Genomic DNA, 57,671 nt, shown 5'->3' with positions numbered 1-57,671 from the left:
ACGGAAGAGTTCTGAACAGATTCTGCTTTATAGGGAGTTCTTTCCATAGGAACGTCAAAACCCATAAGCCATGCTTCACTTACGTTCAATGCATTTCCTAGAATAAAAAGCTTTTCTTGGTTAGGCTCTGTTTTTCCAGAACAGTATTGACTTATATCTGACTTATTCATTTTTACATTATACTTTTGACAATATGGAACAGTCAAATTAAGAATATCAACCTGCCGAAGTCCGCGCATATTCATTATTGTTTTTAAACGAATTGCAGTGTTTTCTTTCTTCATAATGTTCTCCTTTTCGTAATTGAAATATAACACATATTATGCAAAAGTTCAATAATAAAAACCTAAAAGTTAAAAAAATTGAATTTTATGTTGACAGAAAATGGACGACGTGATATTACACAGATAATTCAAAAGCTTGAACCGGAAAGGAGGTATCAAGTTGGCATTCGATTATAACAAGCTACGAGGAAGAATCGTGGAGATTTTTAACACTCAGTCGAACTTCGCAAGTGCAATGGGATGGTCGGAGCGCATATTGTCACCAAAGATGAATGGAATGTGTTCATGGAAGCAGATAGATATTTGTAAAGCAATACAGTTGTTGAAACTTACTATTGAGGACATTCCGATCGTATGTACTCGGGTAGGTCACTACTCTGTACTTACAGGATAAGAGCATATGAGAGGAGAGTCAACGAAAGTCGTTCGACAAACTGCTTAAATTTGTATAAACAGTAACTCATACATATCATTTCCCATACCATAAAGAAGAGGTGAGGAAGATGTCAGAATTAAAACTGGTAACAAGAAATATCCGTATTAATGGAATTCAGCATAAAGCCAGTGATATGTCAGAAGAAGAAATCAAATGCCTGCTCATCCAGAGACAGGATATAATTCTTCTGAATATGAATTACGAAAGAAAAGCCGCCGGTTAAGGCGGAGAAAGGAGGAACATATTAAGGTTGCGAATCATAGAATAGAAGACCTGGAAAGAAAAGGAGAATGATTATGGAACAGATCACAAACTATGTAAAACCGGAACTCATCGTAGTAGCTATTGCCTTATATTTCGTAGGAATGGCACTCAAACAGGCACAGGCAGTAAAGGATAAGTACATCCCGCTTATCCTTGGCGGAATCAGCATTGCAATCTGCGCGATCTATGTGTTTGCCACCTGCACCTGCGGTACCGGACAGGATATTGCAATGGTAATTTTTACAGCGATTACACAGGGAATACTGATTGCCGGTCTTTCTACATACGTGAACCAGATTGTAAAACAGGCAAATAAAGACGAATAAGGGATGAGAAACCATCCCTTTTCGCTCTATGAAAGGAGACGGACATGGAAATAAGAGGAATTGATGTATCTGCCTGGCAAGGGAAAATTGACTGGAAAACAGTTGCTGATTACGGCATGGGGTTCGCAATCCTGCGGATTACAGAAGCGGGAAACGTGATAGATAGCTACTTTGAGCAGAACTTCTCTGAATGCCGGAAATACAATATCCCGGTTGGGGCATATAAGTATTCCTATGCTATGACAGTTGCAGAGATACAGAGCGAAGCCAAGAAGGTCGTGGAAGTTCTGAACGGGCGAAAACTGCAGCATCCGGTCTGGCTGGATCTGGAATGGAATAATCAGAGAAGCCTTGGAGCTGAACAGATCCATAAATTGGCAGAAGCATTCGAAAAGATTATCACGGCAGCGGGATATAAATTTGGTATTTATTGCAATGCGGATTGGTACCTGAATGTAATCTGCAGCCATCTGAAAAAATATGATTTCTGGATCGCACGTTATCCGGCATTAGATAACGGTACTTTACAGGAACGACTCCGGCCGGACTTTGGTGTGGGCTGGCAGTATTCCAGTAAAGCAAAGATACCTGGCATCAGCGGAACTGTAGATAGAAATATATTTTACAAAGATTATAACGAAGCAAAAGATATAAAAAAGGAAAACACAGTTATGACAAAGAGTGAAGCTATCAACGTAGTTCTGGGAATTGCAGAAGAAGAGATCGGGTACCTGGAAAAGAAAAATAACAGCCAGCTTGACAGCAAGACTGGAAATGCCGGATCAGCAAACTATACAAAATATTGGAGAGATATAAAACCATCCTATCAGGGGCAGCCCTGGTGCGCAGCGTTTATCTCCTGGTGTTTCATGAAAGCTTTTGGTCTGGATAATGCAAAGAAACTCTTAAAACACTGGCCGTATGTATACTGCCCAACCTTAGGCGTCTTATTTGTAAAGAATGCCAATCCAAAAGTTGGAGATGTTGTTATCTTTAAACATGGCGGTACCTTTACCCATACCGGCTTTGTAACAAAAGTAGCCGGAGACAGATTCTGGACGATTGAGGGAAATACTTCCGGAGCATCCGGTATCGTGGCAAATGGTGGCGGGGTGTGCCAGAAGAGCTATTACAACAGTAATCTTCCGGGGACAAAATTTTGTACACCGGACTATTCAATTGTTTTATCTGCAGATAAAGATGAAACAGACAAGACAACAAACCCAGAAGGAGGCAGCTACATGTTTAACCCAGAGACAGTAAAAGCAGGAGACAAAAATACATCTGTGCTTCTCTTACAGGAAATATTAAGAGCCAGAGGCTTTAAAGGCAAAAACGGCAAAGCCCTGAAACTTACATGGACAGCAGATGCAAACACGATTTACGCTCTGAAAGCTTATCAGGAATCCAGAAAAGAAGTTCTGGAAGTGGATGGTATTTGCGGATCTGCTACTTGGAAAGATTTAATTGCGATTTAAAGTAAATATAAATAAAAAAAGAGTATGGGTACAATGAGTACCCTTACCCATAAGATATTGTATCAGCTTCATTGCTTCTTATATATTATAGGGTATTACACTATGGGCCACCGTACTGGCTCATGATATACTGTGCAATTTTGGCATTGGGTTGTGTGATATTGATCGGATATTGAAGCCTTTTTTCATAATTCCACATAAATTATCTGCACGCTCCTTCCTTTTCCCATGGGAATGGCTGTTCCATCCATTTCCAGATGGATTCTCCGGTCTGATCTGTAATGTCAATAATCAGGGGACCATATGCTTCGGCGTATTCTTTTAATAGCTTTTTTCGTTCCTGCACAAGTTCGTGACAGTAAGTCAGAGCCTTTTCATCACAGGGATGTGTGTCAAGGTACAGAGTCATATCATTGACTGCGAAACTGACCTGATCGATACGGTTTAATAACTGTTTTTGGGAGCAATCTGTTTTCATCTTCGAATACCTCTCTTTCCACAAAATGGTTTGCATAACTGTGGGAAAATGGTTCCTGCATTTAATGCATACTGCAGTGGGAAATTCTCTGTAAACTTCTGGCAGGGAACATATGCCATTGCAGGTTCCAGATACTGAAGATGCGAAAACATTTCATGTTTTTTTTCTTTGACACCTGGTATAGTACAGCTACAGCCTGTCGTGTTTCTGACAGAGCATTCGGAACTGTTCATATTTCTATTTGAAGGCTGAGGCATATTCATACCGCAGGTACGGTTATAAGGGCGGTTGCCGGAACATCCCATCCGATAATTTTCCATATATAATTCCCTTCTCTGAAAACTGTTTACATTATATTTTATGTCATGCTCATAAAACCGTGCTCATACAAGTCGAAATTTCATTGCCATAGTGAAGATTCGTTACTGTTCACATACCACTATCCCGCGAGGTGTTTTGGCATGAATATGCCAAAATCCCGAGACATAACGAAGATTCATATCGTCTGACAGGCAGATTTCTTTTTGCTTTCGAATATGTTATTATATATAGGAAATATTTGCTGCCTGCTAAGTGTCAGCATCCAAAGAAAGTCGGGAGGTACATAAAGATGAAACTTACAATATTGGGAACCGGAAATGCAAAGGTGACGAAATGCTATAACACCTGTTTTATGCTAAATAAAGATAAAGAATATTTTATGATAGACGGAGGTGGCGGAAATACAATTCTGAAGCAGCTGGAGGACGCAGGAATCAGCTGGAAAGAAATCAGCACTATATTTGTGACACATAAACACATCGATCATCTGCTTGGAATCATCTGGATGCTTCGTATGTATTGTCAGGGAATGGCAAGAGGACAGTTTGGCGGTGAAGTGACTATCTATGGACATGATGAAGTGATCAGCCTGCTGAAACAGATGGCAGAGATGCTTCTCACACCAAAGGAAACGAAATTTATCGGAGACAAAGTCCATCTGGAAGAAGTAAAGGACGGAGAAGATAGAACGATTCTGGGACACAGGGTGACATTTTTTGATATTCTGTCTACAAAGGCAAAACAGTTTGGGTTCTCCATGGAGTACGCAGAGGGAAAGAAGCTGACCTGTTGTGGAGATGAGCCATATAATGAATGTGAACAGAAATATGCCCAAAACAGCACATGGCTTCTTCATGAAGCATTCTGTCTGTTCTCTCAGGCAGATAAATTCAAACCATATGAGAAACATCATTCTACTGTAAAGGATGCCTGTGAGCTGGCACAGAAACTGGAAGCAGAGAATCTGATTCTGTATCATACAGAGGATAAAAATATTTCCAGACGAAAGGAGCTCTACACAGAAGAAGGCAGACAGTATTATAAAGGAAATCTCTGGATCCCTGATGATCTGGAAACCTACAAATTATAAAAAGACAAACCTCCGGAGTGTGTCTGAAAAAGGCTTTCTGCAAGATGTGCGTCACAATTTGTGGGATATTGTGCCCGGATGAGGGCGCCGTAGCGGGCTACGGCAACTGAATTCGGGTGAAATATCCCGCAAAGTGGGGCGTGCAGATTGCGGGAATGATTTTTCAGACACGCTCCGGGATACAGAATGAAAAATCTGGGCTCCGGAGGTTTGCCTTTTTTACAGCAATCTTTTTAAATGTATCATTTATGAGGGTTGCCATAGTGATTATGCTGTATGGTCCACATGTGTTTTGGTGTCGGAAGACAAAACTTCACATGTAGTATGATCCTGTAAAAAAGTTTCCATAATTCCTGAAATAGTCCTGTGCAGATAAGGACGGTACTCAGCCAGAGACACAGGCTGCTGATACAGAATGCAGCTGTAGCAGGTGGAACCTACCAGCTCAATGATCGTAAAGAGCATCAGTTCCGGATTTTTATAATGTAGTCCGCTTTGAGCAAGCATATCCAGATAGGACTGATAAAAATTATATTCGTCGTCAGGCATTTTTTCCTCAAAAGCACCCTTGAAGACACCCCAGGCAAGATTCTTTGAAATAAACAGCAGGAGAGTACGGTCTTTATTCAACTCAGTAAGAATGTAATCTATAATAAAATGTACCTGCCTGTCAAATTCGCTGATATGTGCATTCTGCACAGCCTCATGGGCCCGGAAAAACAATTCTCCGGTCTTGTGGGAAACCAGTTTATTCCGGATATCATATTTATCCTTAAAATAGAGGTAAAAAGTCCCCTTGGCAACCCCGGCCTGATCTACAATATCTGAAATTGTAGTTTTGGTAAGTCCCTTCGTCGTAAAAAGTTCAAAGGCAGTGTTGAAAAGAGCATCTTTTTTCTTCTTTTTATTCAGCTCCAGTTTTCCCATTTCAGATTCATTCCTTCCTCTACTGTATACATAACATTTTAACCGAATCAGGTAAGTCCCGCTGCGGAGTTTGCGAAAAGCAATAAGCGTCTTACTGTTCACAGCAACATAAGCTTACTTTGTAATTATATTGTGATCATATATAATTACTATTTTAAACAAAAATGACTGGAAGTCAATATTACATTTTTGTTCTGGAAAAATTTAGACAAATTGTGAAGAATGATTATTGACTGAAAGTCATTTTTGTTATATAACATTCCATGAAATAAAAAATGACTGTTAGTCATAGAATGATCAAACAGTATCAATAATAAAGAAAGAAGAGGAGAAAAAGATGATTAAGGTAGGAAAGTGGATTGCAAAACACAAGATACTGATCATTATCATCGGAATTGCATTGCTGATCCCTTCATATCTCGGTATGGCGGCGACCAGAATCAACTACGATGTACTGAGTTATCTGCCGGATACCCTTGAGACAGTTGATGGACAGGACATTATGGTAGATCAGTTTGGGATGGGAGCCTTTTCCATGATAGTGGTGGAGGATATGGAACTGAAGGATGTAGCTGCTCTGAAAGAGAAAATCGAAGCAGTTGATCACGTGAAAAAAGTACTGTGGTATGACAGTGTCCTGGATGTTTCCGTTCCTGTAGAAATGCTTCCGAAGGATTTGAGAGAGGCATTTTTTAACGGAGATGCAACTATGATGATCGCGTTGTTTGATAATACAACATCATCAGAAACTTCCATGGAAGCTGTGACGCAGATTCGTAAGATTACTTCAAAGAATTGTTTTGTCAGTGGAATGACAGGCATTGTTACTGATATCAAACAGATCGCACTTAAGGAAATGCCGATTTACGTTGTGATTGCTTCCTGCCTTTCTCTGATAGTGTTGCTCCTTGCAATGGATTCTCTGGTAGTTCCGGTTTTGTTTTTGCTCTGCATTGGTGTTGCAGTCTTGTATAATCTTGGAAGTAATATTTTTCTTGGTCAGATTTCATACATCACTCAGGCACTGACAGCAGTCCTGCAGCTTGGTGTTACCATGGATTATTCCATTTTCCTGCTGAACAGTTATGAGGAGAATAAGAAGCGGTTTGAGGGTGATAAAGAGAGGGCTATGGCACATGCCATCAATGCAACCTTCAAATCTGTAATCGGAAGTTCTATTACAACAGTAGCCGGATTTATCGCACTTTGCTTTATGACCTTCTCACTTGGACGTGATATGGGTATCGTAATGGCCAAGGGAGTTGTTATCGGTGTTCTGTGTTGTGTTACTTTGCTCCCTGCTCTGGTGCTTACTTTTGACGGAGCCATTGAAAAAACAACACATAAGCCGCTGCTTCCAAGCTTTGATAAGGCATCTGCTTTTATTACAAAGCATTATAAAGTATGGCTGATCATTTTTCTGGTAATGCTTTTCCCGGCAATTCATGGAAATAACAATCTGAAGAATTACTACAATATTGACAAGTCACTTCCTTCCACGCTGGACAGTAATGTGGCAAATGCCAAACTTCAGGAAACCTTTGATATGAATAATGTTCATATGGTGTTATTAAAGAAAGGTCTGACATCAAAAGAAAAAACAGAAATGCTTGACCAGATCAAGGATGTTGATGGTGTAAAATGGGCACTTGGAATGGACTCTTTCGTAGGTGCGGCATTCCCGGATACCATGATCCCAAGTAATCTGAAGAAGATGCTGGAAAGCGATGAGTACGAGATGGAATTTATCTGCTCCAAATATAAAACAGCCACAGACGAGGTAAACAATCAGATTGATGAGATCCAGAAGATTGTAAAAGGATACAGTCCGGAATCTATGGTAATCGGAGAAGCACCTCTGACCAAGGATCTTCAGGATGTTACGGATGTGGATTTAAAGACTGTAAATACTATCTCTATCCTGGCAATTTTCATTATTATCATGGTTGTGTTTAAATCCATTTCGCTTCCGTTTATTCTGGTTGCAGTTATTGAGTTTGCGATTTTTGTCAATATGTCCGTTCCTTATTATCAGGGAAAGGAAGTGGTGTTCGTAGCAAGCATTGTTATCGGTTGTATCCAGCTGGGAGCTACTGTTGACTATGCAATCCTTATGACCAGCAGATACCAGAAAGAACGTGGTCTTGGAAAGAGTAAGAAAGAATCCATTGCCATCGCACATAAAACTTCCATGAAGTCAATTGTGATCAGTGGCTGCAGCTTCTTTGCGGCAACTTTCGGAGTTGGTCTTTATACACAGGTAGATATGATTGGAAGTATCACAAACCTGCTTTCACGTGGAGCTGTGATCAGTACACTGGTGGTATTGTTTATACTTCCGGCTATGTTTATGATATTTGATTCTCTCATCTGCCACACATCTATTGGATTTGCCAAGAAGAAACCGGCAAAAGAGAAGAAACAGTGATTCAGGATTTTTAAAAAGAAGCTTATTGTAAAGAGATAGAATAAAGGAGTAAGTTATTATGAACAGAAACAGAAAGAAAGCAGCTGCAGCAACGCTTGCAGCAGGAATGGCTGTAGTTCTCGGAGCAGGTACTGTAATGGCAGCTGCTTCAACAGGTGATAATGGATTGCAGAAAGAAGAAACCGTTTATGTAAATACAACTGCCGGAGGAGAAGTAACGGATGTCACAGTATCTGACTGGCTGAAAAATTCCGGAGACAGTTCCAATTCTGAGGTGAAAGATGCCTCTGATCTTCAGGATATAAAAAACGTAAAAGGTGATGAAACATTTACTCAGAACGGAAATGATCTGACCTGGAGTACTGATGGAAAGGATATTTATTATCAGGGAAAGACAGAGAAAAATCTCCCGGTTTCCGTAGGAATTAAATATTATATGGATGGAACTGAGGTTTCTCCGGAAGCTCTGGCAGGAAAGACAGGACATCTGAAAATGGAAGTGACATATGCAAATACTTCTAAAACAACCAAAACAGTGAATGGCAAAAAGACTGATATTTATTCACCCTTTGTTATGGTGACAGGAATGATCCTTTCTACAGATAATTTCTCCAATATTACAGTAGATAACGGTAAGGTTATTTCTGACGGAAGCAGAAATGTTGTTGTCGGTTTTGGTATGCCGGGAATGAAAGAAAGTCTGGATATGTCTTCTGATATTGCAGATGAAGTGAATATCCCTGAAGGATTTACAGTGGAAGCAGATGTTACAGACTGTGAGATGAATTCTACATTTACCGTAGCACTTACAGATATTTTCAAAGATATTGATCTGGATGATGTGGATGGACTGGATGAGCTGAAGGATTCAATGAAAGATCTGACGGATGCAGCAGTAAAACTGGTAGACGGAACCAAAGATCTTTATGATGGAACTAATAAACTCAATGACAAATATAAAGAATTTTATGATGGAATCGGAACTCTGAAAAGTGGTGTCAGTGATCTGAATGACGGAGCAAAAGAACTGGATGACGGAGCAAAGGAATTAAGCAGCGGAGCACAGACACTGAATACAGGGGCACAGACTTTAAACAGTGGTGTTTCCTCTTATACAGCAGGGGCAGACACACTTTCAGATGGAATCAAACAATATACAGCAGGAGTAGATACGCTGGACAGCAAGATGGCGGACTATGAGGCAGGGATGAAATCTCTTTCCGATGGTGTAAATGCATATGTTGCAGGCGGCAATCAGCTTGCAGGCGGTGTGCAGAGCTATGTAACAGGAACAACTACTCTGACAGACGGAATGCAGCAGTATATTGCAGGAGTTAATCAGCTTGCAGGCGGTGTGGGTCAGTATGCTGGTGGTATCAAGAGCTTAGTGAATGGAATTGGTCAGGTTGTTCCGGGAATTGATACTGCTGTAAATGGAATCCAGACTGCTGTAGAAAAAATGACAGCTCTTTCATCTAAAATCGATGCAAATCAGATTGCTAATTTCAGTGACAGCATGACGGCTTATACAACAGGCGTTTCTGATTACACTTCTGCAGTTGGCCAGTATATTGAAAGTGTAGAACAGCTTGCATCAGGACTGAGCCAGCTTGAGAGCTCACTTGAAAACATGGGAGCTTCCACAGCTTCAGAAATAGAAGAAAGTGCAAATGCAATGTCCGGACAGTTAAATGACAGTGCTGAAACCATGAACAGTCAGGCAGATGCAATTGAATCCTGGATCAGTGATTCCGCAGAGGCTTCTGTAGATGCATCTTCTGTAGATGCAGGAGTTGCAGCAGTCAGCAGTCAGCTAGAAGCAGCAGAATCTGCTTTGTATAATATTGATACCAGCAATATGGATGATGAAACAGCAGCTGCTGTAGAAGCTGCGATTGATGGTGCGTTAGGTTCTATTCAGGCAGCTGAGGACAGTGCATCTAATATTGATACATCCACAATTACAGCCTCCGCACCTGATACGTCAGCATTACAGTCAGCAGCAGACGCTTTAAGGGCATCTGCGTCCAGTGCAGAATCAACAGCAGATGCACAGGAAGAGGCAGTCAACAGCAGTATTGAACAGATGAAACAGCAATTACAGGCATTAACTCAGGGAATGAAGACAGTGCAGGAAACTGTATCACAGTTAAATGCAGGTGCAAAAGAGCTTACTTCTAATGATGGCACATTAAAAGCAAGTGGAACCCAGCTTGCTCAGTCAGGAACCCAGATTGCTACAGTAGTAAATCAGATGAGTACATTATTTACCGGACTTGGACAGCAGCTTCCGGAAATGCTGCAGGGAATCGATCAGCTGAAAGCAGGCTCTGATCAGCTGACTACTGCAAATAAATCTCTCCAGAGTGGATATGAAAGCCTTGCAAAAGCAAGCACAGAACAGATGATTTCCGGCGCAGATACACTGCTTAGTTCCGGAAAGACACTGACAGATGGAATTGCACAGCTTCAGGGCGAAAATAATGTTAATGCACAGACACTGTTAAAAGGAGCCAAGACTCTTAAGAGCGCAAGAAAGAGCCTGACCAGTGGTATGTCTCAGATCAATTCTGCAACAGGTCAGATTACAAGTGGCGTGGAAACGCTGGCATCTAACAGTGGAACACTGTACAGCGGAGCAGATCAGCTTTCTTCGAACAGTTCTACATTAAACAGCGGAGCATCTAAGCTTGCATCAGGAACCCAGACACTTGTATCCGGAGCACAGACCCTTGCATCAGGAACAGGCAGCCTTGTATCCGGCACTCAGACGTTAATGGATGGTGCAGATAAGCTTTCTGATGGCAGTGATCAGCTTAAAGATGGTATCAGCGATCTGAATGACGGAGCAAAAGAACTGAACAAAGGACAGAAGAAATTCTATAAAGAAGGTATTAAGAAACTGGATGATACAGTAAACGGAGATCTTCAGGATATTCTTGACAGATTTGAGGTAATCCAGTCTGACGATGTAATGTACACAACATTCACAGACAGATCCGGCGATATGGACGGAAATGTTAAATTTATTTTCGAATCTGACCCGATTGAAATCAGTGATGATGAGAAATAGATATCATAAACCTGAGACATACAGAATAAGGGAAAGATGAACAGCCAGACTTAACTAAAATGGGGCGGATGCAATCAGGCAACTGCCCCATTGCTTATGAAAAAGCTTTCTGTTATAATAAAAAAGTCAGATGGGAATTTTAGAAAACAAGAAAGCATCAGGTGATTAAATGGAAAATACAAAATCACAAAAAAAGTCGTATTCAACAGCATCTTCCAAGAGCAGGGCGCGTCGAAAAACAAAAACAGATTATTATGATTACAGTCTGGTAGCAGTTATTGTACTGCTGACCTGTTTTGGGCTTATCATGCTGTACAGTACAAGCTCCTATATGGCTCAGATAAATTACGGAAGCGACATGTATTTTTTTAAAAAACAGGCCATCATCAGCGTGGCATGTATTATCATGGCACTGATCATTTCCAGGCTCAATTATCGGATACTGAACCGTTTTAGCACAGCTTTGTATGTAGCGGCACTGGTGTTGATGGCACTGGTAAAAACACCGCTGGGGCAGTCTTCTCATGGTGCCCAGAGATGGCTGAATCTTGGACCGGTTCAGTTCCAGCCGGCAGAGCTTGCCAAGATAGCAGTTATTGTCTGCCTCCCATATATGATCGTGCATATGGGAAAGAAAGTCCATACCTTAAAGGGCTGTATGGTTCTTGCTGTTGTGGGAGGCGGACTGGCACTGGCTGCATATGTATTTACGGACAATCTGAGTACAGCAATTATTATTTTCTGTATTACTGCAGGACTGATTTTTGTGGCTCACCCGGATATTAAGATTTTTATTATTATTGCAGGTGTTGTTATTGCGCTGGCAGTGATCGGAGTCATTTTTCTGAATGCAACAGTGAGTGTTGATGGAAGTGGAAGCTTTCGTCTGAGACGAATCATGGTATGGCTTCATCCGGAAGAATATGCGGACAGTTGGGGGTATCAGACAATTCAGGCATTGTATGCGATTGGCTCGGGAGGATTTTTTGGCAGAGGACTTGGAAACAGTATTCAGAAGCTGGGAAGTGTACCTGAGGCACAGAATGACATGATTTTTTCAATTATCTGTGAAGAACTGGGGATTTTTGGAGGTCTTATCGTGCTGATGCTTTATGCATATCTGTTATACAGGCTGTTTGTTATTGCACAGAATGCACCGGATATGTTTGGCTCACTTATGGTCAGTGGGATTTTTATTCACATAGCATTGCAGGTTATTCTTAATATTGCGGTTGTTGTAAACCTTATGCCGAATACAGGTGTCACTCTTCCGTTTATCAGTTATGGAGGTACGTCGATCGTATTCCTTATGGCAGAGATGGGACTTGCGCTGAGTGTGGCAAGGCAGATTAAATTTGAGGAATAAAAAATGTAATAAAATAGTGCTTGACAAACAGGAGGGAAGAATATATACTTTGAACATCAAAGTAATCAATCCCGATAAAACCAAATCTGAATAAATGAGACGTATTTACTGGTCTGACGGATGATAAGGTTGAAAACAAGAAAAAGCAGAATCATCATCTGCTTAACAAAAATAATAAAAAACAAGTGATAACCGGAGCAGGAAAAAGAGAAGCATTCCGGGGCTTGAATTAAAGGAGAAGAGAAAATTATGTTAGAAAAAATGAGTGAAATGATCGCAGAGCAGTTAAATTGTGATGCAGCAGGAATTACTGCTGAAACTTCTTTCAAGGATGATCTTGGCGCAGATTCACTTGACCTGTTTGAGCTGGTTATGGCTCTGGAAGATGAATACAATATTGAGATCCCGGCTGAAGATCTTACAGATTTAACAACAGTCGGAGCTGTTATGGATTATCTGAAAAACAAAGGCGTAGAGGCTTAATCATATAGAAATGACAAATAACTCCTTGGAGCCAGAGATGGCTTCGGGGAGAATTTTTTGACATTATAATTTGAGTATCAAAATATTTTAAACTAAAATAATTTGCAATCAGAAACAAATTGTTATCATCTGATATAAACATAAAAATAAAGGAAAGGAAAATGATATGTCTAAAATTGCATTTGTATTTCCGGGACAGGGCGCACAGTATACAGGAATGGCGAAAGATTTTTATGAAAAATATGCTGTAAGTCGCGAAGTATTTGAAAGCGCATCAAAAGCATCCGGACTTGATGTGAAAGCTTTATGCTTTGAAGAAAATGACAGATTAAATATTACAGAATATACACAGATTGCCATGCTGACAGCAGAAATCGCAATCTTAAGAGCTGTAGAGGAAGCCGGAATCAGGTCTCAGGTAAATGCTGGACTGAGCCTTGGAGAATACGGAGCACTGGTGGCCTCCGGTGTTATGAAGGAAGAGGATGCATTTACTGTAGTGCGAAAAAGAGGAATTTTTATGCAGGAGGCATATCCTACAGGTGGTGCAATGTCCGCTGTTCTTGGAACAGATGCAGAGCTGATTGAAAAAATCTGCAATGAGACACAGGGAATTGTATCCATTGCAAATTATAACTGTCCGGGACAGATTGTGATCACAGGCGAGGAGACAGCAGTTGCAGCAGCAGGGGAGGCATTAAAGGCAGCAGGCGCCAGACGTGTGATTCCTCTTAAAGTCAGTGGCCCATTTCACTGTGAGCTTCTCAAAGGCGCAGGGGAAAAACTGGGACAGGAACTTGAGAAGGTAGAAATCCAGTCATTTACAGTACCTTATGTGACAAATGTAACTGCACAGTATGTGACAGGACCGGAGCAGGTAAAGGAATTGCTTGTCAGCCAGGTTTCATCCTCTGTGCGCTGGCAGCAGTGTGTAGAACAGATGATTGATGATGGTGTAGATACTTTTATTGAGATTGGACCGGGAAAAACTCTGACAGGATTTCTCAAAAAGATCAACAGAAATGTAAAAGCATTACATGTTGAGAAAACAGAAGATCTGGATGAAGTGAGAAAGGAGTGTCTGTAAAATGCTGAAAAATAAAATTGCCCTGATTACAGGTGCAGGACGTGGAATCGGACGAGCCATTGCTATTGCTCTTGCAAAGGAAGGTGCAGAGGTGGTTATCAATTACAATGGTTCTGAAGAGAGAGCGAAGGAAGTAAAACAGACCATCGAAGAAAACGGTGGAAAAGCTTCCATATATAAATGCAATGTCAGTGATTTCGCAGCCTGTGAAGCAATGATCAAAGATATAGTTAAAGAATACGGACACCTTGATATTCTGGTTAATAATGCAGGAATTACCAAAGATGGTCTGATCATGAAAATGAAAGAAGAGGATTTCGATTCTGTACTTAATGTAAACCTGAAAGGTACATTTAATACAATCCGTCACAGTGCCCGTCAGATGCTGAAACAGAGAAGTGGAAAGATCATCAATATTTCTTCTGTTTCCGGAATCCTCGGAAATGTGGGCCAGGCAAATTATGCTGCATCCAAAGCAGGTGTGATCGGTCTGACAAAAACAATGGCAAGAGAGCTGGGCAGCCGGGGAATTACGGTAAATGCCATTGCACCCGGATTTGTAGACACAGAGATGACAGAAGTACTCTCAGAAGAAATCAGGGAAAATGCATGTAAGCAGATTATCCTGGGACGTTTCGGAAAACCGGAGGATATTGCAAATACAGCGGTATTTCTGGCATCAGACAAAGCAGACTATATTACAGGACAGGTCATCAGCGTAGATGGCGGTATGAACGTATAAATAAGGAGAACAAAATGAGAAGAGTTGTAATTACAGGTATGGGAGCAATCACTCCGGTAGGCCTTAGTGTAGAAGAATTCTGGAACAGTGTAAAAGAAGGAAAAACAAACTTTGCAGAAGTAACACGTTTTGATTCCACAAATTACAGAGCGCATATGGCTGCGGAAATCAACAATTTTAATCCAAAGGATTATATGGATTTCAAATCTGCAAAACGTATGGAGCTTTTCAGCCAGTATGCGGTAGCAGCAGCAAAAGAAGCTATTGAGCAGTCCGGACTGGATATGACAAAAGAAGATCCCTTCCGTGTAGGCTGTAGCGTGGGAAGCGGTATCGGAAGTATGCAGGTGGTAGAAAAATCCTGCGAAATTCTCAACACAAAGGGACCAGGAAGACTGAATCCTCTGATGATTCCTCTTCTGATCTCCAATATGGCATCCGGAAATGTTTCCATTCAGTTTGGACTCCGCGGAAAGAACATTAATGTTGTAACTGCCTGTGCAACAGGAACCCACAGCATTGGAGAAGCATACCGTACTATTCAGTGCTCTGATGCAGATGTTATGGTTGCAGGTGGAACGGAAGCAGCTATCACACCAACAGGCTTTGGTGGTTTTGCGGCCCTGACAGCATTGACCTCATCCACAGATCCTGAGAGATGTTCCATCCCTTTTGACAAAGAAAGAAGCGGTTTTGTAATGGGTGAGGGTGCCGGCGTGGTAGTTCTGGAAGAACTGGAGCATGCCAAAGCACGTGGAGCGAAAATCCTTGGCGAGGTTGTCGGATATGGTGCAACAGGAGATGCTTATCACATTACATCCCCTGCAGAGGACGGTTCCGGTGCTGCCAAAGCTATGGAATGGGCTGTAAAAGAAGCAGGAATTTCCACAGATGATGTATGGTATGTAAACGCACATGGCACAAGCACACATCATAATGACTTATTTGAAACAATTGCCATTAAGAAAACATTTGGTGAACACGCAAAAGAAATGAAAATAAATTCTACAAAATCTATTACAGGACATCTTCTGGGAGCTGCCGGTGCAGTGGAAGTGATCACCTGTGTAAAAGAACTTCAGGAAGGCCTGATCCATCAGACTGTTGGTTATAAGGTGCCGGATGAACAGTGTGACCTGGATTATGTAGGAAACGGTAATGTAAAGATGGATATCAAATATGCACTTACCAATTCTCTTGGCTTTGGCGGACATAACGCATCCTTACTTATTAAAAAGTACGAAGACTGATCACGCAGATAATAAATGGTATGGTGATTTTGAAAACAATATACGACAGTGATCTTATAATATAGCTATTTCAGCAGGAGGAAATAAATGGAACTGGCAAATATATTAGAACTGATCCACGCAGTCAGCGATTCAGATCTCACAGAATTTAACCTGCAGGACGATACCTTAAATATTTCCATGTCAAAAGAGAAAACAATTGTACAGCAGATGGCAGTCAATACTGATCCGGCAGATGCTCAGCAGTATCAGCCGGTAGTGCAGCAGGCTGTACATGTAGAATCCGTCAATGCTGTTAACGATGAAGTACAGACAGGAAGTGTGGTAAAATCTCCTCTTGTAGGTACCTATTATGCAGCATCTTCTCCGGAAAATCCACCCTTTGTAAAAGTAGGAGATAAAGTAAGCAAAGGTCAGATTCTTGGCATTGTGGAAGCAATGAAGCTGATGAACGAAATTGAATCAGAATTTGATGGTACAGTAAAAGAAATCCTTGTAGAAAACGAGCAGATGGTAGAGTTCGGACAGCCGATGTTTGTGATAGAATAGAAGAAGGAGGTAAAAAACTATGAAACTTACAACAAAAGAAATCATGGAGATTATTCCCCACAGACACCCGTTCCTCCTGATTGATACTATTGAAGAACTGGTGCCGGGTGTGAAGGCAACAGGAAAGAAATGTGTTACCTATAATGAGCCGCATTTCGCAGGACACTTCCCACAGGAACCGGTTATGCCGGGAGTTCTGATCGTTGAAGCGCTTGCGCAGACAGGTGCAGTTGCAATTCTGAGTAAACCGGAAAATAAAGGAAAGATCGCATATTTTGCATCAATCAACAATGCAAAATTCAAGAACAAGGTAGTTCCCGGAGATACCCTTACTCTCGAAGTAGAGATCATTAAGGAAAAAGGTCCCATGGGAGTGGGAAAAGCAAAAGCAACAAACCAGGATGGTAAGGTAGCAGTAATCGCAGAGCTGACTTTTGCAGTAGGAGCATAACAGATGTTTAATAAAATTTTGATCGCCAATCGTGGTGAGATTGCAGTGAGGATCATCCGGGCATGTCGTGAGATGGGAATCCGCACAGTAGCCGTATACTCAGAAGCAGACAGAGATGCCCTGCATACCCAGCTTGCAGATGAAGCAGTATGCATCGGAAAGGCACAGTCATCAGACAGCTATCTGAACATGGAGCGAATCTTAAGTGCTACCATTGCCACAAAAGCAGAAGCAATCCACCCGGGATTCGGATTTCTTTCAGAGAACAGCCGTTTTGTGGAAATGTGTGAGAAATGTAATGTGGCATTTATTGGTCCTTCCGCAGAAGTAATTTCCAGAATGGGAAATAAATCTGAGGCGAAAAACACAATGCGGAAAGCTAAAGTCCCGGTAGTGCCCGGCACAAAGGAACCGGTCTACACAGTAGAGCAGGCTTTGGAAGCTGTAAAGGAAATCGGTTTCCCGGTCATGATCAAAGCATCAGCAGGCGGCGGTGGAAAAGGAATGCGTGTAGCCGGAAATGAACAGGAATTTGCCAAATTGTTTGAGACAGCACAGCAGGAGTCGGTCCATTCCTTCTCCGATAATACCATGTATCTGGAACGGTTTGTGGAGAATCCCAGACATGTTGAAGTGCAGATTCTTGCGGATAAATACGGAAATGTAGTTCATCTGGGAGAACGAGACTGCTCTGTTCAGAGACGTCACCAGAAAATGATCGAAGAGTCTCCATGTATCGCAATCTCTGATGATCTGAGAAAGAAAATGGGTGAGACAGCAGTACGGGCAGCAAAGGCAGCTGGCTATGAAAGTGCAGGAACCATAGAATTTCTTCTGGATCAGTCCGGAGAATTTTATTTCATGGAAATGAACACCAGAATCCAGGTAGAACATCCGGTAACAGAATTTGTGTCTGGTGTAGACCTGATCAAAGAGCAGGTCTGCATTGCGGCAGGTGAACCGTTAAGCGTTCAACAGAAAGACATAGAAATCCGCGGTCATGCCATGGAATGCAGAATCAATGCCGAGGATCCTGAGAGACATTTCATGCCATGCCCTGGTAAGATCACTGACTTACATCTTCCCGGTGGAAACGGAATCCGCGTGGATACAGCAGTTTATAATGACTACGCAATCCCGCCCTACTATGATTCTATGATTGCCAAGATCATTGTTTATGACAAAGACCGCCGCAGTGCCATTCGAAAGATGATCAGTGCACTTGGAGAAGTTGCCATCGAAGGAGTAAAAACTAACGTGGATTTTCTGTATGAACTTCTCAATCAGCCGGATTTTCAGGAAGGAAATATCACCACAGATTTCATTCCGCAGCATTATCCGGATCTGTAAAAGAAAACTGGTGCAAATATATTTTATAGTTCAGCAGAAATTACATATTTATTATTGAAAGGTAATTGATAAGCAAATCGATAAAATAATTTTTGACAGAATTAGTTTGATTAATAGTTATTAACGTTATTTTGTTGTCTGAAAGAACATCAAATTGGGTTACATAAAGGAGCAGGATTTTAATGGCAAACTTGAAGAGATTTTTTAAGAAAACAGTTTCAGAAGACCGGCATAAACAGGCCGCATCTGTTTCCGTACCTGAAGGCTTATGGATCAAATGTCCAAAGTGCGGAGAAATGGTTTACAGAGAAGACGTAATATCCAACGCCTATGTGTGCCCGAAATGCGGAGGATATTTCAGAATCAGTGCGAAACGCCGGATCAAAATGATCGCAGATAAAGGAAGTTTTAAAGAGTGGTTCACAGGAATTGACAACAGCAATCCACTGGACTATCCGGATTATCCGCAGAAAATTGAGGATCTGAGAGAAAAAACACACCTTGATGAGGCAATTCTCATCGGAGAAGCCACCATCGGAGGAATCCGTACAGTGATCGGAGCCATGGATACCAGATTTCTCATGGCTTCCATGGGATATGTGGTGGGAGAAAAGATCACCCGCTCATTTGAAGAAGCAACAAAACAGGGACTTCCGGTCATTTTGTTCTGTTGCTCCGGCGGTGCCAGAATGCAGGAAGGAATCGTATCACTGATGCAGATGGCAAAAACCTCCGCAGCTATTAAACGTCATTCCCAGGCAGGGCTTCTCTACACATCTGTGCTGACAGACCCGACTACCGGTGGCGTTACAGCAAGCTTTGCCATGCTTGGAGATATTATCCTTGCAGAGCCAGGCTCACTGATCGGATTTGCCGGCCCGAGAGTCATTGAACAGACTATAGGTCAGAAACTGCCGGAGGGTTTCCAGAGACCGGAATTTCTTCTGGAACATGGATTTCTCGACGGAATTGTTGAACGAGGCTCTATGCGGGATGTTCTTTCGCTGATCCTGAAACTGCATGATACCAGAAAATGTTACGGAGAATTTCCACAGGAAACATCTGCCAGATCTTTCGATACTTTTGGCAAAAAGAAAAAGCAGAAGAAACAAAAAAATCTCACAGCCTGGGACAGAGTCCAGATTGCCAGAAGCAGTGACCGTCCGTCAGCAGCGGAATATATTGATGCCATTTTTGATGATTTCATGGAATTTCATGGTGACAGAGGTGTCAGAGACGACAATGCCATCATCGGCGGCATTGCTACACTGGACGGACAGCCCGTTACAGTAATCGGAATCCGTAAAGGGCATACTACAAAAGAAAACATCAGATGTAACTTCGGAATGCCATCACCGGAAGGGTACAAAAAGGCTCTTCGACTGATGAAACAGGCAGAGAAATTCGGACGTGCAGTCATTGCATTTGTAGACACTCCGGGGGCATTCTGTGGACTGGAAGCAGAAGAACGGGGACAGGGCGAAGCCATTGCAAGGAATCTTCTGGAAATGTCCGATTTGAAGGTGCCGGTTCTTTCGGTTGTAATTGGTGAAGGCGGCAGTGGCGGTGCACTTGCACTTGCAGTCGGCAATGAAGTCTGGATGATGGAAAATGCAACTTACACCATCCTTTCACCGGAAGGCTTTGCATCCATTCTCTGGAAAGACAGCAGAAAGGCACCGGAAGCTGCGGAGGTCATGAAAGTAACGGCGGCTCATCTGAAAGAACTGGGAATCATTGAACGGATCATACCGGAGGAATATCCTGCAAGTGAGGAGAATTTGCCGGAAATTGCAGAATATATGAAGATCAGAATGAAGCAGTTCCTGGAGAAACAAGCTGGTAAAAGTGGGGAACAGATCGCACAGGAACGGTATGAGAGGTTTCGTAAGATGTAGCGTGTGAATGGCAAAAGGGACGCGCAGAAAAATATTTTATTTGGAGTGCGGTTTCGGGGTCTAAGATATTCTAAGCTCTCAGAAATCTGCTAAAGGCATGAGCCGTCTTGTCAAACTCGCTCCGTTGCAAACTTCGCTCAGACAGTGATGCAGCCGGCTCATAACGCAGATTTCTGAGAACTAAGAATATCTAAGACCCCTGCAAATGCACTCCAAATAAAATATTTTTCTGCGCTGTTTTGTTGCAGGTTGTCATGCACTTTCTTAGGGTTTATATTTATAGTAAGTCTCTTAATTGATGTATTTGAGACAGTTCAGCAGAGTGCGAAAGACAAGGAAGATATCTGCAGGCGTGCTGACGCACGTCAAGGATATCTGACGCAGGATTTCATGCCTGATGGGCTGAATCAATATGCATTATTTATGAGGGTTACTATAGTTATGTTGTGTAGCAGATATGTTATTTAGCTAATTGTTCTGTAAAGTCAGGAGTGGTATATTCTTTATTGTTGTATACTAAATATGTTATATAGCCGATAGTCAGCATGGGAAGCAATTATGTTTGGGGGCGAATTTGAGGGTTCATTGTAGTTCTTGGTATTTGGGAAGCCGCGTTATGAGCCGATCGTTTCACTGTCTGAGCGGAGTTTGCAACGGAGCGAGTTTGAGAGAGCGGCTCATGATTTTAGCGGCTTCCCGAATGCCTAGAAATACAATGGTTCCGAAACTGAGCCCCCAAACATAATTGCTTCCCATGCGTCCCTTTCCATAACAAACTTTTTTAAAATTTCCAATATCCCGACTTGAAATAAGAAAGCCTCTGACGTATAATAAACCCGAAAGTAGAAAGGCGCTGCTTTTAAGCAGGGTCTTTTTTTACAGATTTTGAATATATAAAAAATTCAGGAGTGAAAAAAGTTATGACCAAGATCAGAACAAGATTTGCACCAAGCCCTACAGGCAGAATGCATGTTGGAAATTTAAGAACAGCATTATATGCATACCTTATTACAAAACATGAAGGCGGAGATTTCATCCTCCGTATTGAAGATACAGACCAGGAACGTTACGTAGAAGGCGCTGTAGATATTATCTACCGTACTCTTGCAAAAACAGGACTTCTCCATGATGAAGGTCCGGACAAGGACAAAGGCTTTGGACCGTATGTTCAGAGCGAGCGTCAGGCACAGGGAATCTATCTGAAATATGCACAGCAGTTAGTAGAACAGGGTGATGCATACTACTGTTTCTGTAAGAAGGAAGAACTGGAAGGTATGAAACGTGTTGTGGCAGGAAAAGAGATTTCCATTTATGACAAACGCTGCCTTAAACTTTCCAAAGAAGAAGTACAGCGTCGTCTTGATGCAGGAGAACCACACGTAATCCGTTTCAATATGCCAACAGAGGGAACTACAACATTCCATGATGTAATCTACGGAGATATCACAGTAAACAATGAGGAACTGGAAGATCTGATCCTGATCAAATCTGACGGATACCCAACTTATAACTTTGCAAACGTAATCGATGACCATTTAATGGAGATCACACACGTAGTAAGAGGTAACGAGTATCTTTCCTCAGCTCCGAAATACAACCGTATCTACGAAGCTTTCGGATGGGATATCCCGGTTTATGTACATTGTCCGCTGATCACAGATGAGACACACCAGAAGCTTTCCAAACGTTGTGGACATTCCTCTTATGAAGACCTGCTTGATCAGGGATTTGTTTCGGAAGCAATCATCAACTATGTGGCACTTCTCGGATGGAGTCCTTCTGACAACAGAGAGATCTTTACACTGGATGAACTGGTACAGGTATTTGATTATCATCATATCAATAAATCTCCGGCAGTATTTGATATTGCGAAACTTCGTTGGATGAATGGTGAGTATATCAAGAAAATGGATGCGGATGAATTCTATGAGAGAGCACTTCCGTATATGAAAGAAGTTCTGAAGAAAGACTACAACTTCAAAAAGATTGCAGGAATGGTACAGACCAGAATCGAAACATTCCCTGACATTCCGGCTCTGATTGACTTCTTTGAGGAAGTACCGGAATATGATTCCGCCATGTACTGCCATAAGAAAATGAAGACAAATGAAGAGACTTCTCTTACAGTATTAAAAGAAGTACTTCCGGTTCTGGAAGAACAGGAAGATTATACAAATGATCCGTTATTTGAAACATTAAGTGCATTTGTAAAAGAGCATGGTTATAAGAACGGATATGTAATGTGGCCTCTGCGTACTGCTGTTTCCGGCAAACAGATGACGCCGGCCGGTGCTACTGAGATCATGGAGATCATCGGTAAAGATGAGACAATCAAACGAGTAAAGGCAGCTATTGAGAAATTAAGCAAATAAATATGAAGAGAAATCCATCTCAACTTCGGGCAATCACTCACCTGTCAGGACCTATGATGGTCTTGGCAGGTCCCGGCTCGGGGAAAACTTCCGTTATTGTGGAGAGAACTGCATACATGATCAATGAGGGGAAGATACCGGCTTCTTCTATTTTGGTTGTAACTTTTTCCAGAGCAGCGGCAACAGAGATGAAAGAACGGTTTTTGAAATTCGTGGGACAGAACAGAAGCGAAGTGACTTTTGGAACTTTCCACGGAATTTTTTATGGGATTTTGAAAGCGGCCTATCATCTGAGTGCGGCCAATATTCTTTCTGAGGAAGAGAAATTCAGTATTCTACGTGAGATGACTGAGAAATATGGACAGGAAATGGCTCAGGAGGGAGATTTCATTGAAGAAGTTGCCAGGGAAATCAGTGTCGTAAAGGGGAACTGTATTTCTCCGGAGCATTATTATGCATCCTGTTGCTCGGATGAGATATTCAGGGACATTTTTCATGGCTATAAGCAGGCTCTGAAGGCGAAACGCAAGCTGGATTTTGATGATATGATCCTCTGTTGTTATGAACTTTTTTCTCAGAGACAGGATATCCTGAATGCATGGAGAAGAAAATTTGTCTACATTCTGGTGGATGAGTTTCAGGATATCAACAGCTTACAATACAAGATTTTGCAGATGCTGGCGGCACCTGTCAATAACCTGTTTATTGTAGGGGATGATGACCAGTCCATCTATCATTTCCGGGGCGCAAGACCAGAGATTATGTTAAATTTTACAAAGGATTATCCGAAGGCGGAGACAGTCCTTCTGAATGTGAATTACCGGTGCAGTAAGAATATCCTGCGTACAGCCATGGAAGTGATCGGATGTAATACCAGACGTTTCAAAAAGCAGCTGGATACTCCAAATGAAGAAGGGATGCCTGTGACGTGCAAGGAATTTGATAATCCAAGAGAAGAGTATATGTGCGTGGTGGCAGCACTGAAAAAAAGAATGGAGCGCGGTGAGGATCTGCTGAATACGGCAATCCTGCTTCGTACAAATCAGGAATCGGAAGGTCTGATCAATGTGCTGATGGAATATCAGGTTCCTTTTACAATGAAAGAACAGCTTCCCAATCTTTTCCGCCACTGGATCTGCCGGGCGCTTCTGGCTTATCTTGAAATGGCAGCAGGAGACAGGAGCAGGAAGAATTTTCTGGATATCATGAACCGGCCAAATCGCTATATTTCCAGAGAAGCGTTGAACAGTTCGCAGATTAATTTTAATGAACTTCGGGAATATTATAAAGACAAAGACTGGATGTGCGACAGGATTACCACACTGGAAACGCATCTGAGGATTCTTGGTACTCTTTCCCCTTTTGCTGCGATTAATTTTATCAGAAAAGGAATGGGATTCGAAGAATACTTGCGTGAATATGCACAGTATCGTAAAATAAAACCAGAGGAACTGCTTGAGACCCTGGACCGGATCCATGAGAGTGCAAAAGGCATGAAAACCCTGGCGAAGTGGCAGACTTACATAGAAGAATATACGAAGCGCCTGAATGAACAGGCAAGGAAACAGCAGGATAAAAAAGAAGGAGTGACTATATCCACACTCCATGCGGTAAAAGGTCTGGAATATGATATTGTGTATATTCTGAATGTTAATGAAGGAAGCATTCCATATCGCAAGGCGGTTTTGGCAGAAGCAGTGGAAGAAGAACGAAGATTGTTTTATGTAGGGATGACCAGGGCGAAAAAGAAGCTGGTGCTTGCCTATGTGAAACGCCAGTATGAGAAGGAACGGGAGCCTTCCCGGTTTCTTGAGGAGACAGGCCTATGAATAAAGGAATTATTTACTGTACAAAAATACGGGAAGAATATGAAGGCGCACATATGGAGCATATGATCGCAGAGAAACTTCTGGAAATCGCACTGAAAAAAGAATATGGAATCAATCTGTACAATGAACCCAGAGCAGAGGGAGAACATGGAAAACCATTCCTTTCCTATCGTCCGTCCCTGCATTATAATATCAGTCATTCCGGAAAATATGTGGTATGTATTCTGGCTGATCAGGAGGTTGGAATTGATGTGCAGATTCATTGCAGAGCCAATTATGAAAGAATGCTCAGACGTATGGTACCCCGGGAACAGTATCTCGAAATTCTCTCAGATATAAATGTGGAAAAGAAATTTTTTGAACAGTGGGTACTGAGGGAAGCTTATATCAAATGGACCGGTGAGGGGCTTTCCAGAGACATGAGGACTATATCCATGGATGAAGGCAGTCATATGCTGCTTGATATGGAAGACGGTTACAGTGGAGCAGTATGGGCAATGAATCCCATGGAAATCAACTGGAAATATGAAGACATCATACTTGGGTAAGACATGAACAGACAAACGAAGAAAGAAATCCGGAGACTGGCAGTGAAGATTCTTGTAGCAGTACTGGCACTTGGACTGGCTTTCTGGGGATATGCTTTCGTATACAGGGGTAAGACGGAACCTCCTGCAAAATATCCGGTAACCAACCAGGATGCTGCAGTGTATTCATTACGTGGACAGATACAGATGCTGTCGCAGCAGGAGGAGTTAAATACCTTTGCCTTTGAGGGCAGAAAAAAAGAAAAAGAGTACGGAACTTATATTATTCCCGGACTGAGATATACAAGAACATTCCTGAATGCAGAGGGTACAAAACAGGCGGTATGTACTTCCATGACTCCTCAGGGACTTGCAGTGACCGATGAGTATGTACTTGTAAGTGCCTATTGTCATACGGAAAAACATAACTCTGTTATTTATGTGATCAACAAAGAAACTCACAGATTTATCAAAGAGGTAGTCCTGCCAGGTCTGCCTCATGTAGGCGGACTTGCCTATGATCAGGAACATGATATGCTGTGGTATTCTTCAAATACCAATGGAATCGCGCAGGCGATCAGCATTAAGATGGATGTGTTGCGTGACTATAATTATGCGGATAACCATATGCCTGTGCAGGTAAATCAGACATGTAGTCTTTATGGAATCGTGAGAGATTCTTTTATGACTTTCTATAAGGGGTGCCTGTATGTAGGATGTTTTAACAAATATACAGAGAGCACCATCGCGAGATATGCGGTGGATTCAAAAGGTGATCTGGTGAATACTTTTAATGAGGAACTTGGCATGATGTTTGAAATGGCGGTTCCGCTGGATTATTCTACAATATCAGAACAGGCACAGGGAATGGCTTTTTATAACGATAAGCTGTTGTTGTCTCATTCTTTTGGTATTCTGCCATCCAGGATTGTTTTTTATGAACAGTCGGATAAACGTCTGTATGTCAATGAAAATTCTGCAAGATCATACAGAATGCCTGAGATGATCGAGCAGATTGTTGTAGAGGGGGATGAACTTTACGTACTCTTTGAATCAGGAGCTTATGCGTACAGGGGGTATGCAGGAAATGTGGTAGACCGGGTTCTGAAGCTGAATCTGATAAAAATGGAAGAGTCTTATCAGGAAGAGTACTAAAATCGGTTTGTCCACATATATTAAGTGTAAAGAGGTGAGACATATAGAAGCGCAGCAGATTGAAAACCTGTTTGCCGGAAATATCCGGAATCTTTTAATGGATGCGAAGCTGGATTATGATAAATTATATGAGATACGCCTTCGTGTAGGGCGCCCGTTGTTTTTAACTTATGACGGAGGAGAGTGTTTTCTGCGAAAACCGGGTCAGGAACAGTATCTGGTGACAACGGAAGATCTGAAAGAAACACTGGAATATGTCACAGGATATTCCCTGTATGCTTATGAGGATGAGATCAGACAGGGATTTATCAGTGTTCAGGGTGGTCACAGAGTAGGTGTGACCGGAAAGGTAGTGTTGGATCGGGGCAGGATCATGGGAATGAAATATATTTCCTGCATCAATGTCCGTCTGGCACATGAGATTCAGGGATGTGCGGATAAGGTGATGCCTTATATCCGTACAGAGAAATGGGTTGCAAATACATTGATCATTTCACCGCCAAGGTGTGGAAAGACTACGCTGCTCAGAGATATTATCAGGCAGCTCAGTAATGGATGGGCCAATACCCAGGGTCTGACAATAGGTGTGGTGGACGAGAGAAGTGAGCTGGCAGGCTGTTATCAGGGAATTCCTCAGAATGATCTGGGAATGCGTACAGATGTGCTGGACTGCTGTCCGAAATCAGAAGGTATGCAGATGCTGGTCCGTTCCATGTCACCGGATGTGGTTGCAGTGGACGAGTTAGGCTGTGAAGAGGATTTCAAGGCAGTTGACTCAGTGATCCACTGCGGATGTAAGCTGATTGCGACTGCACATGGAAGCTGTCTGGAGGATGTTCTGGATCAGCCATTCTTTTATAAGCTTATGGGCGAGAAAGTATTTGAACGTTATATTATCCTGGACAAAAATGATCAGGCAGGATGTCTGAAAGCTGTATTAGATGAAAATGGAAAAGTATGCTTAGAACAGTAGGATTGTGTGTAATTGTAATTTCCGGTGTCGGTTGCGGTTTTGCCATGAGCAATGAACTTGGCAGACGCAAAAAGATGATGGAAATGATCTTACGGATGATCATCCTCCTAAGAGGAGAAATACGTTATGGAAATAAATCTCTGTACGATGCCTTTACAGGTGCTTCCGGGAAACTGGAAGGGAAGTACAGAGAATTTTTTATACTTACGGCACAGAAAATGAAAGAAAAAACAGGGGATTCCTTTGGGACAATCTTCAGAGAATCGGCCGGAAAGTGTCTGGATCTGGATTGTCTTTCGCAGGAAGAGAGAGACAGATTTTATTCACTGGGAGATCAGCTTGGTTATCTTGGACTGGATATGCAGCTAAAACAGATGGATCTGATGGAAAAGGAAACAGAATATGCGATCAGGGAACTCAGGAAAGATTTTTGTGAAAAAAGAAAATTATACCGCAGTATGGGAATACTGGGCGGAATATTTGTGGCTGTGTTTTTTTGGTGAGCATGTATTTATAATCTGTTTCTTTACTGTGTAGATTACTGTTTTGTTATATCTGGCAGCAGAAGCCGGAAAGGAGAGACTGTGGAGGTAAGTCTTATTTTTAAAATCGCTGCAGTAGGGATTCTGGTTTCTGTTCTCTGCCAGATCCTAAAACACAGTGGAAGGGATGAACAGGCATTTCTGGTAAGCCTGGCGGGGCTTCTGATGGTGCTGTTCTGGATTGTTCCATATATTTATGAACTGTTTGAAAGTATTCAGCAGTTGTTTGTGCTGTGATTTCAAATCAACTGTTATGGCAGTTGACAGAACAGAAAGAGGTTTGAATGGCATGGATATTGTGAAAGTTTCAATCATGGGTATCTGCGGAATGATGCTTGGTTTTATTCTAAAAGAAACCAGACCGGAATTTGCTGCACTTGTGACCATGATGACGGGTTTTCTGATTCTTGGTCTTGCAGCAGGAAAAGTTTCTTATCTGTTTGAAACCATGAACAGGCTGAGAGAAAGCTTCCCCATAGACAGCAGTTATCTCACAGTTCTGGTTAAGATTATTGGGATTACATATATCGGACAGTTTTCATCTGCAATCTGCAAAGATGCCGGATATCAGATGATCGGAACACAGATCGACCTGTTCTGTAAACTGTCTGTGATGGTTCTGAGTATGCCGGTACTGCTGGCAATTCTGGATACGATTTCGGAGTTTATGATATGAGGCAGGATAAAGAGAGAAGTATCAGGGAACAGGCAGATCTGTGGAAAGGTTACTGGTGTATACTGGCATGTATACTTTTGGTGGGAAGAGTGTCATATCTTACATTCTTTCAGAATCATATAGTATCCGTATATGCCGCTGCGCAGACAGAACAGAAAGAAGATTCTTCAGTACAGATCCTGCAGGAGAATCTAATGGAAGAGATACAGATTGATGATGTGCAGAAAATGTTGGATGAGATTATGGATGACCATGTTTTTTCTGTCAGAGAAGCACTGATGAATATCATAAACGGGGAGGATCCTGTTTCAAAAGAGACTGTACGGAGCTTTTTGTATAGTCTCTTTTTTTCGGATATAGAGAATGAAAAAGGATTAATACTGAAACTTTTACTTGTGATTTTTATTGCAGCGGTGCTGGCGGAGTTTGCTGATGTTTTCGGAAACGGACAGGCTGGCAGTATCAGCTTTTATATTGTCTATCTTGCGCTGTTTACAATGCTTATGGAGAATTTCTCAAGGCTTGGAAGTACGCTTACAAACTGGCTTCTTGGACTGACGGATTTCATGAAAGTTCTGTCTCCGGCTTATTTTATGACAGTGGCTGCATCAACCGGATCATCAACAGCTGCTGCATTTTATGAAGGAATTTTGCTGATGATCTGGGCGGTTCAGTGGCTTCTTGCAAATCTGTTTCTGCCTGCTGTAAACCTGAGTTTGCTTCTGAAAATGGTTAATTATTTGTCAAAAGAGGAGATGCTTACAAAAATGGCAGAACTTTTGGATGTAGCTGTAAACTGGGGGTTGAAAAGTCTTCTGGGAGCTATTGTTGGTCTGCAGATTGTGCGGAATATGGTGAGCCCGGTGATGGATGCCATGAAGCGTTCTGCTGTTGGCAAGGCAGCGAGTGCGATTCCCGGCATTGGAAATGCAGTGACCGCTGTAACAGAATTAGTGCTGACCAGTGCAGTGATGGTGCGAAACAGTTTTGGCGCAGTAATCGTGATCCTTCTGTTGCTGATTGGAGCAGGACCGATTATCCATTATGGAAGTCTTTCTCTGGTTTATCGTTTTCTGGCTGCGATTGCACAGCCAATTTCTGACAAAAGAGTTGTGGGAGCCCTGAGTACAATGGGGGAGGGATGTGCAATGCTTTTAAAGCTTTTGCTGACAGCAGAAGTACTTTGCATGCTGACATTCCTGATAGTTGTAGTTTCTGTATCCTGATGAACTGACAGAAAGATTGCCGGAGGAAACATATGAAAGAAGAGCTGTATTTATGGATTCGAAATCTGGCAGTATTTTATATCTTTTTCACTGCGGTTCTGAATCTGATACCTGACCAGAAGTATGAGAAATATGTACGCTTTTTTATGGGCCTGCTGCTGATTTTTATGATGAGTACCCCGATATTTTCCATTCTTGGAAAAGGTTCGGAACTGACGGAAAGTTTTCTGGATAATTTTTCTGAAGAAAACAGAGAGAAAGAACTCCGGGAATTTCAGAATATTCAGAAAGTCTATCTGGAAAAAGGTTACGAACTGGAACTGGAACAGAAAATCCGGGAAACTCTGGAAAAAAGAGGCATAGAAGTATATAAGGTGAAAGTAAATATAGAAGGGGAGGAGACGCAGGCAAACCTTGTACTGAAGACAGAAATTTCTCAGGAGGAGAGAAAGGAGCTTAAAGATGCGCTGGTGGAAGAGTGGGGACTTAAAGAAAACAGAATTTGTATCCAGATTGTCCGAAATGAATCCGGCAAAATGGGGAATCCTGTTGCTCATCGGAGTACTTCTGGCAGTAGCGGCGATGCCTGTATCCAGTAAGCAGCAAAAGAAAAATACGGCAGGAGAGCAGAGTGAAGATATGCAAAAAAGTGTTCTGGAAGAGAAACTTGAAGCATTTCTTGAAAATACGGAAGGGGTGGGAAAGGTACAGGTTATCCTGATGACAGATGAGAAGAAAGACAGGCAGAGCTTCTATAATTCAGAAACCATACAGGTGACCGGTGTTCTGATTTCTGCGGAAGGTGGAGGAAATCCTGTAGTGGTCCAAAATATTCAGGAGGCGGTCATGGCATTATTTCAGGTGGATGCTCATAGAATTAGAATAATGAAAATGAAATGAGGAGATAAATGTGAAAAAAGTCATCGGAAAAAATCAGGTCATTATTACATCGCTGGCAATTCTGATTGCAGTGGCAGGATATCTGAACTTTGCGGATGTAGATCTTGGATTCAGGGATAAGGAGGCAAGTACGGACAGCAGCAGTATCCTTGAAGATGCAGGATATGATCTTACAGATGAAACTGCTCTTCTGGATGAAAATCAGGCAGATGGAGGTCTGACTGATAACAGTCTTACAGACAGTCAGGAAACGGATACTCCCGGGGAGGCTGTGTTTACGGGTTCTACAGGATTTGCCGCACAGGCAAAGATCAGCAGAGAACAGGTGCGCTCACAGAACAAGGCAGATCTGCAGGACATTATCAATAATGAAGAAATTGATGATGAAGAGAAGCAGGAGGCAATACATACGATGGTCTCGATGACAGACCTTTCAGAAAAAGAAGCGGCAGCAGAGCTTTTGCTGGAGGCGAAGGGCTTTAAGAATGTAGTTGTAAATCTTACCGGAGAAACTGCGGATGTTGTGATCCCTGAAGCAGAACTTTCTGATGCACAGAGAGCACAGATTGAAGATATTGTAAAAAGGAAAACAGGAATTGCGCCAGAAAATATTGTGATCACCCCACTGAAGGAGAGTGAAGATGCAGAAGATACAACACAGACAGATGAAACATCAGCAGATACTTCGTATGAGGAAGACAGCGAAACATCAGCACAGCCATATGAGGATACCGCAATCGATACAACTGATATTTATGACTGATATTTTGATATGAATATGCGAACATATATCTTGACAGAAAAGAGGTGCATATACTAGAATAGGAATGCTGTAAAAAAATAGAAAACGTAACTGATACCGGCTGTTGCCGGTGTTTTATGCAAACAATTATAAAAAAACGCAACAGGAGGCTGAACGTGTCTAAGTATACGAATGAAATAGAAAAAAGAAGAACATTTGCCATTATTTCCCATCCGGATGCAGGTAAAACTACACTGACTGAGAAATTCCTGCTGTATGGCGGAGCAATCAATCTTGCCGGAAGTGTTAAAGGTAAGGCAACAGCCCGCCATGCAGTGTCAGACTGGATGGAGATCGAAAAAGAGAGAGGTATTTCCGTTACTTCCTCTGTTCTGCAGTTTCATTATGATGGTTACTGCATTAATATTCTGGATACACCGGGACATCAGGATTTCTCGGAGGATACTTACCGTACACTGATGGCAGCAGATTCTGCAGTCATGGTAATCGACGGTTCCAAGGGTGTGGAGGCACAGACCAGAAAACTGTTCAAGGTCTGCGTAATGCGCCATATCCCGATTTTTACATTTATCAATAAGATGGACCGCGATGCAAACGACACATTTGACCTTCTTGATGAGATTGAGAAAGAACTTGGCATCGCAACCTGCCCGATCAACTGGCCAATCGGTTCCGGTAAGAAATTCCGCGGTGTTTATGACCGTGATACAGAGAAAATACTTACCTTTTCTGATACACAGAAAGGTACCAAAGAAGGTGTGATCGAGGAAATCCCGTTAAGTGACAGCCGGGCAGATGAGATTATGGATCCGGAGCAGAAAGCACAGCTTCTGGATGAGATTGAGCTTCTGGACGGCGCAAGTGCAGATTTTGACCAGGAGCTGGTAAGCAAAGGTAAGCTGACACCTGTATTCTTCGGATCTGCGCTGACAAACTTCGGTGTGGAAACATTTCTGGAACATTTCCTGAAGATGACAACATCACCGCTTCCGAGAGTGTCTGATATTGGGGAAATTGACCCCATGGATGATGATTTCTCAGCGTTTGTATTTAAAATCCAGGCAAACATGAACAAGGCACACAGAGACAGAATCGCATTTATGAGAATCTGTTCCGGTAAATTTGACGCTTCCCAGGAAGTATATCATGTGCAGGGTGATAAAAAGATGCGTCTGCTTCAGCCGCAGCAGATGATGGCAGAATCCCGCCATGTGGTAGATGAGGCATATGCCGGAGATATTATCGGTGTTTTTGACCCGGGTATCTTTTCCATCGGAGATACAATCTGTGCACCCGGTAAAAAGTTTGCATTCGAAGGTATTCCTACATTTGCACCGGAACATTTTGCGAGAGTCCGTCAGATTGATACTATGAAGAGAAAACAGTTTGTTAAAGGTATCAATCAGATCGCGCAGGAAGGTGCTATTCAGATTTTTCAGGAGTTTAATACCGGTATGGAAGAAATTATTGTAGGTGTTGTAGGTGTCCTGCAGTTTGATGTTCTGAAATATCGTCTGGAAAATGAATATAATGTAGATATCCGTCTGGAAACACTTCCATATGAACATATTCGCTGGATTGCAAATAAAGAAGAAGTAAAAGTGGATAAGATCATTGGAACCTCTGATATGAAAAAAGTTACTGATCTTAAGGGAAATCCGCTGCTCCTCTTTGTAAATTCCTGGAGTGTGGGTATGACAGAGGACAGAAATCCTGGCTTAATATTAACGGAATTCAGTAAATAACCCTTTTCATTTATCTGTCGATTTGGTATAATGAACAAAGATTAAAGAATCCCTCAGGAGGTTTTCAGATGGCAGAGAAAAGAATAACATATAAAATACAGGATTTAGGAGGCATTGGTGAGGTCCAGATCGCAGATGAAGTGGTCGCTATCATTGCCGGACTTGCTGCTACGGAAGTAAACGGAGTTGCTTCCATGGCAGGCAATATCACAAACGAACTGGTAAGCAAACTTGGAATGAAGAATCTTTCCAGAGGTGTTAAGGTTACTGTACTCGAAGGAGTTGTAACAGTAGACCTGAACCTGAATATCGAATATGGTAAGAACATTCTTGAGACAAGTAAGAAAGTTCAGGAGAAAGTAAAATCATCCATAGAGAATATGACAGGTCTTGAGGTTGCAGATGTTAATATTCATATTGCCAGTGTAGATATGGAGAACGAAAAAGGAAAGTAACCCTTTCCTTTTTTGTGTACTTAAGAGATATTTAGAAAGGAAAGCTGTTTATACAGCAAAAATTATGCGAAGAAGAGAGCAGAGAGAACATATTTTTAAATTACTGTTCATGACAGAATTTAATTCAGAGGAAGAGATGAGTGAGCAGCTTTCACTTTATTTTGATACTCTGGAGGAACTTTCAGAGAAAGATCAGGAGTATATGAGCCGGAAATACCGCCATGTACTTGAAAAATTAGACGAGATCGATGCACTGTTAAATGAGACAAGCAATGGCTGGAAGACAAAGAGAATGAGCCGCGTTGACCTGACTGCCCTGCGTCTGGCAGTGTATGAACTGAAATATGACAAAGATGTACCTACAGGCGTAGCTATCAATGAGGCGGTAGAGCTTGCCAAACGTTTTGGCGGTGAGACTTCCGGTTCCTTTGTAAACGGTATCCTTGGCAAGATTGCCAACAGTGAAAGCGAAGAAAAATCAGAATGAAAAACACATATTCTGTAGGTCAGGTAAACCGTTATATCAAAAATATGTTTACCCAGGATTATTTACTGCAGAAGATTTATGTAAAAGGCGAGGTGTCCAATTGTAAATATCATACAAGCGGACACATCTATTTTTCCCTGAAAGATGAGACAGGAACATTGAATTGTGTGATGTTTGCCGGACACAGACGGGGACTTGCATTTGCCATGAAAAATGGCGATAAGGTGATCGTTGGCGGGAGTGTGGATGTATATGAACGCGACGGCCGCTATCAGATGTATGCAAAGGAAATTACTCTGGAAGGTGCAGGTGCTTTGTATGAGAGATATCTTGCGCTGAAACAGGAACTTGAAGATATGGGAATGTTTGCGCAGGAGTACAAGCAGCCCATTCCGAGATTTATCAGACGTCTGGGTGTGGTAACTGCACCGACAGGTGCGGCTGTTCAGGATATCCGCAATATTTCCTATCGAAGAAATCCCTATTTACAGATTATTTTATATCCGGCTCTTGTACAGGGGGCGGGTGCGGCAGAAAGTATTGTAAAAGGAATACAGATGCTTGATAAGACAGATGTGGATGTGATCATTGTGGGAAGAGGCGGCGGCTCTATTGAAGATCTCTGGGCGTTTAATGAAGAAATCGTGGCCAGAGCTATTTTTGAGTGCAGTACACCCATTATTTCCGCAGTAGGTCATGAAACGGATTTTACGATTGCTGATTTCGTTGCTGATCTGCGAGCTCCTACTCCTTCTGCCGCGGCAGAGCTTGCGGTGGATGATTACAGAAGTGTGATTGAAGCAGTAAGTATTTACAGGCAGCGGTTATATCGTGCAATGAGTGGTAAAATGGATCTGTACCGCAGCAGACTGGAGCATTTTCAGACAAAATTTGCTTATCTGAGTCCGGAGAACAGGCTGCGGGAGCAGAGACAGCGTCTGGCAGATCTGGAGAATACTGTACAAAATGGAATGAACAGGAAACTTCAGGATGAGAGACACAGATTGTCTGTTTATCTGGAACGTTTTGCAGGACTTTCCCCTTTAAAGAAACTGAATCAGGGATATTCTTATGTGGCAGATAAATATAAAAAGACATTGACAAGTGTAGAACAGGTACAAAATGGGGATACCATTTATATATCTGTGACAGACGGTACGATAGAAGCAGATGTTACAGGTACGGTGAAGGAGGAGAGAATCTATGGCGAAGAAAGAAAACTGTGAGCAGTTACAGGAGGAGAAACCTCTGGAAGAGATGTTTGCAGAACTGGATCTGCTGGCTGAAAAACTGGAAAACAGAGACACATCGCTGGAGGACTCTTTTATACTGTACAGACAGGGCATGGAACTTTTGAAACTTTGCAGCGGGAAGCTGGATACAGTGGAGAAGAAAATGCTGCAGCTTAATGAGGATGGTACATTTAGTGAATTTTCAAGATGAATTAGCAAAGAGAACGGAAGAAACAGAGAAAGTGATCAGAAGCTTTCTGCCTGCAGAGGCGGGATTCGCCGGAACAATGGCTCAGGCTATGAATTACAGTATGCTGGCAGGAGGCAAGCGCCTTCGGCCAATGTTGATCCGGGAGACATATCGCCTGTTTGATGGTAAGGAAGAAGTTGTAAAACCGTTTATGGCAGGAATGGAGATGATCCATACTCATTCCCTGATTCATGACGATCTTCCTGCACTTGATGATGATGATTACAGGCGCGGCAGACTGACTACACATAAGGTATATGGGGAAGCCATGGGGGTGTTAAGCGGTGTTGCGCTGCTTAATTACGCATACGAAACCATGTTTCAGGCATTTGCCCTGACAAAAGAGCAGGATCGGGTAATCCATGCGTTGAGAGTGGTCTCACAGAAAACAGGCATTCATGGAATGCTTGGAGGACAAAGTGTTGATGTGGAAAATGACGGAAAGCCCCTTGAAAAAGAGATGCTTGACTATATTTACAGAAATAAGACGTCAGCATTGATCGAAGCCTCCATGATGACAGGCGCAATTCTTGCAGGAGCAAATGAGCAGGAAGTATCTGCAGTGGAGAAAGCTGCCGGAAATATAGGACTGGCTTTCCAGATTCAGGATGATATTCTGGATGTGACCAGCACTGCAGAAGAACTGGGAAAACCTGTACACAGTGATGAGAAGAATAATAAAGTTACTTATGTGACTCTTTTTGGAACAGAGAAGGCTGCTGAACAGGTGGAAGAACTCTCAGAAAAGGCAATCGATCTGCTGAAGAGTCTGAATAAAAATAACGAGTTTCTGTATTTGTTAATTGAAAAATTAATAAACCGCAGAAAATAAAGGAAGGATACAAATGATTCTGGAAAAGATTAAGAAACCCAATGATATCCATAAGATACCATTGGAAGATTTCGAGCCTCTGGCAGCGGAGATCAGGGACTTTTTAATCCGGTCAGTAAGTCAGACAGGCGGACATCTTGCTTCAAATCTGGGAGTAGTGGAACTGACTCTGGCTCTTCATAATGTGCTGGATTTTCCGGAAGACAAACTAATCTGGGATGTAGGACATCAGGCATATACACATAAGATTCTTACCGGAAGAAAAGATGAATTTAAGAATCTGCGACAGGAAGGTGGATTAAGCGGTTTTCCTAAGAGAAGTGAGAGCCCCTGTGATGCATATGATGCAGGACACAGTTCCAATTCAATTTCGGCAGGACTGGGATATGTGCATGCCAGAGATATTCTGGGACAGAAGCATCATGTGGTTTCTGTGATCGGAGATGGTGCTCTCACCGGAGGAATGGCGTATGAGGCATTAAATAATGCTGCAGAGTTAAAGACAAATTTTATTATTATCATAAATGACAATAATATGTCCATTTCCAGAAATGTAGGAGGCATGTCCACTTATCTGAGTGCACTGAGAACTGCAGAAGCTTATACAGGAATGAAGATGGGTGTGACAAAGGCACTGAAGAAGGTTCCGAAGGTAGGGACTGCTCTGGTAGATACTATGAGAAAAACCAAAAGCAGTGTCAAGCAGCTTTTTATTCCGGGAATGCTGTTTGAAAATATGGGGCTGACATATCTGGGACCTGTTGACGGTCATAATATGCGTCAGATGATGAAGCTCTTTAATGAAGCAAAACGGGTAGAGGGACCGGTAGTTGTTCATGTCCTGACAAAGAAAGGCAGAGGATACGAACCTGCAAGTGCCCATCCGGACAGGTTTCATGGAACAGGTCCTTTTGATATTAAAACAGGCCGGGTACTTCAGAAGAAAACAGTGCCGGGTTATACAGATGTTTTTTCCAAAGCACTGGTCTCTCTTGGTGAGAAAAATAAAAAACTGACAGCTATTACCGCAGCCATGCCGGATGGAACCGGACTTGTGGAATTCTCCAGGAGATTTCCAGACAGATTTTTTGATGTGGGAATCGCAGAGGAACATGCGGTGAGTTTTGCGGCGGGTCTGGCTCTTGGCGGCCTGGTTCCTGTTGTTGCCATCTATTCATCTTTTCTGCAGCGTGCTGTAGATCAGATCCTGCATGATGTATGTATGCAGAAGCTTCATGTGATTTTTGCTGTTGACAGGGCAGGGCTTGTAGGCGCAGACGGGGAGACGCATCAGGGCTGCTTTGATCTGTCTTATTTGTCCATGATGCCGAATATGACTGTTCTGGCACCGAAGAATGACAGAGAACTGGAAGAGATGCTTGTATTTGCGGTAAGCTTTGACGGACCGATTGCAATCCGCTATCCGAGAGGCAGTGCGCATCAGGGGCTTCGGGAATATCAGGCACCTGTGGAATATGGCAGAAGTGAGATTATCCGCAAAGGAAAAAAAATCGCTGTGCTGGGAGTGGGAAGTATGATCCCGTCCTGCATGGAAATCTGTAAAGGACTGAAAGATGACGGCTATGATCCTACTTTTGTAAATGCCAGATTTGTGAAACCACTGGATGTGGATCTTCTTGATGAACTGGCAAAGGATCACAGTCTGTTTGTGACAGTAGAAGAGAATGTGAAAAGCGGCGGATACGGAGAGCATGTGTCTGCTTATATGGAAGCCTGTCATCCGGAAATAAGAGTGTTGTCGGCAGCTGTTTGGGATCGTTTCGTACCCCAGGGAAATGTAGAAAGCCTGCGCAGCCGGATTGGACTTGGAGTGGAAGACATCAGACAGGCAATAGAAGATAGTGAGGAATTAAGAGAGCAATGAAGAAACGTTTGGATATGCTTATGATGGAACGTGCCCTTGCACCATCCCGCGAGAAAGCAAAGGCATTCATCATGGCAGGCGATGTATATGTTGATGGTCAGAAAGAAGATAAGGCGGGAACCATGTTCCCGGAGACTGTAAAGATTGAGGTCAGAGGAAACACTCTTCCGTATGTAAGCCGCGGTGGGCTGAAACTTGAAAAAGCTATGAAAAACTTTGATGTCACATTGGATAGTAAGGTCTGTATGGATGTAGGTGCGTCCACCGGAGGGTTTACAGATTGTATGTTACAGAACGGGGCAGTAAAAGTTTATTCCATTGATGTAGGATATGGACAGCTTGACTGGAAGCTTCGTAACGATCCGCGTGTAGTCTGTATGGAGAAAACCAATATCCGCTATGTGGTACCGGAGGATTTGGGAGAACCGGCAGATTTTTCATCAATTGATGTGTCCTTTATTTCTCTTACAAAAGTACTGCTTCCTGTAAGAAATCTCCTTACAGATGAGGGTGAGATCGTATGTCTGATCAAGCCGCAGTTTGAGGCGGGGAGAGAGAAAGTCGGAAAGAAGGGGGTTGTAAGAGATCCTGCTGTTCATCAGGAAGTGATCGAAAAAGTGCGCGATTATGCCATGAGTATTTTTATGGAGCCATGTCATCTTTCTTTTTCGCCAATTAAAGGACCGGAAGGAAATATCGAATATCTTCTTCATCTGAAAAAACATCCGGAAGGTACCGGGGTTACCGACAGCCTGAAGGTATCTGTAGAAGCTGTTGTGGCAGAGGCTCATGGACAGTTGGATTAAAAAGGCTGAGTCAGGAAGAAACTATGGACAGGTTTTATATTATTACAAACAGTGACAAGGATAAAAAACTTGAAATCACAGAAAAAATCGCAGATTATCTGAAAACACATCACAAAAACTGTGAAGTACAGCAGGCAGAAAGGAAACATGAGGGTTCCTTTCATTATACAGATCCTGATAAGGTTCCGGACGATACACAGTGTATTATTGTTCTGGGAGGAGATGGCACACTTCTTCAGGCAGCAAGGGATGTGGTGCATAAGGAAATTCCTCTTCTTGGAATCAATCTGGGAAATCTGGGTTTTCTTGCAGAAGTGAATCAGACCTCTCTGTACAGTGCTCTGGATCAGCTGATGGCGGATGATTACGAGGTAGAAGAACGCATGATGCTGGAAGGAAGGGTGTACCGCGGCAGAAAACTGATCGGACAGGATATTGCATTGAATGACATTGTGATCGGCAGAGACGGTCATCTCCGCGTGGTCCGGTTTAAGAATTATGTAAATGATGTTTATCTTAACTCTTATAATGCTGATGGAATTATTATTTCAACACCTACCGGATCTACCGGATACAGTCTGTCAGCGGGAGGACCTATTGTATCGCCCAATGCCGCCATGACGATCATGACTCCCATAGCACCACACACGCTGAATACAAGAAGCATTATTTTTCCTGCGCAGGATGTGATCACTGTAGAGATAGGAAAAGGAAGACACTGTGACTGTGAAAAGGGAATCGCATCTTTTGACGGAGATACATTTATCCCCATGGTCACCGGTGACTGCATTCAGATCCGGCGGGCAGATGTAAAGACAAAGATTCTGAAGCTGAACCATTTAAGTTTTGTTGAGGTATTGCGCCGGAAGATGAGAGACAGCTGATCAGCAGGAGGAAATAAGGTGAAAGTTGCGAGACATGAGAAAATTATTGAACTGATTCATCAGTATGATATTGATACACAGGAAGAGCTGGCCTCCAGACTTAATGAGGCAGGATTTAAAGTGACACAGGCGACTGTATCCAGAGATATTCGTGCTCTCAAGCTGACAAAAGTGGCAGGAAAGGACGGAAAGTCCCGTTATGCAATTATTAATAATGAATCAGGAAGTCTTGGAGAAAAATATACAAGAGTACTGGAAGATACCCTGCTTTCTATTGATGTGGGACAGAATATCATTGTGATCAAAACCGTTTCCGGAATGGCCATGGGCGTGGCAGCAGCCCTGGATGCGTTGAAATGGCCGGAAATACTGGGATGTATTGCAGGTGATGACACTATTATGTGTGCTGCAAAGACTGCAGACATGGCACTGGGAGCAGCAGAGAAACTGAGAAGTTTTGTCAGATTGAATAAGTGATCTCACGAGTAACTGCTCAATACCTTTGCAGTTACGATCCTGAACTTTTAACATTACAAATGACTTGATTATGGAGGCAATAAATGTTAGCTCATCTGCATGTGAAAAATCTTGCACTGATAGAAGAAATAGAAGTGGAATTTGGTCCCGGACTGAATATCCTGACCGGTGAGACCGGAGCAGGTAAATCTATCCTTCTGGGGTCTATGCAGCTGATCCTGGGTGCAAAAACTTCTAAAAATATGATAAGGGAAAATGCATCCTATGCACTTGTGGAGCTGCTTTTTCAGGTAGAAAACGAGAAAGCGCTGGAGACACTGAAAGCACTGGATATCTGTCCGGAAGATGGACAGGTACTTCTGTCCAGAAAAATTATGGATGGAAGAAGCATCAACAAGATTAATGGAGAGACAAGTACTGTAGGTCAGATGAAGGCCGCTGCTGCATGCCTTTTGGATATCCATGGACAGCACGAGCATCAGTCACTTCTGTATCAGGATAAGCAGCTTGCAATCCTGGATGCATATGGAAAAGAAAAAATCCTTCCTGCAAAGGAGAAAGTATCTCTGGCATATAAAGAATACAGCAAATGCAAAACAGAACTTGGTTCCATGAATATGAATGAGGAGCAGAGAAATCGTGAGCTGGCTTTTCTGGAGTTTGAGATCAAAGAAATCGAGAAAGCAAATCTGCAGCCGGGAGAGGATGAGGAACTGGAAGCCCGGTACAGAAAAATGAGCAATGCAAAACTCATCGTTGACTCCTTGCAGCTTGTACATAATCTCACAGGCTATGAAAGCAAGGAAGGCGCCGGAGAGACTGTCGGAGAGGCATTAAAGGAATTCTCTCATGTAACACAGTATGATCCGGAGCTTACACCTCTTGCAGAGACACTTACTTCTGTAGACGGTCTTCTGAATGATTTTAACAGAGAATTATCCACTTATCTGGACGAGCTGACCTTTGATGAAGGAGAGTTTTATGAGACAGAGAGAAGACTGGATCTGATCAATGGACTGAAGGCAAAATATGGACGTACCATTGAGGAAATTTTCACATATCGCAAACTTCAGGAAGAAAAACTGGAAAAATTACATAAATATGAAGAAAATTTACAGGAATTAAAGGAGCGTCTCAGAGAACTGGAAAATATTCTTGAGAAAAAGTCGGATGAATTAGCAGAAATCCGTAAAGAATACAGTAAACAGCTTGAGCAGAAGATTATTCAGGGATTGAAGGATTTAAATTTCCTGGATGTGAATTTTGCCATTGATTTCCGGAAAAAGAAAAACTACACAGATAATGGAACCGATGATATCCAGTATCTCATTTCTACAAATCCCGGAGAAACTCTGAAGCCACTGGGACAGATCGTATCCGGCGGTGAGTTGTCTCGAATCATGCTTGCATTAAAGGCAATCCTTGCAGACAGAGATGAGATTGAGACATTGATCTTCGATGAGATCGATACTGGTATCAGTGGAAGAACTGCACAGAAAGTCTCTGAAAAGATGGCAGTGATCGGACAGCATCATCAGGTACTCTGCATCACGCATCTGCCGCAGATTGCAGCTATGGCAGACAGTCATTTTGAAATTGAAAAACATCTGCAGGGAACTGAGACTATTACCCAGATCCATGTGCTTAAAGAACATGATTCCATCCGCGAACTGGCAAGACTGTTAGGTGGTGCAGAAATTACACCTGCAGTTCTTGAGAATGCGAAAGAGATGAAAGAATTGGCACAGAAACAAAAAAATACAAGATTTAAATAAAATAATTGACCACATACTAAGAGAGGATAATCTTTGTGACGGATTGTTCTCTCTTATTTTTGTACCTTTCGGATTTGCTGTGATGGGAAGTGTTTTATGGCAATTTCACAGTTACAGAATTTCATAAATACAGAATGAAAGGATGTGCATAACAATGAACAAAAGAAAATACAGACTTTTTGTCATCTGTTGTCTTGTGCTGGATCTGTTGGTGATGCTGATATCAGGTTACAGATATCTGGACAGAAAGATACCTGACGAAATTCAGATTTCCAGAGGCAAAAAAACAGAAGATGTCACAGAAGTTTTGTCAACACCATTTGTTACATTTGAAGAAGCAGTTACTGTTTCGCAGGATGGAGGCTATATTCTGCCATGTAAACTTTTGGGTTATATTCCATTTAAAGAAATAAAAGTGACACCTGCAGATGATCAGGAAATTTATGTCAGCGGAAGCACCATAGGAATTTATATGCAAACAGAAGGTGTTCTGGTGATTGACACCGGTGAAATTCAGAATCGGAATGGTGAGACAGAGGAGCCTGCGAGAAATATTATCAGACAGGGAGATTACATTATCTCATTTAACGGAGAAAAAATCTCTACAAAAAGAGAACTGATAGATGACATCTCAGAACTTGATGGCAGCGAAGTTACACTGGGGATAAGCCGCAAAGGAGAGAGTATTCCTGTATCTGTAACTCCTGTAAAAGACAAAAAAGGAGACTATAAACTTGGAATCTGGGTAAGAGATGACACGCAGGGGATAGGAACGCTTACCTACGTAGATCAGAATGGTAATTATGGTGCCCTTGGCCATGGAATCAGTGATATAGACACTGCCCAGCTTCTGAATATCCGAAACGGAGCTTTGTATAAAGCCCGGATTCTTGCGATTAACAAAGGAAGTAAAGGCAATCCCGGCGAACTTGCAGGATACATCTGCTATGATGACAGAAATATTCTTGGAACTATCGAAGCAAACAGCAGAAACGGAATTTATGGTCAGTTCACAGGGATTGCAGATGATGCGATCACTTTAAAGAAAATGCCGGCTGCGTATAAGCAGGAAGTGAAGATTGGAACAGCCACAATTCTCTGCAGTACAGATGGCGAGGTAAAAGAATATGATGCAGAGATCAGAAAAATAGATTTGAATCATGAAGATACCAACAAAAGTTTTGTGATAAAGGTGACAGATAAAGAACTTCTGGAAGCTACAGGAGGGATTGTACAGGGGCTCAGCGGAAGCCCGGTTATCCAGAATGGAAAAATCATTGGTGCGGTAACTCATGTATTTGTTCAGGATGCTTCCAGCGGATATGGAATCTTTATTGAAAATATGCTGAAAAATACAGAAAGACTCTTTTAATGGATGATCAGGATTATGAAACAAAAATCTGATTATTGTCGAAATATATCAGATGCCTGTGAAAAATGAAAATAAAGAAAAAAGAATCACCAAAGCTGTCGACATAAAATAGGACAAATTTCCCTCTGTGTCTTGATTTTTCCGTAAGCATTCCTCTATAATATGTGATGAACCGAAAAAGAAAAGAGATTTATTGAAAAATGGGGGAGGAGTGAAATTTATGGAAAAATTAAATGTGGCAATTGCAGATGATAATGAGAAAATGGTGGAAGTACTTGGTCAGATAATAGAAGAAGACAAAGATCTGGAACTTGTGGGAAAAGCGCATAACGGAGAAGAAATCTGTAATATTATACGTGAAAAGGAACCGGACGTTGTGGTTCTGGATATTATTATGCCGAAAATGGACGGACTGGCAGTAATGGAGAAATTTGCCAATGACAAAAGTCTCAAAAAGATCCCATCATTTATCGTAGTTTCGGCAGTCGGTCAGGAACGTATTACAGAAAATGCATTTAACTTAGGGGCAGATTATTATATCCTGAAGCCTTTCGATAATCAGATGCTGCTTAATCGTATCAAACATGTGCGCAGAGCCAGCGAGAGAAGAATACGTCAGATCGGGCGGCAGCCTGAAAGGACAGAAGACAATCCGGTACCTGTGAGAAATCTGGAAACAGACGTGACAAATATCATTCATGAGATTGGAGTGCCTGCACATATTAAAGGATATCAGTATCTGCGTGACGCCATCATCCTGTCAGTTAATGACATGGAGATGCTCAATTCCATTACCAAGATACTGTATCCTACGATTGCAAAGAAACATCAGACAACAGCCAGCAGAGTGGAACGGGCTATCAGACACGCCATTGAAGTTGCCTGGAGCAGAGGAAAAATGGACACAATAGATGAATTATTCGGTTACACAGTCAGTACAGGAAAAGGGAAACCCACAAATTCAGAATTTATTGCTCTGATTGCAGATAAAATCAGACTGGAATATAAAAATCGCTCTTTCCAATAGTCATAGTTTGGAGTATAATTATTCAATAAAGGCTACCAAGGAGGGTTTTTCGCATGAAAAATATTTTATTTGCAACATCTGAAGCTGTACCATTTATCAAAACAGGAGGTCTGGCAGATGTAGCTGGCTCATTGCCGAAATATTTTGATAAACGATATTTTGATATTCGTGTGATCTTACCGAAATATGCCTGTATGAAACAGGAATGGAAAGATAAAATGAACTATATCACACATTTCTATATGGATCTTGGATATAAGAACTGCTATGTAGGAATCATGCACATGGAGTACGAAGGAATTCAGTTTTATTTTATTGACAATGAATACTATTTCAGCGGACCCAAACCGTATGATGGAGGAACATGGGATCTGGAGAAATTTGCATTCTTCTCCAAAGCTGTACTGTCAGTTCTTCCGGTTATCGGATTCAGACCGGATATTATACACTGTCATGACTGGCAGACCGGACTTGTTCCCGTATATCTGCACGACAGCTTCCAGCAGAATGAATTTTTCTGGAATATCAAGACGATCATGACAATACATAACCTTAAATTCCAGGGTGTATGGGATGTACAGACAATCAAGAATATCACAGGACTGTCCGATTATTATTTTACAGCAGACAAACTGGAAGCATATAAAGATGCCAACTATCTGAAGGGCGGTATTGTGTTTGCAGATGCAGTCACTACTGTAAGCAATACTTATGCAGAGGAAATCAAGACACCGTTCTATGGAGAAAAACTGGACGGCCTGATGTGTGCGCGTGCAAACAGCCTGCGTGGAATTGTAAATGGTATTGATTACAATGAATTCAATCCTGAAACAGATCCATATATCACAAAGACTTATAATGCAACAACTTTCAGAAAAGAGAAAGTTAAGAACAAACTTCAGCTGCAGAGAGATCTTGGATTGCAGGAAGATCCGAAGACGATGATGATAGGTATTGTATCACGACTGACAGATCAGAAAGGGTTTGATCTGATCGCATATGTGATGGATGAGCTTTGCCAGGATGCTATCCAGCTTGTAATTCTTGGAACCGGTGATGAACGTTATGAGAATATGTTCCGTCACTTTGACTGGAAATATCATGGAAAGGTATCTGCTCAGATCTATTATGATGAGAAAATGTCTCACCGTATCTATGCATCAGCAGATGCGTTCCTGATGCCGTCCTTATTTGAGCCATGTGGTTTGAGCCAGCTGATGAGTCTCCGTTACGGAACACTTCCGATCGTCAGAGAAACAGGTGGACTGAAAGATACGGTCGTACCTTATAATGAATATGAGGGAACTGGAAACGGATTTTCTTTCAGAAACTACAATGCGCATGAGATGCTTGCAACAGTGCGCAATGCGGAAAGAATCTATTATGATAAGAAACGTGAATGGAATAAAATGGTTGATCGTGCTATGGCAGCTGATTTCTCATGGGGTAATTCCGCACGTCAGTATGAAGAAATGTACAACTGGCTGATTGGTGATAAATAGAAACAGAGAGAAATATTAAAAACTACGAAAGAGCAGGGAATGTAAAAAAAGCACATTCCCTGCTTTTACTGTTATGTTGTTACTGTTTACACACCATTATCCCGCGAGGTGTTTTGGCATGAATATGCCAAAATCCCGAGACATACAAGCCAAAATTCTATTGCCGCAGGCAATCTGGTATGAATTTTGGCTACGTTACTGTGAACGGAGTGAACAGTAACCAGTAACATGAAAAGGTTATTCAGGCAGAATAAAAAGCTTGACATTTGACAGGAAGTATAATACTATAATAAATAGAAAACGAACATAAGTTCTTAAAGGGCTGAAGGAGATTAAAATAAATGATAAATGAAGAAAAGCAGAAAGCACTGGAAGCAGCGCTTGGACAGATTGAGAAACATTACGGGAAAGGATCAGTCATGAAACTCGGGGAATCCGGAGCAAATATGCAGGTGGAGACAGTCCCTACCGGATCTTTAAGTCTTGATATTGCACTTGGAGTAGGCGGTGTTCCCAAGGGACGTATCATCGAGATTTACGGACCGGAATCCAGCGGTAAGACAACCGTTGCACTTCACATGGTTGCGGAAGTGCAGAAACGAGGCGGGATTGCCGGATTTATTGATGCAGAACATGCTCTGGATCCTGTCTATGCAAAGAATATCGGTGTAGATATCGATAACCTGTACATATCACAACCGGACAATGGAGAACAGGCACTTGAGATCACAGAGACGATGGTGCGTTCCGGAGCTGTGGATATTGTGATCGTTGACTCGGTTGCCGCACTTGTACCGAAGGCGGAGATTGATGGAGATATGGGTGACAGCCATGTAGGTCTTCAGGCCAGATTGATGTCACAGGCTCTCCGTAAACTTACAGCAGTGATCAGTAAATCTAATTGTGTAGTTATCTTTATCAATCAGCTGCGTGAGAAGGTTGGAGTTATGTTTGGAAACCCTGAGACAACGACAGGTGGGCGTGCTCTGAAATTTTATTCATCTATCCGCATGGATGTCCGCAGAGTAGAGACATTGAAACAGGGCGGTGAGATGGTGGGAAACCACACCAGAATCAAAGTTGTGAAGAATAAAGTGGCTCCGCCGTTTAAACAGGCAGAATTTGATATTATGTTCGGAACCGGCATTTCCAAAGAGGGAGATATTCTTGATCTGGCAGCGGAATGCGGAATTGTAAATAAGAGCGGTGCATGGTACGCATATAACGGAGATAAGATCGGACAGGGACGTGAAAATGCGAAGATTTTCCTGAAAGAGCATACAGATATCTGTGATGAGATTGAGAAGCAAGTCAGAATCCATTATCATCTTCTTCCGGATGAAGAAGGACAGGCCAAAGAGCCGGTGCCGGCAACAGGTGATGCACCGGATGCTTCTGAGGAGTGATCATGGGGAATTCATCCGGAGATCTGAGAGAATTTCTCAGGAATGCAGAGGCTTTAAAGAGACAGACTGTACAGAAACAACAGAAAAATTTAACGGAAGAACCTGAAGAATACAGAGACGCAAGGCGTAAAGCCATGCGTCTCTTAGAACATATGGATCGGACGGAGAAGGGATTGAGAGAGAAATTGCGCCAGGCGGGATTTACCAGTCAGGCGGTTGATCATGCTCTGACATATGTTGAAGCCTATGGATATATAGATGATGAACGATATGCCAGAACTTATATTGCATACAGAATGGATACAAAGAGCCGGCAGAAGATCATCCGGGAACTTATGGGAAAGGGAATAGACAGGAAAACAGCGATAAATGCATGGGAGGAAGAGGCTGCCTTAAATATGCCTGATGAAAAAGAAATCCTCTATCGAACCATAGAAAAGAAATATCCGCCGAATACTGAGCTGGATGAGAAAAAAATGCGTCGGCTCTATGGTTATCTTGTGAGAAGAGGATTTGGATATTCAGACATTGCAGATACTCTTGAGAATATGAATATCAGACTTGTACATACATATTCGGATGAATCATAGTATACTCCATTGTATGTATATTGCAAAATATATTACTGAGAACAGAACGAACAGTAATTAAATATAGGAAAAATATTCAAACAATTATCCTGAAAAACTTGACATAAGTATGAAAAAAAGATAAACTTGTATTGTTGTATTTGTACAATGAAAACTAAATAAGGAGGTGCTCCTGTGACAACAACAATTATTGTTGCAATTGTCGCTGTGGTAGTCGCGCTACTTATTGCAGTTCCTGTTACTTGCAAAGTCGCTGTGAACAATAAAATCCAGAAGGATGCCGAGATTGTTGGGACAGCAGAAGACAAAGCAAGAAGCATCATAGATGAAGCTCTGAAAACAGCTGAGACTAAAAAAAGAGAAGCTTTATTGGAAGTGAAGGAAGAATCTCTCCGTACAAAAAATGAACTGGAGAAAGAAACCAAGGAACGAAGAAACGAACTGCAGAAATATGAAAATCGTGTATTAGCAAAAGAATCCGCGGTTGACAAGAAAGCAGATGCAGTTGAGAAGCGTGAAGCGGAATGCACAGCGAGAGCAGCTGAGGTGCAGAAGAAAGAAAAACGGGTAGAAGAACTTGAGCAAAAAGGAGTACAGGAACTGGAACGAGTTTCAGGTCTGACCTCCGAACAGGCAAAAGAAGAATTACTCAGATCCGTTGAAGATGATGTAAAAGTGGATGTAGCCAGACTTTACAGGGAATTGGAAAGCAGGGCAAAGGAAGAAGCTGGTAAGAAGGCTAAGGAATATGTTGTCAATGCCATCCAGAAATGTGCAGTTGACCATGTAGCTGAAACTACCATTTCGGTTGTTCAGCTTCCGAGCGATGAGATGAAGGGAAGGATTATTGGTCGTGAAGGCCGTAATATCCGTACTCTTGAGACACTTACAGGTGTGGATCTTATTATTGATGATACACCGGAAGCAGTTGTGTTATCTGCTTTTGATCCGATCCGTCGTGAAGTTGCACGTGTAGCTCTTGAGAAACTGATCGTAGATGGACGTATCCATCCGGCCAGAATCGAAGAGATGGTTGAGAAAGCCCAGAGAGAAGTAGAAGCGCAGATTCGCGAAGATGGTGAGAATGCAGCTATGGACGTTGGAGTTCATGGTATTCATCCTGAATTACTGAAACTTCTTGGACGTATGAAGTTCCGTTCAAGTTATGGACAGAATGCTTTAAGACATTCTATTGAGGTAGCTCAGTTATCCGGAATGCTGGCCGGTGAGGTTGGCGTAGATGTCCGTATGGCTAAGAGAGCAGGTCTTCTTCATGATATTGGTAAATCAATTGACCATGAAGTAGAAGGATCTCATATTCAGATTGGTGTGGATCTCTGTAAGAAGTATAAGGAATCCCAGATTGTTATCAATACGGTCGCATCTCATCATGGTGACTGTGAGCCGGAATCTCTGATCGCATGTATTGTACAGGCTGCAGATGCTATTTCAGCGGCGAGACCTGGTGCAAGAAGAGAAACGCTGGAAACTTATACCAATCGTCTGAAACAACTGGAGGATATTACGAACCAGTTTAAAGGTGTTGATAAATCTTTTGCCATTCAGGCGGGAAGAGAAATACGTGTAATGGTAGTGCCGGAGCATGTTAATGATGCAGATATGGTTCTCCTTGCGCGCGATATTGCGAAACAGATTGAAGCAGAACTTGAATATCCCGGTCAGATTAAAGTCAACGTGATACGTGAAAGCAGAGCGATTGACTATGCGAAATAATATGATTGTTCATTTTATGGACTATCGTGGACAGTTTTTTGCAGATATAAACTGTGCAGATTGTATTTATACAGTCTGTGCAGTTTTTTTATGTTATGTTATAGGAAATTACTCCGTAATGTTCCTATAACATAAAAAAGCCCTCCGGACACGATTCTTTCTTGTAAAGACAGGAATACTTCCTGGAATTTCTCAGTAAACTGGTACAGGGTGATAGAATGAAGAAAAACAGAACGGGAACCAAAAAATTTCCTGCGCTTATTTTATTTCTTCTTGGATTTCTGGCCGGAAATCTGATACCGAATATAATCTGGAAGGCAAAATGGCAACAGAAAACATGGGCATCGGTATATTTTCTGAGTACATTTGCAGGAAAAAATACAGGCAATATTGAATATCTGAAAGAAATATTAAAATACAGAGGTGTTTTTTATCTGTTGAATATAATCTGTGGATTTTCGGTTTTTGGTGCGCCGCTTGCTGTTATAACGCTTCTGGGATCAGGATTGTATGCAGGTATGATAATGACTGTTTCTATACTGGAATTTGGATTTGCAGGCGGGGTGATCGGAATGGGACTTTTGCTGCCACAATATTTATTTTACATTCCGGTCTGGCTTTATTCTATGGAACAGGAATGGAAGATATCATCAGAAATATGGAGAAACAGAGGTCTGATTTCCGGAGAAGTCAGTATTTATCTTAAAAAAATGTGCATTGCAGCAGTAGGATATTTTCTGGGAATACTTATCGAATGCTATGTGAACCCTCTGATCATTGACATTATTCTGAAATATATAAAAATTTTTTAATGACATATTTACTATATTTAGTATTGGTTGTCATAAAATTTCCGACATATGGTATTTGATGCTGAAAAAGCTTGAAATACAAGGATTTTTCTCGAAAAAAAGGTTTGATTTTATGTAAAATAAACAGTATAATACATATACATTTTATCGGAGAGAGTACGATTTTCTGCTGATAAACTGCGAAGAGGATTAATTTTCGTCTGATCGCAGGAGCTACAGGCAGCGGATATTTTGATTAAAAGGAAACGGGAATATGGACATAGAAATAAGGGAATTTATTACATATCTGCATAATACAAAAAAAACATCGGCAAATACAGAGATCTCATACCAGAGAGATCTGAAAAAAATGGCGGAATTTCTGAAGGAACGGGGAATCAGAAATTATAAAGATGTAAAAGAACTTGAGCTTGAAGGGTATATCAGTTACATGGAACGTGAGAAGTTTGCGTCATCTTCCATTTCCAGAAGCGTTGCTTCTATGAGAGCATTTTTTCAGTATCTGTGGAAGGAAGGCGTGATCGCAGAAGATCCGGCAGATAACCTGAAACCTCCGAAGGTTGAGAAAAGGGCACCTGAGATACTTACCATAGAAGAAGTGGATAAATTACTTCAGCAGCCGAAATTGGATACCCCTAAAGGGATAAGAGATTCAGCAATGCTGGAATTGCTGTATGCAACAGGTATGAGAGTCAGTGAGATGCTTCATCTTCAGATTTTTGATATTAATCTCCAGTTTGGATATGTGGTCTGTAATGAGAATGGAAAAGAGAGGATTATCCCTATTGGTATTCCATGCAAGAAGGCAATGGAACGGTATCTGCAAACAGCCAGAACTGTTTTTGTGAAAGATGAGAAAGAAACAGCATTATTTACAAATTGTTCAGGGAAAGCGATGAGCCGTCAGGGATTCTGGAAAGTATTAAAGGGATATGCGGATGATGCCGGTATCAAAAGGGATATTGCCCCGCATACATTGAGGCATTCTTTTGCTGTGCATATGCTGCAGAATGGTGCGGATATACGAAGCGTTCAGGAAATGCTGGGACATTCCGATATTTCCACTACGCAGGTTTATCTGGGCATGAATATGAATAAAATGCGTGATGTGTATATGAAAACACATCCACGTCATTAAAAACTTATTATTTATGAGGATTGCTATAATGTCAAATGAAAAAGCTTCTATAGTCTGTTTTGAACAGTTTATAGAAGCTTTTTTAACTGAATCAAGTAAGTCCCCTGCTTTAATTGCGAAGAGCAATAAGCAGTGGGTGGCTGAATAGTTTTTTCCTGTAATGTCATAACATGTGCTATTTACAGATAATGTAATTACAGCGATCCATCTGATCAGAGAGTATGGAATGTTGTTTATAAACAATAACGGATCAACACATCTCAGCAATTGTATACAGAAGACGTTCGGATTCTTCCCATCCAAGACATGGATCGGTAATAGATTTTCCGTAAATATGATCACATCCGATCTTCTGATTTCCCGGTTCAATATAACTCTCGATCATAAGTCCTTTTACCAGAGTATGAAGTTCCGGGTCTACCTGGCGGCTGTGGAGAACCTCTTTTGCAATACGAACCTGCTGGTCATATTGTTTATTAGAATTAGAGTGGTTGGTATCAACAATAACAGCCGGATTTTTAAGGTTTTTCTCCTGATATTTCTCCCAGAGAAGACGAAGATCCTCGTAATGATAGTTCGGGATTGCCTCCCCATGTTTATTTACGGCACCGCGGAGAATTGTATGAGCCAGTTCATTACCTGTTGTTTCTACTTCCCAGCTTCTGTAGATAAAACGATGTCCACCCTGAGCTGCTACAACGGAATTGAGCATGACTGCAAGATCGCCGCTGGTTGGATTTTTCATACCTGCAGGAACTTCCATGCCGCTGACGGTAAGACGATGCTGCTGGTCTTCCACAGAACGTGCACCTACTGCCACATAAGAAAGCAGGTCAGAAAGGTAACGGTAATTTTCCGGATAAAGCATCTCATCTGCACAGGTCATACCACTGGTCTGGATTGCATGGATATGCATTTTACGGATTGCTACAAGCCCTGCAAGAAGATTTGGCTGTTTCTCAGGATCCGGCTGGTGAACCATACCTTTATAGCCTTCTCCTGTTGTTCTTGGTTTGTTTGTATAAACACGTGGAACAATCAGAACCTTGTCAGCTATTTTCTCCTGAACATTGCGTAATCTGGTAAGATAGTCCAGAACAGCGTCTTCATTATCTGCTGAACAAGGACCGATGATTGCAAGGAATTTATCGGATTTTCCGGTAAAAACATCACGCAGTTCTTTATCTCTTGCATCTTTAACAGCCTGAATTTCAGCATCAATGGGATACTGATTACGGATTTCTTCAGGGGTTGGTAATTTTTTGATAAAATCGAATCCCATAGTAATATCTCCTTTGTGTCTATTTGTCTTGCTTTTTTCGGAATTTATTATAAACCATTCCTATCTGAATGTCGATAGCCAAAATATTTTCGGATGACTTTCTGCGATCATATCAAGCGTTACTGTTCACTTCGTTCTCAGTAACGTAGCCAAAATTCATTCCAGATTACCTGCGGCAATGGAATTTTGGCATATCCATGCCAAAACACCTCGCGGGATAGTGGAGTGTGAATAGTAACTATCAAGTCTCTTAATCAATATGCATTATTTACGGGGATTGCTATAGTTGTTTTGCAGTATCTGTAAACTGTGCAGGATGCTGAGCGCCAGTTCGCTGCAGAGAATCCCGTACAGATATCCCCGGATTCCCAGAACAGGGATTGCAAACAGCACGAAACTGATCCGGATGCAGACGCTGATCACACTGTGCAGCAGGCAGATGCCGGATTTTCCAAGGCCGTTGAGTACGCTGGTGAGAGTGGTGTTCAGGTACAGAAAAGGACAGATATAGGACATGGTATGGATATAGATTCCGGCTGTCTGACTGTGAAACAGAAAATTTCCAAGAAATTCTCCAAGAAACAGAAAAAAAACCAAGCAGGATCCGCCTAGCAGCAGACAGTATCGGAAAATCTTGCCGATCACATATTGGATTCGCTTTTGATACCCCAGAGTCTGCAGCTGGGTAATGGAGGGAATCAGCATGGCAGCAGCCGAGTTTGTAAGCGTAGCGGGGAAAAGAATAAGCGGAAGTGCCATCCCTGTAAAGATTCCGTAAACACTCAGGGAATCTTTGGGAGTAAGTCCTGACATTTGCAGCCTTGCAGGTATAAGAATCACTTCAATACTTCCCAGAAGGGTGAGCAGTATTTTATTCATGGTAAGAGGAACGGAAATATGGAGCAATTTTCTGAGAACAGAAAGCGGTCTTCTGATATTCCGGATATTATAATGTGTTACCTTAAAATGCATACTGACTGCGAAAAGAGAAATAAAAGATGAGGCTATTTCCCCGATAAGATTTCCGCCGACTGCAATTGCCGGAGTGATGTTTCGCCCTTGCGATGCACAGATCAGATAAAGAATATAGCATCCGCCTGTGCGGAAAAGCTGTTCCAGAAGCTGGACTCCTGCGGGAAATCCGGCCTGTTTTCTTCCCAAATAATAGCTGCTGATACAGGTATGAAGTGTACTCAACGGAATACTCAGAGAAAGAATCCGTATCAGACCGGAGGTCTGTGACTCTTTCAGAATCTGTACTGCCCAGAAATCCGCATAGCTGTAAAGAAACCAGGAGAATACCAGGGAGAAAACAACAGAAAATACAGTTCCCACGACAAAATAATCTGAGATATGACGACTGGGATTTTTGGAAACTTTTTCTGCGGCAGTGAGGCGGGAGATTGCAGTCTGGATACCGGAAGCGCAGATGGACATGATCAGAATCTGCAGTGGAAGTATAAGCTGAAAGATACCAAGCCCATGTGCACCAATAGTGTGTGACAGGAATATTCTGTAAAAGAACCCCATAAGTCTGCTTAACAAACCGGCAAATGTAAGAAGTAAAGTTCCTTTGATAAAAAGTTTTTTTGACATAATGAAAAATCCAGACCTTTTCATGCGCAGCAGGTGCGAATATCCGCTTGACTAAAAAACAGTAACCTGCCGAAACGCCTTTACAGCAATATATGAACAAAACAGCCTTGACAGAACGGTTTGTTTCTGGTAAAGTAATCATGAAATCCGAGGGAAACACTGGGAATTAAAAAACGAGGTGAGAAAATGAAACTCTCAACAAGAGCCCGTTATGGCTTGAAAGCATTGATAGATCTTGGTTTGCACAGTGCGAATGAAGCGATATCTTTACAGAGTATTGCGGAGAGACAGGATATTTCCACAAGCTATCTCGAACAGCTTATGGCCATGCTTAAGAAGGCCGGTCTTGTAAAGAGCAGCAGAGGGGCTTACGGCGGATACCAGCTTGGCAAGCCGGCAGATGAGATCTCGGTCGGTGAAGTCCTGCTTGTGCTGGAAGGCAGCCTGGAAGCAGCAGCCTGTCCCGGGATTGAGAATGACGGAACCTGCCATGGCAGTGATGTATGTGTGGCAAAGCTCGTCTGGAAGAGAATCAATGACAGTATTACAAGCGCTGTCGATACCCTGATGCTTGGTCAGCTGATCGAGGAAAGCAGAAGAGTACATGAAGAAAAAATGGAAAGTCAGGGCATGGAAGAAAATGTACCGGACATACTTAAATAAAACAGGAGGACAAGAAAATGGGAAAAATGATTTATCTGGACAATGCAGCAACAACTAAAACAGCACCGGAGGTTGTCCAGGCAATGCTGCCATATTTTTCAGAATATTATGGCAACCCGTCCAGTATTTATGATTTTGCAGGCAAGAGCAAAGAGGCGATCACCAAAGGAAGAGAGCAGATCGCAGAAGTTCTTGGAGCAAAGAAAGAAGAAATTTATTTCACAGCAGGTGGTTCCGAGTCTGATAACTGGGCTCTGAAGGCTACCTTTGAGGCATATAAAGCAAAAGGAAACCACATCATCACAACAAAGATCGAGCATCATGCAATTCTCCATACCTGTGAATATCTGGAGAAACGCGGCGCAAAGATCACATATGTAGATGTAGACGAGAACGGTATTGTAAAACTGGATGAACTTGAGAAAGCAATCACACCGGAAACAATCCTGATTTCTGTAATGTTTGCAAACAACGAGATTGGTTCTATCCAGCCGATCAAGGAAATCGGACGTATCGCAAAAGAGCATGGAGTGCTTTTCCACACAGATGCTGTTCAGGCATTCTGTCAGGTTCCGATCAATGTGGATGAATGCAATATTGATATGTTAAGCTCCAGCGGACATAAGATCAATGGACCAAAAGGAATCGGTTTCCTCTACATTCGTAAGGGTGTAAAAATCCGTTCCTTTGTACATGGCGGTGCACAGGAACGTAAACGTCGTGCAGGTACAGAGAATGTGCCGGGAATCGTTGGATACGGTGCAGCAGCAGCACGTGCAAATGCATCCATGAAAGAACGTACTGACAAAGAAATCGCTATCAGAGATCATCTGATCCACAGAATTGAGACAGAGATTCCTTATGTAAAAGTAAACGGTGACCGTATAAAACGTCTTCCGAATAACGTAAATGTCAGCTTCCAGTTTGTTGAGGGCGAATCTCTCCTGCTGATGCTGGATAATTATGGAATCTGTGCATCCAGCGGATCTGCCTGTACATCAGGTTCTCTTGATCCGTCCCATGTACTTCTTGCAATCGGACTTCCGCACGAGATTGCACATGGTTCTCTGCGTATGACACTCAGTGAAGAGACAACAATGGAAGATGTAGATTTCGTAGTGGACAGATTGAAAGAAATTGTAGCGCACTTAAGAAGCATGTCTCCATTATATGAAGATTTCATGAAAAAACAGAATAAATAACAAAACAGAAGATAATTGTTTGTATTTTTGCAGTTACAACAGAAATAATATTAAAAGAAAGTCAGGATAACAGGAGGAAACACAAATGGCTTACAGTGAAAAAGTAATGGATCATTTTCAGCATCCGCGTAATGTAGGAGAAATAGAGAACGCAAGTGGCGTAGGTACAGTGGGAAATGCAAAATGCGGTGATATCATGAGGATTTTTCTTGATATCGATGATGAAACACATATCATCAAAGACTGCAAATTCAAAACATTCGGATGTGGTGCGGCAGTTGCAACCAGCAGCATGGCAACAGAGATGGTAATGGGAAAAACCATCGAAGAAGCTATGGAAGTTACAAATAAGGCAGTTATGGAAGCCCTGGACGGACTTCCGCCTGTAAAAGTACACTGCTCCCTGCTTGCAGAGGAAGCAATCCATGCGGCTCTGTGGGATTATGCACAGAAGCATCATATTGAGATTAAAGGTCTTAAGAAACCAAAGTCTGATATTCACGAAGGCGAAGAAGCAGAGGAAGAAGAATATTGATTATAGCAAAAAAACTGAATCTGTTTGTAATCTGAAATCGTTATTTATAAAGAAGGGGCGGGTGATACTCATCATCTGCCCTGTGCTTTATATTATGGCATTATATGATACCAGGGACAAAAGATATTTTGTGAAGCAGTTCCCGCAATTTTTATTATATGATGCTGCTATAAATATTTTCTGCAGGAGGTAGCAATGACAGGACTTACAAATGAACAGGTGCAGGAGAGGATTGCAGAAGGAAAAGTTAATGTCAACGAGAACCCGAATACCAGAACCTACAAGCAGATCATTTTGGAAAACACGCTTACATTTTTTAACTTTTTAAATATTGCATTGCTTGTTCTGGTGCTTTTTGTGAGATCTTATAAGAACTCCATGTTTATGGGAATCATTCTGATCAATACAGTGATAGGTATTATTCAGGAGATCAGAGCAAAGAAGACGATTGACAAACTTGCAATCCTTACAGAGAGTAAAACAGTAGTTTTGCGTGAGGGGAAGAAATGGAGTATTTCCACAGAGAAACTGGTTCTGGATGATCTGATCTTTCTGAAAACAGGAGATCAGGTTCCGGCTGACGTAAAGGTACTGGAGGGAACTGTAGAAGTAAACGAGTCTCTACTCACCGGTGAGTCGGACAATCTGTCCAAAAGCCAGGGAGACGAACTTTTTTCAGGAAGCTTTGTGACATCAGGGGAAGCTTGCTGTCAGGTAATCCATGTTGGAAAAGATAATTA

Annotated in this window: 57 protein-coding genes and 3 pseudogenes (2 of these 60 cut by a window edge); 52 read left to right on the top strand and 8 right to left on the bottom strand. The window is 42.0% G+C overall.

The annotated features are described in order from the left end of the window. Positions 1-284 carry the 5' portion of a helix-turn-helix domain-containing protein gene (locus ACESZG_RS02455; protein ID WP_118669867.1) on the bottom strand. The gene continues 214 nt to the left of window position 1, outside the view, so only the first 284 of its 498 coding nucleotides appear in the window; its start codon is at positions 282-284; its stop codon lies off the left edge, out of view. Between the two features lie 160 nt (positions 285-444). Here ACESZG_RS02455 and ACESZG_RS02450 point away from each other — a divergent pair, with 160 nt between their 5' ends. From ACESZG_RS02450 to ACESZG_RS02435, 4 genes are all read left to right on the top strand, one after another. Then, positions 445-678 carry a DUF739 family protein gene (locus ACESZG_RS02450; RefSeq protein WP_118669868.1) on the top strand — a complete coding sequence of 78 codons (234 nt, stop codon included), beginning with the start codon at positions 445-447 and terminating at the stop codon, positions 676-678. A 109-nt stretch (positions 679-787) separates the two neighbouring features. Then, on the top strand, positions 788-943 hold the full coding sequence (locus ACESZG_RS02445; protein WP_020994078.1) for a hypothetical protein: 156 nt from the start codon (positions 788-790) through the stop codon (positions 941-943). A 73-nt stretch (positions 944-1,016) separates the two neighbouring features. Further along, complete coding sequence (locus ACESZG_RS02440; RefSeq protein ID WP_182437489.1) at positions 1,017-1,310, top strand: phage holin family protein; 294 nt, start codon at positions 1,017-1,019, stop codon at positions 1,308-1,310. A 44-nt stretch (positions 1,311-1,354) separates the two neighbouring features. After that, positions 1,355-2,788 (top strand): GH25 family lysozyme, encoded by a 1,434-nt coding sequence (locus tag ACESZG_RS02435; protein WP_347048788.1) that lies wholly within the window; start codon positions 1,355-1,357, stop codon positions 2,786-2,788. Between the two features lie 103 nt (positions 2,789-2,891). Here the strand turns inward: ACESZG_RS02435 and ACESZG_RS02430 are convergent. The 3 genes and pseudogenes from ACESZG_RS02430 to ACESZG_RS02420 all read right to left on the bottom strand — a co-directional run. Next, positions 2,892-2,987 (bottom strand): annotated as a pseudogene (locus ACESZG_RS02430) (manganese catalase family protein); the annotation flags it as partial. 3 nt (positions 2,988-2,990) lie between these two features. Beyond that, the gene (locus ACESZG_RS02425; RefSeq protein ID WP_008704137.1) at positions 2,991-3,266 is read right to left on the bottom strand and encodes a spore coat protein CotJB; all 276 of its coding nucleotides are present in this window, start codon (positions 3,264-3,266) and stop codon (positions 2,991-2,993) included. After that, positions 3,263-3,586: a spore coat associated protein CotJA gene (locus tag ACESZG_RS02420; protein ID WP_049946897.1), complete on the bottom strand. Its 324-nt coding sequence runs from the start codon at positions 3,584-3,586 to the stop codon at positions 3,263-3,265. Before ACESZG_RS02420 ends, ACESZG_RS02425 begins: the two co-directional genes overlap by 4 nt. Before the next feature lie 290 nt (positions 3,587-3,876). On the opposite strand from ACESZG_RS02420, the gene ACESZG_RS02415 reads away from it, so the two are divergent. Beyond that, a complete protein-coding gene (locus tag ACESZG_RS02415; protein ID WP_022381011.1) occupies positions 3,877-4,677 on the top strand; it encodes an MBL fold metallo-hydrolase in 801 nt (266 codons plus the stop codon). On the opposite strand, the pseudogene ACESZG_RS02410 reads toward ACESZG_RS02415, so the two are convergent. Beyond that, positions 4,665-4,784 (bottom strand): annotated as a pseudogene (locus ACESZG_RS02410) (DUF6783 domain-containing protein); the annotation flags it as partial. The gene ACESZG_RS02415 and the pseudogene ACESZG_RS02410 sit on opposite strands and share 13 nt — an antisense overlap. On the opposite strand from ACESZG_RS02410, the pseudogene ACESZG_RS02405 reads away from it, so the two are divergent. Next, positions 4,746-5,000 (top strand): annotated as a pseudogene (locus ACESZG_RS02405) (DUF6783 domain-containing protein). The pseudogenes ACESZG_RS02410 and ACESZG_RS02405 sit on opposite strands and share 39 nt — an antisense overlap. Here the strand turns inward: ACESZG_RS02405 and ACESZG_RS02400 are convergent. After that, complete coding sequence (locus tag ACESZG_RS02400) at positions 4,945-5,604, bottom strand: TetR/AcrR family transcriptional regulator (protein WP_368210319.1); 660 nt, start codon at positions 5,602-5,604, stop codon at positions 4,945-4,947. The pseudogene ACESZG_RS02405 and the gene ACESZG_RS02400 overlap by 56 nt on opposite strands. Before the next feature lie 337 nt (positions 5,605-5,941). Between ACESZG_RS02400 and ACESZG_RS02395 the strand changes: the two genes are divergently transcribed. The 42 genes from ACESZG_RS02395 (at position 5,942) to xerD (ending at position 51,653) form a co-directional block, all read left to right on the top strand. Continuing rightward, a complete protein-coding gene (locus ACESZG_RS02395) occupies positions 5,942-8,032 on the top strand; it encodes an RND family transporter (RefSeq protein ID WP_022381013.1) in 2,091 nt (696 codons plus the stop codon). 58 nt (positions 8,033-8,090) lie between these two features. Further along, on the top strand, positions 8,091-11,105 hold the full coding sequence (locus tag ACESZG_RS02390; RefSeq protein WP_195280277.1) for a hypothetical protein: 3,015 nt from the start codon (positions 8,091-8,093) through the stop codon (positions 11,103-11,105). A 169-nt stretch (positions 11,106-11,274) separates the two neighbouring features. Further along, positions 11,275-12,471 carry an FtsW/RodA/SpoVE family cell cycle protein gene (locus ACESZG_RS02385; RefSeq protein WP_008704125.1) on the top strand — a complete coding sequence of 399 codons (1,197 nt, stop codon included), beginning with the start codon at positions 11,275-11,277 and terminating at the stop codon, positions 12,469-12,471. A gap of 249 nt (positions 12,472-12,720) precedes the next feature. Next, positions 12,721-12,954 carry an acyl carrier protein gene (gene acpP, locus ACESZG_RS02380; protein WP_008704123.1) on the top strand — a complete coding sequence of 78 codons (234 nt, stop codon included), beginning with the start codon at positions 12,721-12,723 and terminating at the stop codon, positions 12,952-12,954. 166 nt (positions 12,955-13,120) lie between these two features. After that, a complete protein-coding gene (gene fabD / locus ACESZG_RS02375; protein ID WP_022381155.1) occupies positions 13,121-14,041 on the top strand; it encodes an ACP S-malonyltransferase in 921 nt (306 codons plus the stop codon). 1 nt (position 14,042) lies between these two features. Further along, entirely contained in the window at positions 14,043-14,783 is a 741-nt protein-coding gene (gene fabG, locus ACESZG_RS02370) for a 3-oxoacyl-[acyl-carrier-protein] reductase (protein WP_008704121.1), read from the top strand. 14 nt (positions 14,784-14,797) lie between these two features. Further along, the gene (fabF, locus tag ACESZG_RS02365) at positions 14,798-16,033 is read left to right on the top strand and encodes a beta-ketoacyl-ACP synthase II (RefSeq protein ID WP_026649079.1); all 1,236 of its coding nucleotides are present in this window, start codon (positions 14,798-14,800) and stop codon (positions 16,031-16,033) included. 87 nt (positions 16,034-16,120) lie between these two features. Further along, the gene (gene accB / locus ACESZG_RS02360; protein ID WP_118592870.1) at positions 16,121-16,582 is read left to right on the top strand and encodes an acetyl-CoA carboxylase biotin carboxyl carrier protein; all 462 of its coding nucleotides are present in this window, start codon (positions 16,121-16,123) and stop codon (positions 16,580-16,582) included. 19 nt (positions 16,583-16,601) lie between these two features. After that, positions 16,602-17,033: a 3-hydroxyacyl-ACP dehydratase FabZ gene (fabZ, locus tag ACESZG_RS02355; protein WP_008704118.1), complete on the top strand. Its 432-nt coding sequence runs from the start codon at positions 16,602-16,604 to the stop codon at positions 17,031-17,033. 3 nt (positions 17,034-17,036) lie between these two features. Further along, complete coding sequence (locus ACESZG_RS02350) at positions 17,037-18,383, top strand: acetyl-CoA carboxylase biotin carboxylase subunit (RefSeq protein ID WP_118633048.1); 1,347 nt, start codon at positions 17,037-17,039, stop codon at positions 18,381-18,383. Between the two features lie 182 nt (positions 18,384-18,565). Next, entirely contained in the window at positions 18,566-20,281 is a 1,716-nt protein-coding gene (locus ACESZG_RS02345) for an acetyl-CoA carboxylase carboxyltransferase subunit alpha (protein WP_373217467.1), read from the top strand. Between the two features lie 920 nt (positions 20,282-21,201). Then, a complete protein-coding gene (gene gltX, locus ACESZG_RS02340; protein ID WP_022380849.1) occupies positions 21,202-22,653 on the top strand; it encodes a glutamate--tRNA ligase in 1,452 nt (483 codons plus the stop codon). Positions 22,654-22,655: 2 nt separating this feature from the next. Then, a complete protein-coding gene (locus ACESZG_RS02335) occupies positions 22,656-24,482 on the top strand; it encodes an ATP-dependent helicase (RefSeq protein WP_368210324.1) in 1,827 nt (608 codons plus the stop codon). Continuing rightward, positions 24,479-25,030 carry a 4'-phosphopantetheinyl transferase superfamily protein gene (locus ACESZG_RS02330; RefSeq protein WP_008704112.1) on the top strand — a complete coding sequence of 184 codons (552 nt, stop codon included), beginning with the start codon at positions 24,479-24,481 and terminating at the stop codon, positions 25,028-25,030. Before ACESZG_RS02335 ends, ACESZG_RS02330 begins: the two co-directional genes overlap by 4 nt. Before the next feature lie 3 nt (positions 25,031-25,033). Then, positions 25,034-26,164, top strand: coding sequence for a hypothetical protein (locus ACESZG_RS02325; RefSeq protein WP_025577324.1), 1,131 nt, complete (start codon positions 25,034-25,036; stop codon positions 26,162-26,164). A 43-nt stretch (positions 26,165-26,207) separates the two neighbouring features. Then, complete coding sequence (gene spoIIIAA, locus ACESZG_RS02320; protein WP_026648460.1) at positions 26,208-27,137, top strand: stage III sporulation protein AA; 930 nt, start codon at positions 26,208-26,210, stop codon at positions 27,135-27,137. Beyond that, entirely contained in the window at positions 27,122-27,640 is a 519-nt protein-coding gene (locus ACESZG_RS02315; protein WP_008704109.1) for a stage III sporulation protein AB, read from the top strand. Before spoIIIAA ends, ACESZG_RS02315 begins: the two co-directional genes overlap by 16 nt. An 81-nt stretch (positions 27,641-27,721) precedes the next feature. Further along, the gene (spoIIIAC, locus tag ACESZG_RS02310; protein WP_008704108.1) at positions 27,722-27,916 is read left to right on the top strand and encodes a stage III sporulation protein AC; all 195 of its coding nucleotides are present in this window, start codon (positions 27,722-27,724) and stop codon (positions 27,914-27,916) included. Between the two features lie 52 nt (positions 27,917-27,968). After that, positions 27,969-28,355, top strand: coding sequence for a SpoIIIAC/SpoIIIAD family protein (locus ACESZG_RS02305; RefSeq protein WP_020994071.1), 387 nt, complete (start codon positions 27,969-27,971; stop codon positions 28,353-28,355). After that, the gene (locus tag ACESZG_RS02300) at positions 28,352-29,581 is read left to right on the top strand and encodes a stage III sporulation protein AE (RefSeq protein WP_347048047.1); all 1,230 of its coding nucleotides are present in this window, start codon (positions 28,352-28,354) and stop codon (positions 29,579-29,581) included. The genes ACESZG_RS02305 and ACESZG_RS02300 overlap by 4 nt, the downstream gene beginning before the upstream one ends. Before the next feature lie 32 nt (positions 29,582-29,613). Continuing rightward, positions 29,614-30,180 carry a stage III sporulation protein AF gene (locus ACESZG_RS02295; RefSeq protein WP_008704104.1) on the top strand — a complete coding sequence of 189 codons (567 nt, stop codon included), beginning with the start codon at positions 29,614-29,616 and terminating at the stop codon, positions 30,178-30,180. Further along, the gene (locus tag ACESZG_RS02290) at positions 30,104-30,481 is read left to right on the top strand and encodes a hypothetical protein (RefSeq protein WP_226840004.1); all 378 of its coding nucleotides are present in this window, start codon (positions 30,104-30,106) and stop codon (positions 30,479-30,481) included. Before ACESZG_RS02295 ends, ACESZG_RS02290 begins: the two co-directional genes overlap by 77 nt. A gap of 10 nt (positions 30,482-30,491) precedes the next feature. Next, entirely contained in the window at positions 30,492-31,244 is a 753-nt protein-coding gene (locus ACESZG_RS02285) for a SpoIIIAH-like family protein (RefSeq protein WP_020994069.1), read from the top strand. Positions 31,245-31,399: 155 nt separating this feature from the next. Further along, a complete protein-coding gene (locus tag ACESZG_RS02280) occupies positions 31,400-32,989 on the top strand; it encodes a peptide chain release factor 3 (RefSeq protein ID WP_026648457.1) in 1,590 nt (529 codons plus the stop codon). 68 nt (positions 32,990-33,057) lie between these two features. Continuing rightward, complete coding sequence (locus tag ACESZG_RS02275; protein ID WP_008704100.1) at positions 33,058-33,444, top strand: Asp23/Gls24 family envelope stress response protein; 387 nt, start codon at positions 33,058-33,060, stop codon at positions 33,442-33,444. Positions 33,445-33,508: 64 nt separating this feature from the next. After that, positions 33,509-33,931, top strand: coding sequence for a transcription antitermination factor NusB (nusB, locus tag ACESZG_RS02270; protein WP_008704098.1), 423 nt, complete (start codon positions 33,509-33,511; stop codon positions 33,929-33,931). Next, a complete protein-coding gene (xseA, locus tag ACESZG_RS02265) occupies positions 33,928-35,157 on the top strand; it encodes an exodeoxyribonuclease VII large subunit (RefSeq protein ID WP_349048402.1) in 1,230 nt (409 codons plus the stop codon). Before nusB ends, xseA begins: the two co-directional genes overlap by 4 nt. Beyond that, a complete protein-coding gene (gene xseB / locus ACESZG_RS02260; protein ID WP_025577309.1) occupies positions 35,135-35,374 on the top strand; it encodes an exodeoxyribonuclease VII small subunit in 240 nt (79 codons plus the stop codon). The genes xseA and xseB overlap by 23 nt, the downstream gene beginning before the upstream one ends. After that, positions 35,358-36,245, top strand: coding sequence for a polyprenyl synthetase family protein (locus ACESZG_RS02255; RefSeq protein WP_008704093.1), 888 nt, complete (start codon positions 35,358-35,360; stop codon positions 36,243-36,245). The genes xseB and ACESZG_RS02255 overlap by 17 nt, the downstream gene beginning before the upstream one ends. A 13-nt stretch (positions 36,246-36,258) precedes the next feature. After that, positions 36,259-38,130 carry a 1-deoxy-D-xylulose-5-phosphate synthase gene (dxs, locus tag ACESZG_RS02250; protein ID WP_173701087.1) on the top strand — a complete coding sequence of 624 codons (1,872 nt, stop codon included), beginning with the start codon at positions 36,259-36,261 and terminating at the stop codon, positions 38,128-38,130. Further along, positions 38,127-38,936: a TlyA family RNA methyltransferase gene (locus ACESZG_RS02245; protein ID WP_008704090.1), complete on the top strand. Its 810-nt coding sequence runs from the start codon at positions 38,127-38,129 to the stop codon at positions 38,934-38,936. The genes dxs and ACESZG_RS02245 overlap by 4 nt, the downstream gene beginning before the upstream one ends. A 23-nt stretch (positions 38,937-38,959) precedes the next feature. After that, positions 38,960-39,820, top strand: coding sequence for an NAD(+)/NADH kinase (locus tag ACESZG_RS02240; protein WP_062807870.1), 861 nt, complete (start codon positions 38,960-38,962; stop codon positions 39,818-39,820). 18 nt (positions 39,821-39,838) lie between these two features. Beyond that, positions 39,839-40,297, top strand: coding sequence for an arginine repressor (argR, locus tag ACESZG_RS02235; RefSeq protein WP_008704088.1), 459 nt, complete (start codon positions 39,839-39,841; stop codon positions 40,295-40,297). A gap of 83 nt (positions 40,298-40,380) precedes the next feature. Beyond that, positions 40,381-42,072, top strand: coding sequence for a DNA repair protein RecN (gene recN / locus ACESZG_RS02230; RefSeq protein WP_118329953.1), 1,692 nt, complete (start codon positions 40,381-40,383; stop codon positions 42,070-42,072). A gap of 154 nt (positions 42,073-42,226) precedes the next feature. Beyond that, positions 42,227-43,444: a SpoIVB peptidase gene (gene spoIVB, locus ACESZG_RS02225; protein ID WP_020994066.1), complete on the top strand. Its 1,218-nt coding sequence runs from the start codon at positions 42,227-42,229 to the stop codon at positions 43,442-43,444. A 220-nt stretch (positions 43,445-43,664) separates the two neighbouring features. Continuing rightward, the gene (gene spo0A, locus ACESZG_RS02220; protein ID WP_022381058.1) at positions 43,665-44,471 is read left to right on the top strand and encodes a sporulation transcription factor Spo0A; all 807 of its coding nucleotides are present in this window, start codon (positions 43,665-43,667) and stop codon (positions 44,469-44,471) included. A 53-nt stretch (positions 44,472-44,524) separates the two neighbouring features. After that, positions 44,525-45,973 (top strand): glycogen synthase GlgA, encoded by a 1,449-nt coding sequence (gene glgA, locus ACESZG_RS02215; protein ID WP_008704084.1) that lies wholly within the window; start codon positions 44,525-44,527, stop codon positions 45,971-45,973. A gap of 341 nt (positions 45,974-46,314) precedes the next feature. After that, on the top strand, positions 46,315-47,379 hold the full coding sequence (gene recA / locus ACESZG_RS02210; RefSeq protein ID WP_022381059.1) for a recombinase RecA: 1,065 nt from the start codon (positions 46,315-46,317) through the stop codon (positions 47,377-47,379). A 2-nt stretch (positions 47,380-47,381) separates the two neighbouring features. Then, the gene (locus ACESZG_RS02205) at positions 47,382-47,969 is read left to right on the top strand and encodes a regulatory protein RecX (RefSeq protein ID WP_179962914.1); all 588 of its coding nucleotides are present in this window, start codon (positions 47,382-47,384) and stop codon (positions 47,967-47,969) included. 174 nt (positions 47,970-48,143) lie between these two features. Next, positions 48,144-49,703, top strand: coding sequence for a ribonuclease Y (gene rny, locus ACESZG_RS02200; RefSeq protein ID WP_008704078.1), 1,560 nt, complete (start codon positions 48,144-48,146; stop codon positions 49,701-49,703). 218 nt (positions 49,704-49,921) lie between these two features. Further along, entirely contained in the window at positions 49,922-50,515 is a 594-nt protein-coding gene (locus ACESZG_RS02195) for a stage II sporulation protein M (protein ID WP_008704076.1), read from the top strand. A 253-nt stretch (positions 50,516-50,768) separates the two neighbouring features. After that, on the top strand, positions 50,769-51,653 hold the full coding sequence (xerD, locus tag ACESZG_RS02190; protein WP_173697673.1) for a site-specific tyrosine recombinase XerD: 885 nt from the start codon (positions 50,769-50,771) through the stop codon (positions 51,651-51,653). A gap of 250 nt (positions 51,654-51,903) precedes the next feature. Here xerD and ACESZG_RS02185 read toward each other — a convergent pair whose 3' ends face one another. Both ACESZG_RS02185 and ACESZG_RS02180 read right to left on the bottom strand, forming a co-directional pair. Beyond that, a complete protein-coding gene (locus ACESZG_RS02185; RefSeq protein WP_055057376.1) occupies positions 51,904-52,935 on the bottom strand; it encodes a 3-deoxy-7-phosphoheptulonate synthase in 1,032 nt (343 codons plus the stop codon). 264 nt (positions 52,936-53,199) lie between these two features. Further along, positions 53,200-54,531: a polysaccharide biosynthesis protein gene (locus ACESZG_RS02180; RefSeq protein WP_020994064.1), complete on the bottom strand. Its 1,332-nt coding sequence runs from the start codon at positions 54,529-54,531 to the stop codon at positions 53,200-53,202. Positions 54,532-54,717: 186 nt separating this feature from the next. Between ACESZG_RS02180 and ACESZG_RS02175 the strand changes: the two genes are divergently transcribed. The 4 genes from ACESZG_RS02175 to ACESZG_RS02160 form a co-directional block, all read left to right on the top strand. Beyond that, positions 54,718-55,194, top strand: a complete 477-nt coding sequence (locus tag ACESZG_RS02175; RefSeq protein ID WP_373217458.1) for an Rrf2 family transcriptional regulator — start codon at positions 54,718-54,720, stop codon at positions 55,192-55,194. A 17-nt stretch (positions 55,195-55,211) separates the two neighbouring features. Then, positions 55,212-56,396 (top strand): cysteine desulfurase NifS, encoded by a 1,185-nt coding sequence (gene nifS / locus ACESZG_RS02170; protein WP_055149412.1) that lies wholly within the window; start codon positions 55,212-55,214, stop codon positions 56,394-56,396. 85 nt (positions 56,397-56,481) lie between these two features. Beyond that, positions 56,482-56,931 carry a Fe-S cluster assembly scaffold protein NifU gene (nifU, locus tag ACESZG_RS02165; protein WP_008704067.1) on the top strand — a complete coding sequence of 150 codons (450 nt, stop codon included), beginning with the start codon at positions 56,482-56,484 and terminating at the stop codon, positions 56,929-56,931. 195 nt (positions 56,932-57,126) lie between these two features. Next, a protein-coding gene (locus ACESZG_RS02160) for a cation-translocating P-type ATPase (RefSeq protein WP_022381066.1) crosses the window boundary here: on the top strand, positions 57,127-57,671 show its start. It continues 1,990 nt past the right edge of the window; only the first 545 of its 2,535 coding nucleotides appear in the window; the start codon lies at positions 57,127-57,129; its stop codon lies beyond the right edge, outside the window.

The organism is Blautia sp. Marseille-P2398 (assembly GCF_964240315.1).
Classification (GTDB): domain Bacteria; phylum Bacillota; class Clostridia; order Lachnospirales; family Lachnospiraceae; genus Blautia_A; species Blautia_A wexlerae.
Note: the sequence above shows the minus strand (reverse complement) of the source record. Positions and strands in the feature narration are given on the sequence as shown.

Bases quoted from the DNA above. Each gene is read 5' to 3' on its own strand.
- ACESZG_RS02350 (WP_118633048.1), top strand. From the start codon at position 17,037: ATGTTTAATAAAATTTTGATCGCCAATCGTGGTGAGATTGCAGTGAGG.
- xseA (WP_349048402.1), top strand. From the start codon at position 33,928: ATGAAAAACACATATTCTGTAGGTCAGGTAAACCGTTATATCAAAAAT.
- acpP (WP_008704123.1), top strand. From the start codon at position 12,721: ATGTTAGAAAAAATGAGTGAAATGATCGCAGAGCAGTTAAATTGTGAT.
- gltX (WP_022380849.1), top strand. From the start codon at position 21,202: ATGACCAAGATCAGAACAAGATTTGCACCAAGCCCTACAGGCAGAATG.
- ACESZG_RS02295 (WP_008704104.1), top strand. From the start codon at position 29,614: ATGAAAGAAGAGCTGTATTTATGGATTCGAAATCTGGCAGTATTTTAT.
- nusB (WP_008704098.1), top strand. From the start codon at position 33,509: ATGCGAAGAAGAGAGCAGAGAGAACATATTTTTAAATTACTGTTCATG.
- nifS (WP_055149412.1), top strand. From the start codon at position 55,212: ATGGGAAAAATGATTTATCTGGACAATGCAGCAACAACTAAAACAGCA.
- ACESZG_RS02395 (WP_022381013.1), top strand. From the start codon at position 5,942: ATGATTAAGGTAGGAAAGTGGATTGCAAAACACAAGATACTGATCATT.
- ACESZG_RS02440 (WP_182437489.1), top strand. From the start codon at position 1,017: ATGGAACAGATCACAAACTATGTAAAACCGGAACTCATCGTAGTAGCT.
- xseB (WP_025577309.1), top strand. From the start codon at position 35,135: ATGGCGAAGAAAGAAAACTGTGAGCAGTTACAGGAGGAGAAACCTCTG.
- ACESZG_RS02195 (WP_008704076.1), top strand. From the start codon at position 49,922: ATGAAGAAAAACAGAACGGGAACCAAAAAATTTCCTGCGCTTATTTTA.
- ACESZG_RS02335 (WP_368210324.1), top strand. From the start codon at position 22,656: ATGAAGAGAAATCCATCTCAACTTCGGGCAATCACTCACCTGTCAGGA.
- ACESZG_RS02290 (WP_226840004.1), top strand. From the start codon at position 30,104: ATGAATCCGGCAAAATGGGGAATCCTGTTGCTCATCGGAGTACTTCTG.
- ACESZG_RS02185 (WP_055057376.1), bottom strand. From the start codon at position 52,935: ATGGGATTCGATTTTATCAAAAAATTACCAACCCCTGAAGAAATCCGT.
- recA (WP_022381059.1), top strand. From the start codon at position 46,315: ATGATAAATGAAGAAAAGCAGAAAGCACTGGAAGCAGCGCTTGGACAG.
- ACESZG_RS02415 (WP_022381011.1), top strand. From the start codon at position 3,877: ATGAAACTTACAATATTGGGAACCGGAAATGCAAAGGTGACGAAATGC.
- ACESZG_RS02445 (WP_020994078.1), top strand. From the start codon at position 788: ATGTCAGAATTAAAACTGGTAACAAGAAATATCCGTATTAATGGAATT.
- fabD (WP_022381155.1), top strand. From the start codon at position 13,121: ATGTCTAAAATTGCATTTGTATTTCCGGGACAGGGCGCACAGTATACA.
- ACESZG_RS02300 (WP_347048047.1), top strand. From the start codon at position 28,352: ATGAGGCAGGATAAAGAGAGAAGTATCAGGGAACAGGCAGATCTGTGG.
- ACESZG_RS02435 (WP_347048788.1), top strand. From the start codon at position 1,355: ATGGAAATAAGAGGAATTGATGTATCTGCCTGGCAAGGGAAAATTGAC.
- spo0A (WP_022381058.1), top strand. From the start codon at position 43,665: ATGGAAAAATTAAATGTGGCAATTGCAGATGATAATGAGAAAATGGTG.
- ACESZG_RS02330 (WP_008704112.1), top strand. From the start codon at position 24,479: ATGAATAAAGGAATTATTTACTGTACAAAAATACGGGAAGAATATGAA.
- ACESZG_RS02245 (WP_008704090.1), top strand. From the start codon at position 38,127: ATGAAGAAACGTTTGGATATGCTTATGATGGAACGTGCCCTTGCACCA.
- glgA (WP_008704084.1), top strand. From the start codon at position 44,525: ATGAAAAATATTTTATTTGCAACATCTGAAGCTGTACCATTTATCAAA.
- dxs (WP_173701087.1), top strand. From the start codon at position 36,259: ATGATTCTGGAAAAGATTAAGAAACCCAATGATATCCATAAGATACCA.
- ACESZG_RS02400 (WP_368210319.1), bottom strand. From the start codon at position 5,604: ATGGGAAAACTGGAGCTGAATAAAAAGAAGAAAAAAGATGCTCTTTTC.
- ACESZG_RS02305 (WP_020994071.1), top strand. From the start codon at position 27,969: ATGGATATTGTGAAAGTTTCAATCATGGGTATCTGCGGAATGATGCTT.
- ACESZG_RS02425 (WP_008704137.1), bottom strand. From the start codon at position 3,266: ATGAAAACAGATTGCTCCCAAAAACAGTTATTAAACCGTATCGATCAG.
- ACESZG_RS02275 (WP_008704100.1), top strand. From the start codon at position 33,058: ATGGCAGAGAAAAGAATAACATATAAAATACAGGATTTAGGAGGCATT.
- ACESZG_RS02345 (WP_373217467.1), top strand. From the start codon at position 18,566: ATGGCAAACTTGAAGAGATTTTTTAAGAAAACAGTTTCAGAAGACCGG.
- accB (WP_118592870.1), top strand. From the start codon at position 16,121: ATGGAACTGGCAAATATATTAGAACTGATCCACGCAGTCAGCGATTCA.
- ACESZG_RS02175 (WP_373217458.1), top strand. From the start codon at position 54,718: ATGAAACTCTCAACAAGAGCCCGTTATGGCTTGAAAGCATTGATAGAT.
- fabF (WP_026649079.1), top strand. From the start codon at position 14,798: ATGAGAAGAGTTGTAATTACAGGTATGGGAGCAATCACTCCGGTAGGC.
- ACESZG_RS02240 (WP_062807870.1), top strand. From the start codon at position 38,960: ATGGACAGGTTTTATATTATTACAAACAGTGACAAGGATAAAAAACTT.
- fabG (WP_008704121.1), top strand. From the start codon at position 14,043: ATGCTGAAAAATAAAATTGCCCTGATTACAGGTGCAGGACGTGGAATC.
- ACESZG_RS02385 (WP_008704125.1), top strand. From the start codon at position 11,275: ATGGAAAATACAAAATCACAAAAAAAGTCGTATTCAACAGCATCTTCC.
- ACESZG_RS02325 (WP_025577324.1), top strand. From the start codon at position 25,034: ATGAACAGACAAACGAAGAAAGAAATCCGGAGACTGGCAGTGAAGATT.
- ACESZG_RS02390 (WP_195280277.1), top strand. From the start codon at position 8,091: ATGAACAGAAACAGAAAGAAAGCAGCTGCAGCAACGCTTGCAGCAGGA.
- nifU (WP_008704067.1), top strand. From the start codon at position 56,482: ATGGCTTACAGTGAAAAAGTAATGGATCATTTTCAGCATCCGCGTAAT.
- fabZ (WP_008704118.1), top strand. From the start codon at position 16,602: ATGAAACTTACAACAAAAGAAATCATGGAGATTATTCCCCACAGACAC.
- spoIVB (WP_020994066.1), top strand. From the start codon at position 42,227: ATGAACAAAAGAAAATACAGACTTTTTGTCATCTGTTGTCTTGTGCTG.
- ACESZG_RS02205 (WP_179962914.1), top strand. From the start codon at position 47,382: ATGGGGAATTCATCCGGAGATCTGAGAGAATTTCTCAGGAATGCAGAG.
- xerD (WP_173697673.1), top strand. From the start codon at position 50,769: ATGGACATAGAAATAAGGGAATTTATTACATATCTGCATAATACAAAA.
- ACESZG_RS02315 (WP_008704109.1), top strand. From the start codon at position 27,122: ATGCTTAGAACAGTAGGATTGTGTGTAATTGTAATTTCCGGTGTCGGT.
- ACESZG_RS02420 (WP_049946897.1), bottom strand. From the start codon at position 3,586: ATGGAAAATTATCGGATGGGATGTTCCGGCAACCGCCCTTATAACCGT.
- ACESZG_RS02180 (WP_020994064.1), bottom strand. From the start codon at position 54,531: ATGTCAAAAAAACTTTTTATCAAAGGAACTTTACTTCTTACATTTGCC.
- recN (WP_118329953.1), top strand. From the start codon at position 40,381: ATGTTAGCTCATCTGCATGTGAAAAATCTTGCACTGATAGAAGAAATA.